At 71.0% G+C, this 41,037-nt stretch carries 39 protein-coding genes; 22 read left to right on the top strand and 17 right to left on the bottom strand.

What is annotated here, in order from left to right:
* The 3 genes from aceA to AB0J64_RS46100 form a co-directional block, all read left to right on the top strand.
* On the top strand, positions 1 to 1,013 hold a 1,013-nt coding region (gene aceA, locus AB0J64_RS46110; RefSeq protein WP_364042354.1), incomplete at its 5' end, for an isocitrate lyase.
* A 144-nt stretch (positions 1,014 to 1,157) separates the two neighbouring features.
* Entirely contained in the window at positions 1,158 to 1,661 is a 504-nt protein-coding gene (locus tag AB0J64_RS46105) for a SigE family RNA polymerase sigma factor (protein ID WP_364042352.1), read from the top strand.
* The gene (locus AB0J64_RS46100) at positions 1,658 to 2,854 is read left to right on the top strand and encodes a hypothetical protein (RefSeq protein WP_364042350.1); all 1,197 of its coding nucleotides are present in this window, start codon (positions 1,658 to 1,660) and stop codon (positions 2,852 to 2,854) included. The genes AB0J64_RS46105 and AB0J64_RS46100 overlap by 4 nt, the downstream gene beginning before the upstream one ends.
* Here AB0J64_RS46100 and AB0J64_RS46095 read toward each other — a convergent pair.
* The 3 genes from AB0J64_RS46095 to AB0J64_RS46085 form a co-directional block, all read right to left on the bottom strand.
* Positions 2,841 to 4,310, bottom strand: coding sequence for a protein kinase (locus AB0J64_RS46095; RefSeq protein WP_364042348.1), 1,470 nt, complete (start codon positions 4,308 to 4,310; stop codon positions 2,841 to 2,843). The two genes, AB0J64_RS46100 and AB0J64_RS46095, sit on opposite strands and share 14 nt — an antisense overlap.
* A gap of 203 nt (positions 4,311 to 4,513) precedes the next feature.
* A complete protein-coding gene (locus AB0J64_RS46090; protein ID WP_364042346.1) occupies positions 4,514 to 5,350 on the bottom strand; it encodes a siderophore-interacting protein in 837 nt (278 codons plus the stop codon).
* A 113-nt stretch (positions 5,351 to 5,463) separates the two neighbouring features.
* Complete coding sequence (locus tag AB0J64_RS46085) at positions 5,464 to 6,441, bottom strand: alpha/beta hydrolase (protein WP_364042344.1); 978 nt, start codon at positions 6,439 to 6,441, stop codon at positions 5,464 to 5,466.
* Positions 6,442 to 6,667: 226 nt separating this feature from the next.
* On the opposite strand from AB0J64_RS46085, the gene AB0J64_RS46080 reads away from it, so the two are divergent.
* Genes AB0J64_RS46080 through AB0J64_RS46070 form a run of 3 tightly spaced genes read left to right on the top strand, consistent with a single transcriptional unit; the run spans position 6,668 to position 9,061 of the window.
* The gene (locus tag AB0J64_RS46080; protein ID WP_364042342.1) at positions 6,668 to 7,531 is read left to right on the top strand and encodes an ABC-2 family transporter protein; all 864 of its coding nucleotides are present in this window, start codon (positions 6,668 to 6,670) and stop codon (positions 7,529 to 7,531) included.
* Positions 7,524 to 8,312: an ABC-2 family transporter protein gene (locus AB0J64_RS46075; RefSeq protein ID WP_364042340.1), complete on the top strand. Its 789-nt coding sequence runs from the start codon at positions 7,524 to 7,526 to the stop codon at positions 8,310 to 8,312. Before AB0J64_RS46080 ends, AB0J64_RS46075 begins: the two co-directional genes overlap by 8 nt.
* Before the next feature lie 2 nt (positions 8,313 to 8,314).
* Entirely contained in the window at positions 8,315 to 9,061 is a 747-nt protein-coding gene (locus AB0J64_RS46070) for an ATP-binding cassette domain-containing protein (RefSeq protein WP_364042338.1), read from the top strand.
* On the opposite strand, the gene AB0J64_RS46065 is transcribed toward AB0J64_RS46070, so the two are convergent.
* Entirely contained in the window at positions 9,055 to 9,537 is a 483-nt protein-coding gene (locus AB0J64_RS46065; RefSeq protein WP_364042336.1) for a hypothetical protein, read from the bottom strand. The two genes, AB0J64_RS46070 and AB0J64_RS46065, sit on opposite strands and share 7 nt — an antisense overlap.
* Before the next feature lie 118 nt (positions 9,538 to 9,655).
* Here AB0J64_RS46065 and AB0J64_RS46060 point away from each other — a divergent pair, with 118 nt between their 5' ends.
* Positions 9,656 to 10,222: an MFS transporter gene (locus tag AB0J64_RS46060; protein ID WP_364042334.1), complete on the top strand. Its 567-nt coding sequence runs from the start codon at positions 9,656 to 9,658 to the stop codon at positions 10,220 to 10,222.
* Positions 10,223 to 10,270: 48 nt separating this feature from the next.
* On the top strand, positions 10,271 to 10,996 hold the full coding sequence (locus AB0J64_RS46055) for a YcnI family protein (protein WP_364042332.1): 726 nt from the start codon (positions 10,271 to 10,273) through the stop codon (positions 10,994 to 10,996).
* 519 nt (positions 10,997 to 11,515) lie between these two features.
* Here AB0J64_RS46055 and AB0J64_RS46050 read toward each other — a convergent pair.
* The 3 genes from AB0J64_RS46050 to AB0J64_RS46040 are packed head-to-tail and all read right to left on the bottom strand — an operon-like array spanning position 11,516 to position 14,713.
* Positions 11,516 to 12,544: an ABC transporter permease gene (locus AB0J64_RS46050; protein WP_364042330.1), complete on the bottom strand. Its 1,029-nt coding sequence runs from the start codon at positions 12,542 to 12,544 to the stop codon at positions 11,516 to 11,518.
* The gene (locus AB0J64_RS46045) at positions 12,531 to 13,505 is read right to left on the bottom strand and encodes an ABC transporter ATP-binding protein (RefSeq protein ID WP_364042328.1); all 975 of its coding nucleotides are present in this window, start codon (positions 13,503 to 13,505) and stop codon (positions 12,531 to 12,533) included. The genes AB0J64_RS46050 and AB0J64_RS46045 overlap by 14 nt, the downstream gene beginning before the upstream one ends.
* Complete coding sequence (locus AB0J64_RS46040) at positions 13,502 to 14,713, bottom strand: DUF2092 domain-containing protein (protein WP_364042326.1); 1,212 nt, start codon at positions 14,711 to 14,713, stop codon at positions 13,502 to 13,504. Before AB0J64_RS46040 ends, AB0J64_RS46045 begins: the two co-directional genes overlap by 4 nt.
* A gap of 127 nt (positions 14,714 to 14,840) precedes the next feature.
* On the opposite strand from AB0J64_RS46040, the gene AB0J64_RS46035 reads away from it, so the two are divergent.
* The gene (locus AB0J64_RS46035) at positions 14,841 to 15,515 is read left to right on the top strand and encodes a response regulator transcription factor (RefSeq protein WP_364042324.1); all 675 of its coding nucleotides are present in this window, start codon (positions 14,841 to 14,843) and stop codon (positions 15,513 to 15,515) included.
* Positions 15,508 to 16,854, top strand: a complete 1,347-nt coding sequence (locus tag AB0J64_RS46030) for an ATP-binding protein (protein ID WP_364042322.1) — start codon at positions 15,508 to 15,510, stop codon at positions 16,852 to 16,854. Before AB0J64_RS46035 ends, AB0J64_RS46030 begins: the two co-directional genes overlap by 8 nt.
* 62 nt (positions 16,855 to 16,916) lie before the next feature.
* Here AB0J64_RS46030 and AB0J64_RS46025 read toward each other — a convergent pair whose 3' ends face one another.
* Positions 16,917 to 17,786 carry a LysR family transcriptional regulator gene (locus AB0J64_RS46025; RefSeq protein WP_344984680.1) on the bottom strand — a complete coding sequence of 290 codons (870 nt, stop codon included), beginning with the start codon at positions 17,784 to 17,786 and terminating at the stop codon, positions 16,917 to 16,919.
* 568 nt (positions 17,787 to 18,354) lie between these two features.
* On the opposite strand from AB0J64_RS46025, the gene AB0J64_RS46020 reads away from it, so the two are divergent.
* Both AB0J64_RS46020 and AB0J64_RS46015 read left to right on the top strand, forming a co-directional pair.
* Complete coding sequence (locus AB0J64_RS46020) at positions 18,355 to 19,359, top strand: neutral zinc metallopeptidase (protein WP_364042320.1); 1,005 nt, start codon at positions 18,355 to 18,357, stop codon at positions 19,357 to 19,359.
* Between the two features lie 167 nt (positions 19,360 to 19,526).
* The gene (locus AB0J64_RS46015; protein ID WP_364042318.1) at positions 19,527 to 21,080 is read left to right on the top strand and encodes an LCP family protein; all 1,554 of its coding nucleotides are present in this window, start codon (positions 19,527 to 19,529) and stop codon (positions 21,078 to 21,080) included.
* Between the two features lie 10 nt (positions 21,081 to 21,090).
* Here AB0J64_RS46015 and AB0J64_RS46010 read toward each other — a convergent pair whose 3' ends face one another.
* The gene (locus AB0J64_RS46010) at positions 21,091 to 23,127 is read right to left on the bottom strand and encodes a spermidine synthase (protein ID WP_364042316.1); all 2,037 of its coding nucleotides are present in this window, start codon (positions 23,125 to 23,127) and stop codon (positions 21,091 to 21,093) included.
* A gap of 184 nt (positions 23,128 to 23,311) precedes the next feature.
* Here AB0J64_RS46010 and AB0J64_RS46005 point away from each other — a divergent pair, with 184 nt between their 5' ends.
* Positions 23,312 to 24,670, top strand: a complete 1,359-nt coding sequence (locus tag AB0J64_RS46005; protein WP_364042314.1) for a S8 family serine peptidase — start codon at positions 23,312 to 23,314, stop codon at positions 24,668 to 24,670.
* Between the two features lie 6 nt (positions 24,671 to 24,676).
* Here AB0J64_RS46005 and AB0J64_RS46000 read toward each other — a convergent pair whose 3' ends face one another.
* A complete protein-coding gene (locus tag AB0J64_RS46000; RefSeq protein ID WP_364042312.1) occupies positions 24,677 to 25,402 on the bottom strand; it encodes an ABC transporter permease in 726 nt (241 codons plus the stop codon).
* Positions 25,402 to 26,142, bottom strand: a complete 741-nt coding sequence (locus tag AB0J64_RS45995) for an ATP-binding cassette domain-containing protein (RefSeq protein ID WP_364042310.1) — start codon at positions 26,140 to 26,142, stop codon at positions 25,402 to 25,404. The genes AB0J64_RS46000 and AB0J64_RS45995 overlap by 1 nt, the downstream gene beginning before the upstream one ends.
* A 66-nt stretch (positions 26,143 to 26,208) precedes the next feature.
* Between AB0J64_RS45995 and AB0J64_RS45990 the strand changes: the two genes are divergently transcribed.
* Positions 26,209 to 26,910, top strand: a complete 702-nt coding sequence (locus AB0J64_RS45990; protein ID WP_364042308.1) for a TetR/AcrR family transcriptional regulator — start codon at positions 26,209 to 26,211, stop codon at positions 26,908 to 26,910.
* Here AB0J64_RS45990 and AB0J64_RS45985 read toward each other — a convergent pair.
* Complete coding sequence (locus AB0J64_RS45985; RefSeq protein WP_364042306.1) at positions 26,830 to 27,135, bottom strand: DUF4190 domain-containing protein; 306 nt, start codon at positions 27,133 to 27,135, stop codon at positions 26,830 to 26,832. The two genes, AB0J64_RS45990 and AB0J64_RS45985, sit on opposite strands and share 81 nt — an antisense overlap.
* A gap of 120 nt (positions 27,136 to 27,255) precedes the next feature.
* Here AB0J64_RS45985 and AB0J64_RS45980 point away from each other — a divergent pair, with 120 nt between their 5' ends.
* Complete coding sequence (locus AB0J64_RS45980) at positions 27,256 to 28,047, top strand: ion transporter (protein ID WP_364042304.1); 792 nt, start codon at positions 27,256 to 27,258, stop codon at positions 28,045 to 28,047.
* 23 nt (positions 28,048 to 28,070) lie between these two features.
* Here the strand turns inward: AB0J64_RS45980 and AB0J64_RS45975 are convergent, their stop codons facing one another.
* Both AB0J64_RS45975 and rpsD read right to left on the bottom strand, forming a co-directional pair.
* The gene (locus AB0J64_RS45975) at positions 28,071 to 29,279 is read right to left on the bottom strand and encodes a low temperature requirement protein A (protein WP_364042302.1); all 1,209 of its coding nucleotides are present in this window, start codon (positions 29,277 to 29,279) and stop codon (positions 28,071 to 28,073) included.
* A gap of 2 nt (positions 29,280 to 29,281) precedes the next feature.
* Positions 29,282 to 29,896 carry a 30S ribosomal protein S4 gene (gene rpsD, locus AB0J64_RS45970; protein ID WP_364042356.1) on the bottom strand — a complete coding sequence of 205 codons (615 nt, stop codon included), beginning with the start codon at positions 29,894 to 29,896 and terminating at the stop codon, positions 29,282 to 29,284.
* 68 nt (positions 29,897 to 29,964) lie between these two features.
* Here rpsD and AB0J64_RS45965 point away from each other — a divergent pair, with 68 nt between their 5' ends.
* Both AB0J64_RS45965 and AB0J64_RS45960 read left to right on the top strand, forming a co-directional pair.
* Positions 29,965 to 30,666: a DUF2470 domain-containing protein gene (locus AB0J64_RS45965; protein ID WP_364042300.1), complete on the top strand. Its 702-nt coding sequence runs from the start codon at positions 29,965 to 29,967 to the stop codon at positions 30,664 to 30,666.
* A gap of 69 nt (positions 30,667 to 30,735) precedes the next feature.
* Positions 30,736 to 31,311 carry a hypothetical protein gene (locus AB0J64_RS45960; RefSeq protein ID WP_364042298.1) on the top strand — a complete coding sequence of 192 codons (576 nt, stop codon included), beginning with the start codon at positions 30,736 to 30,738 and terminating at the stop codon, positions 31,309 to 31,311.
* Positions 31,312 to 31,322: 11 nt separating this feature from the next.
* Here the strand turns inward: AB0J64_RS45960 and AB0J64_RS45955 are convergent, their stop codons facing one another.
* Positions 31,323 to 31,991 carry a TetR/AcrR family transcriptional regulator C-terminal domain-containing protein gene (locus AB0J64_RS45955; RefSeq protein WP_364042296.1) on the bottom strand — a complete coding sequence of 223 codons (669 nt, stop codon included), beginning with the start codon at positions 31,989 to 31,991 and terminating at the stop codon, positions 31,323 to 31,325.
* 78 nt (positions 31,992 to 32,069) lie between these two features.
* Between AB0J64_RS45955 and AB0J64_RS45950 the strand changes: the two genes are divergently transcribed.
* Positions 32,070 to 33,644 (top strand): ATP-binding cassette domain-containing protein, encoded by a 1,575-nt coding sequence (locus AB0J64_RS45950; protein WP_364042294.1) that lies wholly within the window; start codon positions 32,070 to 32,072, stop codon positions 33,642 to 33,644.
* Between the two features lie 35 nt (positions 33,645 to 33,679).
* On the opposite strand, the gene AB0J64_RS45945 is transcribed toward AB0J64_RS45950, so the two are convergent.
* On the bottom strand, positions 33,680 to 34,909 hold the full coding sequence (locus AB0J64_RS45945; protein WP_364042292.1) for an ROK family transcriptional regulator: 1,230 nt from the start codon (positions 34,907 to 34,909) through the stop codon (positions 33,680 to 33,682).
* A gap of 141 nt (positions 34,910 to 35,050) precedes the next feature.
* Between AB0J64_RS45945 and zwf the strand changes: the two genes are divergently transcribed.
* From zwf to eda, 4 genes are all read left to right on the top strand, one after another.
* Complete coding sequence (gene zwf / locus AB0J64_RS45940) at positions 35,051 to 36,526, top strand: glucose-6-phosphate dehydrogenase (RefSeq protein WP_364042290.1); 1,476 nt, start codon at positions 35,051 to 35,053, stop codon at positions 36,524 to 36,526.
* Positions 36,527 to 36,593: 67 nt separating this feature from the next.
* Positions 36,594 to 38,537: a phosphogluconate dehydratase gene (gene edd / locus AB0J64_RS45935; protein ID WP_364042288.1), complete on the top strand. Its 1,944-nt coding sequence runs from the start codon at positions 36,594 to 36,596 to the stop codon at positions 38,535 to 38,537.
* 109 nt (positions 38,538 to 38,646) lie between these two features.
* Positions 38,647 to 39,612, top strand: a complete 966-nt coding sequence (gene glk, locus AB0J64_RS45930; protein WP_364042286.1) for a glucokinase — start codon at positions 38,647 to 38,649, stop codon at positions 39,610 to 39,612.
* 141 nt (positions 39,613 to 39,753) lie between these two features.
* Positions 39,754 to 40,365 (top strand): bifunctional 4-hydroxy-2-oxoglutarate aldolase/2-dehydro-3-deoxy-phosphogluconate aldolase, encoded by a 612-nt coding sequence (gene eda / locus AB0J64_RS45925; protein ID WP_344984704.1) that lies wholly within the window; start codon positions 39,754 to 39,756, stop codon positions 40,363 to 40,365.
* 193 nt (positions 40,366 to 40,558) lie between these two features.
* Here the strand turns inward: eda and AB0J64_RS45920 are convergent.
* On the bottom strand, positions 40,559 to 41,037 hold a 479-nt coding region (locus AB0J64_RS45920), incomplete at its 5' end, for a hypothetical protein (RefSeq protein WP_364042283.1).

The raw sequence follows: 41,037 nt of genomic DNA, 5'->3' as shown, positions 1-41,037 counted from the left end.
GGCAGGTCGCCGCCGACGCGAACCTGGGCGGGCAGACGTACCCGGACCAGAGCCTGTATCCGGCCAACTCCGTTCCCGCCGTCGTGCGCCGCATCAACAACGCGCTGCTGCGCGCCGACCAGATCGCCTGGTCGGAGGGGAGCTCCGACACGCCGTACTGGCTGGCGCCCATCGTGGCCGACGCCGAGGCCGGCTTCGGCGGGGTGCTCAACGCGTTCGAGCTCATGAAGGGCATGATCGCGGCCGGCGCCGCGGGCGTGCACTGGGAGGACCAGCTCGCCTCGGAGAAGAAGTGCGGCCACCTGGGCGGCAAGGTGCTCATCCCGACCGGCCAGCACATCAAGACCCTGAACGCCGCCCGCCTCGCCGCGGACGTCTCCGGAGTCCCCACGCTGATCGTCGCGCGGACCGACGCACAGGCCGCGACGCTCCTGACCAGCGACGTGGACCCGCGCGACCAGGAATTCGCCACCGGCGAGCGCACCGCGGAGGGCTTCTACCGGGTCAGGAACGGGGTGCAGGCCTGCGTCGCCCGCGGCCTGGCGTACGCGCCGTACTCCGACCTGCTCTGGATGGAGACCGGCACGCCCGACCTGGACGTGGCCCGCGAGTTCGCCGAAGCGATCAAGGCCGAGTACCCCGACCAGATGCTCGCCTACAACTGCTCGCCGTCGTTCAACTGGAAGCAGCACCTGGACGACTCCACCATCGCCAAGTTCCAGCGGGAGCTGGGACACATGGGGTACAAGTTCCAGTTCATCACGCTCGCCGGGTTCCACTCGCTGAACTACGGCATGTTCGACCTGGCCCAGGGATACGCGGCCGAGGGCATGCCGGCGTACGTGGAGCTGCAGGAGGCCGAGTTCGCCGCCGAGTCGCGCGGCTACACGGCCACCCGGCACCAGCGTGAGGTCGGCACCGGCTACTTCGACCTGGTCAGCACGGCCGTCGCGCCGGACTCCTCGACGACCGCGCTCAAGGGCTCGACGGAGGAGGAGCAGTTCGCCCACTGATCTCGCCGGACCGCCCTCCGGGCATGCGGCGGCCCCCGGCGACGGCCGCGCCAGTGCTCCCCCGGCACTGGCGCGGCCTTTCTCGTGCAACAGTTTCCGCACCTTGTTCCTCTCGGAGGTGAAGGAAACGACGAAGGGCGAGGGGTGTTGGAAGCTGATCCCCGTTTCGCGGAGTTCGTCGCCGAACGCGGCGACGCGCTACTGCGCTACGGATATGTCCTGGCGGGCAATCCGCATGACGCGGCCGACCTGGTCCAGGAGGCACTACTGAAGTTACGCGGCGCCTGGCCGCGGTTGCGTTCGAAGGAGAGCCCGGAGAGCTACGCGCGCACCACGATGGCCCGGCTGCACATCGCCGTCTGGCGGCGGCGCAGGCGCGAACTACTCGCGTGGGACCTGCCGGAAGGCGAGCACCACGACGCGCTGCCCAGCGGCGACGAGCGCCGGATGTGGCAGGCGCTGGCGGGCCTGCCACGCAAGCAGCGCGCGGTGCTGGTGCTGCGCTACTACGAGCAGCTCGACGACGCCGAGATCGCCGACGTCCTCGGGATCTCACGCGGCACGGTACGCAGCCAGGCCGCCCGCGCGCTGGACAAGCTCCGCGCCGCCATCCCGACTGAGCAACTGACGAGGGGGAACGTACGATGACCGACGTTGAGCAGACCCTGCGCAGGACACTCGACCAGGCCGCCGAGCAGGCGCCCCGGCTGCCGGCCCTGCTGCCCCAGCGGCTCGAGGGGATCCACCGGCGCCGGAGGCAGCGGGCCCGGATGGCGCTGGCCGCGGCGGCGGTCGTGCTGGCCGCGGGCGGGAGCCTGGCCGTGGTCCGCGGGGGCGACACGATCACGGCGGTGCCCGTCGCTTCGGCGCCGCGCTCCGAGAAGCCGGCCGGGCCCGTGGAGAAGGTCTGGCCGGAGGCGGTGCGGAAGATCCCGGCGAAGAGCCCGGACGGGGGGACGTGGCGGCCGCGGACGTTCATCGACGACCACACGCTGCTCATGACGAGCTCGACGGGGTCCGATCGCACGGCCGCCGTCTACGCGTACGACCTCGACGGTGACACGCCACGCAAGATCGCCGCTGTGCCGACGCCCAAGGACACGACGGGCTTCGCCAACGGTTTCACCGCGGGGAGCGGTTACGTGGCCTGGTGGACCGAGACGAAGGACCGCGTCGCGCACCTGTGGGCGGTGCCGCTGGACGGCGGCACCGCGAAGATCGTCGGTGACCGGCGGCTCGACGTGGCCGACGACGGCAGCGGGATCGACGGGCTCGCCATGGTCAACGACAAGATCGCTTTCTCCTTGTACACGGGCGGGGTCTTCACCGTTCCCGTCGAGGGCGGGGAGGTGCAACCGGTCGACAGGGGCACCGGGCTGCACCTGCTGTCCTGGCCGTGGGCCGGCAGGCCCGGGTCGGGAGGCGAGCCCAACGGCACCAGGTTCGGCCGGATCGTCAACATGGAGACCGGCGAGACCAGAACGGCCGTCGTGAACCCGGGCGAGCAGCTCGGGGTCTGCGGAGTGACCATCTGTGCCGGCACCACCGCCGAGGGCGAGTCCTTCTTCCGCAAGCGTGACGGCTCCGATCAGAAGATCGTGCCGGAGGTCATGGTCCCACCGCTCCCGCCGACCCAGGACCGCTTCTACTTCTCGTCCTACGGCGGCATCAAGCCCGAGGGCGTGGGACTGTACGACGTGGACAGCGGCAAATCGGGCGACCTGGGCATCCGCGGTGAGGGCAGTTCCATCATGCTGCCGTCCCCGGATGCGACCGGCAGGCTCTTCAGCTACACGCTCGGGAACGACCTCTACCTGATCGACCTGGCTAAGATCCGGTAGCCGTCGGCGTCTCCGGGACGGACTCGGTCGGGTCTGGCGACTCGCCGGGTCCGTCCTGCGGGATCGTGGTGATCGACTGCGACGGCTGCGGGCAGTCCCTCCTGGCGGAGCGCCTCCCGGCCGGGTTCATGCACCCACCTGGATCGGGGGCGTCGGGACCGCTCGTGGCCGCCGGCTGGAACGTGTTCTTGCGCTCGGGCGAAGGCTTGAGCAGGGTGGATGGGCCCCGCGTCCGCGTGACGGCAGCGGAGATCGTGGGCGTGGACGTGGTGGGCGCCGCCCTCCCAGCCCGGGTGAGCGGTGCGGGCGCGGTGGGGGTGGCCGTCGGGCGGACGGTGGACTCGGCGCTGCCGTGGGGCTGCACGACGGACGGGCTGCCCGGCAGCAGCGAGCCTCCCCCGACGCTCACCCCGTCGCCGCCCGCCGCCGCGATCACCGTGACGGCCGCGATGGACACAGTGGCGAGGGCCGCGAAACTGGCGTGCGACAGGTGCGCCCCGGCCTTCGCCCTGCGTCTGCGGGAACGCTCCACATCCGCCTCCGGCGGCGCGAGACGTACCCGGCCTCCCCCGGCCGGATAGGGCACCGGAGTCCAGATCTCCTCCAGCACCCCGGCCACCGACTGCCGCAGATCCCATGGCTCGCCGACGCCCCCGGCGGCCAGCAGCGCCCGCAGCAGGTCGGCGGACGTGGGACGGCCGGCGGGGTCCTTGACCAGCGCGGCCTCGACGGCGGGCCGGAGCATCGCGGGCACGCCCGCGAGCCGCGGCGGGTCGAACAGGATGCGCCGGGTCAGCACATCCGCCTCCCCGCCGCCGAACGGGTGATGGCCCGTCGCGGCGAACGCCACCAGGCATCCCCAGGCGAACACGTCCGAGGCGGGCACCGCGGGGCCGCCCGTCAGCCGCTCCGGCGCCACCCATCCGGGACTGCCCATGACCTGCCCGGCCTGCGTGTGCGCGGCCAGCGTGTCGACGTCGCGCGCGATGCCGAAGTCGATGACCCGCGGTCCCCGCGTGGACAGCAGCACGTTGCCCGGTTTGAGGTCCCGATGGACCAGCCCGGCCTCGTGCACCGCCACCAGGGCCGCGGCCACGCCGAGCGCCACGCCGTACGCGAGGTCGGGCGTGAGCGGCCCTCTGGCCCCGACGACCTGGGAGAGCGCGGGGCCCGGGATGTACTCGGTGACCAGGTAGGGGCGGTCCTTGTCGGTGCCGTCCTCCACGACCGCCGCCGTGCAGAACGGCACCAATCTTCGCGAGAAAGCCACTTCCTCGGCGAAACGGGCGCGTAACGTGGCATCGTTGAGATGCACCGCATGCGGCGTCTTGAGCGCGACCAGGCCACCCTGAGGGTGTTCGGCCAGATACACCACTCCCATCCCGCCCGTGCCGAGGCGGCCGAGGAGCAGGTACCGGCCGATGATGACCGGGTCGCCCACCGTAAGCGGTCGCACGCCAGGAGGCATGTCACTCGCACCACGCGCCATCCGGTTTCGCCTCTCCTGATCAGGGACACGGCAAAGCACACTGTGGCCGGATCCGCGGAGGCTTTCCGCATGTCTGTCATAAGGGGTATTGGAGGTAAGGCGGCTGTTTCTCCGGGGTGAGTAAGTGCTGTGGTTCGACGGTCTGAAGTGGTGTTCTCGCCCTGGCGTGGCTAGGAGGCGAGCGCCTCTTCCTCCTCGGCCTCGACCCGCCGGTTCCAGTCACGCTTGATCGCGCGCCATTGCTCGTCGTCGGCCCCCGCCCGCCAGTATCCGGAGATCGACAGCTGGTCCATCGCGATCCCCCGCTCGACCCGCAGGTGGTGGCGGAGCTGCTTCACGAACCCCGCCTCGCCGTGCACGAACGCGCACACCTCACCCTCGGGGAACTCCAGCGCCCGCACCGCCTCCACGAGCTTCTCGCCCACCGGGCGGTCGCCCCGGTAGATCCAGGTGATCCGCGCGTCAGCGGCCGTCTCGATCTTCTGCTCGTCCTCGGGCGCGTCCACCTCGATCAGCACGTGCGCCGGCGCGCCGTCCGCCAGCTCCTCCAGCGAGGCGGCGATGGCGGGCAGCGCGCTTTCGTCGCCCACCAGGAGGTGCCAGTCGGCCGCGGGGTCGGGCGCGTATCCGCCGCCGGGGCCGAGCATGAGCAGGACGTCGCCGGGAACGGCATTGTCGGCCCACGGTCCGGCGAGCCCCTCGTCGCCGTGGACCACGAAGTCGAGGGTCAGCTCGCGGCTGTCGGGGTCCCAGGCGCGTACGGTGTAGGTCCGCAGCCGCGGCCAGTGCTCGCGCGGCATCGTCTCGCGGCAGGTCTTGACGCTGAACGGCTCGGGATATTCCACCCCTTCGTACGGGAAGACCAGCTTGACGTAGTGGTCCGTCAACCCGGAAGTGGCGAAGTCGGCCAGACCGTCGCCCCCGACGACGACGCGGACCATGTTCCGCGTGAGCCGCTCGGTCCGCAGGACGACGCCTCGGTGATGATCCGTGGGCTTCTCAGCCATCAAACAGGCCCCCTGACTTAAAGTTAGGTATACCTAACCTTACACTTCCCTGAAGGTGCCAGCGTACGCCGATCACCTCAAAAGGGGCAGTGCTCATTTTGGGTGGTCAATTTTCACGCCGCGGCGATGTCCCCCGCGGCCGCGCGCCGGGCGGCCACCGCTCGCAGGAAGTGCGACATGTGCCGGAACGCCAGCCGGGCCTCGGGGAGCACGTCCGCGAGGATCGGGAAGACGTGCGGCATGTGTTTCCACTCCTCGTACCGGACCTGGACCCCGGCCTCGCGCGCCCGCTCGGCCACTCTCCTGGCCTCGTCACGCAGCACCTCGGTCGAACCGGTCACGATCATGAGGGGCGGCAGCCCGGTGAAGTCCCCCAGCACCGGCGAGACGAGCGGATCATTGGGGTCGAGACCGGAGGTCCACCGGCGCGCCAGCCACCGCACCCGGCCGGCCGGCAGCATGGGGTCCTGCCAGCGGTTCGCGCGGCGCGGGAAATCCGTCAGGTCGGCCCACGGCGACAGGCAGATCGCCGCCCCCGGCAGCGGGAGCTTCCGGTCGCGCAGCGCCAGCAACGTCGCCAGCGTGAGGTGGCCGCCCGCCGAGTCACCCGCCAGGATGACGTCCTCGGGCGCGTAGTCGCGTCCCAGCAGGCAGTCGTACGCGTCCAGCGCGTCGGACAGCGAGTCGGACAGCTGGTGCACGGGCCCCTGCCGGTAGTCGAGCGCCAGCACCGGCCGCTTGGCCGCCGCCGACAGCCGCCACGTGATGGACCGATGGGTACGCGGCGAGCACGAGAAGTAGCCGCCGCCGTGGAAATAGAGCACCGCCTTGCGCTCGTCGAGCGCCGGGCCGCCCCGCACCCACTCACCCTCGCACGCCGAGAACGCCTCGGGCGCGATGGTGACGTGCTCGGGCTGAGGCATCCTGACCAGCCGCCCGATATCACCGAGCCGGGCGGCGCAGACCAGCGCGAGAGGATGGCGCATGAGCAGCGTCGAAGCCGGCTTCAGGGTGCCGTGCATCAGGCCGATCAGCGCGCGGGCCTGCCAGCTCAACGGATGCTCCGGCATCACGTCCCTGTCGATCCGCATGTTGACCCTCCGACGGATCTCCTTCCCTCAACGAGATCGTTCTACCGGCCAGTAAGTATCTCGTCGCTTATCTGGATATTTCCCAGTTGTGTCCCGCTTACCTGCCCGTACGACGTCATACCGGTCTTCTGCCCCGAGAGCGCCGCACTTCACCAGGCGGCTATCGCCTCACGGACCGCTGAGGTTTATTGCGTTGCGAGGCATGTAGTCCTCGTCGCATAATTCCGTGCTCCCATCGGCAGACCCGTGCGCGGGTCCGAACACGGCTCGTAACCGTGTCCTCACCCCCCGGAGGTGCAAAACCATACCGCTCTATGCCCGGCTCGTCCGGTACGGCTTCCGCAAACACGCCACCTACGTCTGGGCCGCGATCGCCGGCGCGTTCACCAACAGCGTGTTCGGCGTCCTGCGCGCCTACATCCTCATCGCGCTCTGGCAGGCCCGCCCCGGCCTGGCCGGCTACGACATGTCCGACGCCATCACGTTCTGCTTCATCACCCAGGCGTTCATCGCCCCGATGCAGCTGTTCGGCGGCGGGCTCGGCCTCCCCGAGCGCATCCGCAGCGGCGACATCGCGCTCGACCTGGTCCGACCGGCCTCGCTCCAGCTCTGGACGCTGGCCGAGGATCTGGGCAGGGCCGCGTACCTGTTCCTGGTCCGCGGCATCCCGCCCATGCTGGTCGGCGCGGCGCTGTTCGGGATCGCGACCCCGAACAGCCTCGGTCAGTGGCTGGCGTTCCTGACCGGCTTCGCCATCGCCGTCGTCGTCAGCTTCGGCTGGCGCTACCTAATGGCGCTGTCCGTCTGCTGGCTCGTCGACGACCGCGGCGTCGCCGTGGCGTCGATGGTCCTGACCACGTTCTTCTCCGGGATGTTGGTGCCGCTGCACCTGTTTCCCGGCCGGCTCGGCGACCTGGCCATGTCGCTGCCCTGGGCGGCCATGGTCCAGCTCCCCACCGACCTCTACCTCGGCAAGGCTCCGGCCCTGGAGACGTTCGCGTTCCAGGCGCTCTGGGCGGTGGTCCTGCTCGGGCTGGGCGCGCTCGCCACCAGGGCGATCCGCCACAAGGTGGTGATCCAGGGTGGTTAGGACGTACTTCCTGCTGCTGTGGACCTGGACCCGCGCCGCGGCGGCGTACCCGGTGTCGTTCGCGCTGATGATCCTGTTCGGCGTCGTCACCGCCAGCCTCGACGTCGCCGTGATCCTGATCGTCTTCGCCAACACCACCACCCTCGCCGGCTTCTCCCGCGACGAGGTCCTCTTCCTGTACGGCGCCGCCGGCGTGTCGTTCGCCGTCTGCGACACGTTCGTCAGCAACATCGACCGGATCAGCCAGCACATCAAGGCGGGCACGCTCGACACGATCCTGATCAGGCCCGTGAGCGCGTGGGTCCAGCTCGCCACCGACCGCTTCGTCCCCGCCCGGATCGGCCGGGTCGTGCAGTCGGTCATCGTGCTCGGCTACGGCATCGCCGCGCTCGACCTCGACTGGCGGCGTGCCTGGATGATCCCGGTCATGGTGGTCACGGGCGTGGTCATCTTCGCGGCGCTGTGGACACTGGCCGGGGCGATCCAGTTCCTGCTGACCGACGCGCCCGAGGTGTCCAACGCCCTGACGTACGGCAGCGCCCAGCTCAACCAGTACCCGCTCAGCATCTACGCCCGCGACCTGGTCAGGGCCGTGACGTACGTGTTCCCTCTGGCCTTCGTCAACTGGCAGCCCGGCCTGTACGTGCTGGGCCGGGCCGACCCGTTCGGCACGCCCGAGCTCATGAGATTCGCCGGACCGGTCGCCGCGCTGGTCCTCGCCCTGCTGGCCGGGCTGGCCTGGCGGCAGGGCATCAGGCACTACCGATCCACGGGGAGTTGACCATGATCGAACTTGACGGGGCCGGACGCTCGTTCAAGATCAAACGGAGGGTCGTGCACGCCGTGCGCGACCTGTCGTTCACCGTGTCGGCCGGGGAGTTCGTCGGCTACCTCGGACCCAACGGCGCGGGCAAGTCCACCACGATCAAGATGCTCTGCGGCATCCTGACGCCCACGTCGGGCCGGGTCCGGGTGGCCGGGCTCGACCCGTCGCGCAGGCGCACGACCCTGGCGCGGCGGATCGGGGTGGTGTTCGGGCAGCGCACGACGCTCTGGTGGGACCTGCCGCTCGCCGACAGCTTCGAGCTGATCCGCCACCTGTACAAGGTGGACCGCGCCACGTTCAGGTCGCGGCTGGGCGAGCTGACCGAGACGCTCGACCTGGGCGAGTTCATCCGCACGCCGGTGCGCCAGCTCAGCCTGGGGCAGCGCATGCGCGGCGACCTGGCGGCGGCGCTGCTGCACGCGCCCGACGTGCTGGTGCTCGACGAGCCGACGATCGGGCTGGACGTGGTGAGCAAGGCCAGCATCAGGGACTTCCTGCAGCGCATCAACGCCGAGCAGGGCACGACCGTGCTGCTCACCACGCATGACCTGGGCGACATCGAACGCCTGTGCCGCCGGGTCATGCTGATCGACCACGGGCGGCTGGCGTTCGACGGAACGCTCGACGACCTGATGGCCACGGCGCCCGAGCAGTCGAGCCTCGAGGAGGTGGTCACCCGCCTCTACACGGCCGCGCCTCAGTAGTAGCTGCCCTCCGGCGTGGCCTCGTAGTCCTCGTCCAGGTCGTCGTCCCGCCGCGACCAGCGCGACGGCATCAGCACGGGGATGAACAGCGCCACGCCGAGCAGGGCGTACACGCCCGTCGTGAGCAACGTCTTGGCGCCGAAGCCGGCGTCCCTGATGAGCTGGTGGACCGACGGCTCGCTCGGGATGAGGGAGAGCGCCCGGTTCACGTCGAGGGCGTAGACGACCGTCCAGGCCAGCAGGACCATCGACGGCACGAACGTCGCCAGCGGCGATATCCGGCCCGCCACCACCAACCCGTAGACCAGCCCGATCGCGGCCATCGCGCCCAGCGCGATCCACATCTTCTGGTTGTCCGGTGGGTTCGCCGCCGCATTGCCGACGGCCTGCTGAACGGCCCAGCCGCCGCCTCCCAGCAAGGCCGCCGTCACGACAAGCCCGATGAAGAATCCACCTAAGTGCCGCAACGTTCTCACCTCTATGTCAACGCGGTCGGCACGACCCTAGCGACAAATGCGCATTTCGGACAGTTATTGTCGACTTCGTACTCCGGGTCTCATGAGTGACTGCCCCGTGAGAGCATGAGGCACACCCATGCATGCGCAACTCCCTCTCCGGCTCGCGCGGACGGCCGCCTTCTCCGCCGTCTGCGTGGCTCTCGCCGCGTTCGCCCACATGCTGGGCGGCGGCTCGGCACCCGCGCCGTGGGCCGCCGGTCTGGGGCTCGCGGGCGTGTCCGCGCTGGGGCTGGCGCTGTGCGGCAGGGAGCGCTCGACGGCGACGGTCACCATCGTGCTGATGGGTGCTCAGCTGGGGCTGCACGAGCTGTTCGCGGGCGACGGCGGGGCCTACTTCTCGCTGCGCGGGCTCTTCTCGACGAACGTCATCGTGCACAACCATGCTCAGGGCGGCCTGAGCGTGACCACCGGGATGCTGCTCACGCACGTGACGGCCACGCTGATCACGGGCCTGTGGCTGGCGCGCGGCGAGGCCGCGCTCTGGTCGCTGCTGCGCCTCGTCGGCCGCCGTCTCATCCTGCTGCCGGCGATCGCCGTGCCCGTCGTACGGCCTGCCGCGCCGATCGTGCTGACCAGGGTCGTCCCGCACCAGCCGGAGTTCCGGCACTGCGTGGCCAGGCGAGGTCCTCCACTTCCCGCCTGACCATCTGACACCCCTTTCCTTCCCCATTCACCAAGTGGAGTTCTCCGTATGTCTTTCGTACGCCGTACGGCGACCGTGTTCGCCGCCGCCACCGCCCTCACGGTCGGGCTCGCCATCCCGGCGCTGGCCCACGTCACCATCCAGCCGGGCACCGCCGAGCAGGGCGGGTTCACCAAGGTCGCGTTCCGGGTGCCGAACGAACGCGACGACGCCTCGACCGTCAAGATCGAGGTCGACTTCCCGACCGACCATCCGCTGGCGTTCGTGTCGGTCAAGCCCCTGCCGGGCTGGGACGTCAAGGTCACGCAGGGCAAGCTGCCCAAGCCGGTCAAGACCGAGTACGGCGACCTCAAGGAGGCCGTGACCAAGATCGTGTGGTCGGGCGGCAAGATCAACTCTGGGGAGTTCCAGGAGTTCGAGGTGTCCATGGGGCAGCTGCCCAAGGACACGGAGTCGCTGACGTTCCCGACGAAGCAGACGTACTCGGGGGGTGAGGTCGTGACCTGGGCCGACCCGCCCAAGGCTGACGGCACCGAGGCCGAGCACCCTGCCCCGACGCTCAAGCTGGTTGCTGCCGGCGGGGATGACGATCAGCACGGCATGGCCTCCGCCTCCGCCGCTCCGAGCAGTGCCGCCCCTTCGATGACTCCCGTGGCGGCCTCGGCGTCCGCCTCTGACGGGACGGCCCGCCTCCTGGGCGGGGCCGGGCTGGTGGTGGGCGTCATCGGCATCGTGATCGGCGCCCTCGGCCTCCGCCGCCGCCCCACCTCCTGACGCCGCCGACGCCCCGCCCGCCCGGACTCGCACCGAGGGTCCCGGGCGGGCGGGGCGCCTTTCCACCGCCTCACCAGGGACCGAGCACCGCCCGCTTTGCGCCGGTCTCCGCCGTCCACCACCTCACCGACGCGGCGCCTCGAAACGACGGAGCCTCCGGCCCGAAGCAGGCGCACGCGTCATGTGACGCCGACGGGGCGCGTCCTAGTGCGGGGCGGGCGCCGTCGCACAGGCCGGGCGACGTTTGCATGGGGGGCGGGCGCCGTCGCGCAGGGCGGGCGCCGTCGCGCGGGACGGCCGCATCCGCGTAGCGAGCGCGACCGTGTGCGCGGCGGGCGCCACATCCGCGTAGCGAACACGGCCGAGCGCGTGGCAGGCGCCGCATCCGCGTAGCGAACACGGCCGAGCGCGGGGCGGGCGGCGTGGCGTGGTTGCGGGGGGCGCGCATGCGTCGTCGCGTGCGGGTGGCGTCCAGCGCAGTCGCCGGACCGGGCGGTACCCGGGCCGGCGGGGCGGGGTTCAGGAGGTGATGTCCTTGCCGGAGAAGCGCGCCCACGCGATCGAGCCGAACAGCACGATGTACGCCCCGAACGCCACCAGCCCGTCCCTCAGCGCCCCCATGTCGATCGGACTGCGCAGCACCGCGTCGAAGTTCGTGAACCTGGTCGGCAGCAGGTACGGCGTGATCGAGTTCAGCTCGGGGATCGCCCGGAGCACCTGGCAGACGATGACCAGCACCAGGGTGGCCGCGATGGCCCCGATGGAGACCTCGGTGAACGTCGACAGCGCCACCCCGATGGCGGCCAGGGCGGCCATCCCGGCGCCGACGTATCCGACGGCGATGAGGATGCGCAGCAGGCCGTCCGTCAGCGAGATCGTGGTGCCCGACAGCAGCGTCACAGGACCGGCGGGGAAGAGGATCAGGCCCGTCAGCAGGGCGGTCAGCGCCACCACCGCGGTCACCGCGTACGCGAAGACGACCGCGTTGAGGTATTTGACCAGCAGCAGCCGGGTGCGTCCCGCCGGCGCGGCCAGCAGGTAGCGGAGCGTCCCCGCCCCGGCCTCGCCCGCGATCGAGTCGCCCGCCACCACGCTGACGGCGACCGGCATCAGCAGCAGCACGAGGAACGAGAACGAGGCGAACGTCAGCATCAGGCTGTTGCCCGCGACGTCCGCGATGATCCCGCCCATGCCCTCTTCGGAGCTGACGATGCGCAGCGCCACGCCGATGACGACCGGCACGACGCCGAGCACGGCCAGCATCACCAGGTTGCGCGGGCGGCGGAAGGTCAGGCCCAGCTCCGAGCCGAGCAGGCGCCAGAACGGCCACGTCCTTCCCGCGAGGACAGGAGCGGCGCCGGATGGCTCCGGCGGACGGCGTTCCGTGGTGCGCATGGTCTCCGTGACGGGTACGAGGCCGGGCGTGCGCCGGGCGGTCTGCGTCTCGGAGGCCGACACCGAAGCCGCCGACACCGACGACGCTGAAGCCGACGGCACCGAAGCCGACGTGGCCGGTCCCAAGGGTCCCGCCGTTTCAGCCATCGACATCGAAGCCCTCCCCTGTCAGTCCGACGAACACGTCCTCCAGGCTCGGCCGCAGCACGGCCAGCCCGCGTACGGCCACGCCGTCCTCCACCAGCGCGGCGTTGATCCGCTCCGGCGCGTGCCCGCCCAGTTCGGCCGTCACTTCTCCGGACGCGGACCGCACGTCGGCGAGGCCGAGCCGGCCGAGCACCCGGGCGGCGTCCGCCACGTCAGGCGTCTCCACCCGGACACGTGCCACGATCCCGCCGCTGAGCGAGGCGATCGTGCCCTGCGCCACGAGCTTCCCGGTACGCATGATCGCCGCGTGCGTGCACATCTGCTCCACCTCCGCCAGCAGGTGCGAGGAGACGAAGACGGTCGTGCCGTCGGCGGCGATCTCCTTGACCAGCGTACGGACCTCGCGCGTGCCCTGCGGGTCGAGGCCGTTGGTCGGCTCGTCCAGGATGAGCAGCTCGCGCGGCCCCAGGAGGGCGGCGGCGATGGCCAGGCGCTGGCGCATGCCGAGGGAGTAGTTGCGGTAGCGCTTGCCGGCCGCGGCCGACAGGCCCACGCGCTCGAGCGCCTCGGCGATCCGCCGCCTGGCGGTGCCGCGCGGGGCGGTGGGGTCGGCGGCGTCGAAGCGCGTCAGGTTGGCCGAGCCCGACAGGTACGGGTAGAACGCCGGCCCCTCGACCAGCGCCCCCACCTTGGGCAGGGCCTGGTCCTGCGGCAGGCCGAGCACGGAGTACTCCCCCGACGTCGGCGCGACCAGGCCGAGCAGCATGCGGATCGTCGTGGTCTTGCCCGAGCCGTTCGGCCCCAGGAAGCCGAAGACCGAGCCGCGCGGGACGGCCAGGTCGAGCGCGTCCACGGCGACCTGGCCGCCGCGGAAGCGCTTGGTCAGCCCCTCCGTGACGATCGAGAACTCCCCGGAGGGCGGGGCCGCCCCGAAGGGCGCCCCCGCTTCCTGCGTGACGGCGGTCACTTGATGCCCGCCGCCTTGGTGATCTCCTCCGGGGTGACCGCGCCGACCAGGAGGCGGCCGTCGTCGGTCAGGAGGGCGGTGACGAGCTTGGTCTTGATCAGCTTGCCCGAGCCCCACGCGCCGCTCACCGGGGTGGCGGACTTCAGCACGCTGTCGACCAGTGCGCTCGGGTCGGCGCCGCCGCCGCCGAAGCGCCTGCCATCACCCCGGTCCGAAGGCGTCCCGGTGGCCGAAGGCGTCCCCGTGTCCGAGGGCGTCCCCGTGTCCGAGGGCGTCCCGGCCTTCAGGTCCGACAGCGAGAACGGCACGACCGCCACGGTCGTCCAGCCCTGCCCCACGACCTTCGCCCGGTCCGCGACGTCCTTGGCGTGCTCGGCGCGCTGCTCCGCGCCCTGGGAGAGGTCCGTGCCGAGAGTCTGCTCCTTCACCTTGGCGCCCGCGGGCGGGGTGAAGGTGAAGTTCTCGTCCGCCGGCGGCGTGAACGTCACCTGCGTGAACCCGACCTGGAACGCCGGCTCGGCCGACTCCTTGGCGTAGACCTGCACCTGCAGCGGGACGTACGTCTCGCCGTCGAGCGCGATGCGGATCTCCTGCACCAGCGAGCCCGCGTCCTTGGGCGCCAGCACGAGCTGGTAGGCCGACCGGCCCGCCACCTCGGCCGTGTTGATCACGCGGACCGCGGTGTGCTCGTCGACGTTGGCCAGCAGCCGCTCGGCCACCTGCTGCGGGGTCAGGTCGGTCGGCTTGGGCGTGGCCAGGTTGTGCTCCTGCCCCTTGCCCTCCTTGACGGTCACCTTGGTGGCGGTGTTGGTGGCGCTCTCCCAGTACCAGGCCTGGTCGCCGTTCACGATCAGGTTGGTCTCGTTCAGCTGGGTCGGCATGGCCACCCGCAGCTTGTCCTTCGCGCCGTACCAGACCTTCACCTCGTGCGAGCCCGACAGCAGGCTCAGCGGCGACTCCGCGCCGGTCTGCGGCAGCGCCGGCAGGCCGAGCGAGGCCGTCTGCTGCACGGTGCCGGACATCGGCGGGATGCCGCCCTGTTTGCTGGTCGCCGCCACGGCGTCGGCCAGCAGCTGCTGCGCCGAACGCTCCGGCAGCACGGGGTCACCGCTCACCGCGGCTATCACGGGGCCGGCGCCGATCGCGGCTCCGATCACCGCCGCGGCGGCGATCGGGACTCCCCACCTCACGAACGTGCCTCTGCGCATCTCACTCCTTAACGGTATGTCGATGCTCAGAGCCTGCGTGATGCATCCTTAGGCAAACCTGAGACTGTCTGAGACGGCTCTCAGTCTTCTCAGCGTCATCTCAGGGCAGGAACAGGAGAATTGCCACATGAGAGTACTTGTCGTCGAGGACGAACGGCGGATGGCCGCCGCGCTCCAGCGGGGGCTCCAAGCTGAGGGGTTCGCGGTGGACCTCGCCCACGACGGCGAGGAAGGGCTCCACGCGGCCAGGCAGGGCGACTACGACATCGTGGTGCTCGACATCATGCTGCCCAGGCTGTCGGGCTACAACGTGTGCAAGCAGCTGCGCGCGGAGGAGAACTGGGTGCCGATCCTCATGCTCTCCGCCAAGGACGGCGAATACGACATGGCCGACGGGCTGGACCTGGGGGCCGACGACTACCTGACCAAGCCGTTCTCGTACGTGGTGCTGGTGGCGAGGCTGCGGGCGCTGCTGCGGCGCGACTCGGGGCGGCGGCCGTCGGTGCTGGTGGCGGGCGACCTGTCGCTGGACCCGGCGCGGCGCAGGGTCGAGCGGGACGGGAAGGCGATCGAGCTGACGCCGAGGGAGTTCGCGCTGCTGGAGTACCTGATGCGGCGGCGGGACGAGGTCGTGTCCAAGGCGGAGATCCTCGAGCACGTCTGGGACACCTTCGACACCGACCCGAACGTCGTCGAGGTGTACGTCGGCTACCTGCGGCGCAAGATCGACGCCCCCTTCGGCAGGAACGCGCTCCAGACCGTGCGCGGCGCGGGCTACCGCCTGGCGGGCGACGGTGGCTGACTCCCCGCTCCTCTGGTGGCGGCGGCAGGGGCTGCGGTTCAGGCTCACGGTGGCGGCCGCCGCGGTGCTCGCGCTGGCGCTGGCCGTGTCGGCGTCGGTGCTGCTCAGCGTGCTGGACCGGGCGCTCATGGACACGGTGGACGAGTCCACCAGGCAGCAGGCCCAGTCCGTGCGCGTGGCGGCCGACGCGGGCACGCTGACCAGCCCGATCACCACGCACGACGGCACGATCGTGCAGGTCATCGACGCCCAGGGACGGATCACGCACGTCACGTACGGCACCGACCGGCTCGTTCCGCTGCTGGACGCCGCGGCCAGGGCCAAGGTGCTGAAGCACGGGCAGGCCACGTTCCTGGACGGCCGGCCGTACGCGATCGCCGGGTTCCTGCGGGTGATCGTGCTCCGCGCGGACCGCGGGCAGACCGTGATCGCGGCCAGGCCCGTCAGCGAGATCCAGACCAGCCTGGGCACGGCCGGCAGGGTGCTGCTGGTGGGCACGCCCGCGCTGATCGTGCTGCTCGCGGTGGCGAGCTGGCTCATGATCGGCCGTACGCTGCGCCCGATCGCGGCGCTGCGCAGGGGCGCGGCTGAGATCACGCACACGGCCCGATCGCGCCGGCTGCCGGTGCCGCAGTCGCGCGACGAGGTGCACTCGCTGGCCACCACGCTGAACGACATGCTCGCCCGGCTTGAGGAGGCCGAGCAGCGCCAGCGGGCGCTGGTCTCCGACGCCGCGCACGAGCTGCGCAGCCCTCTCGCCAGCATCAGGCTGCAGCTGGAGGTCGCGCTCGGGCACCCCGAGGGTCAGGACTGGCAGGAGACCGCCGAGGGCGTCCTGGAGGACACGATGCGGCTGTCCAGGCTGGCCGAGGACCTGCTGGCGCTGGCCAGGCTGGACGAGCGGGGCGGCGTGCCCGCCAGGCGCGAGCCCGTCGAGCTGGACGAGGTGGTGCGGCAGATCGTCGACAGGTACGCCGAGGCGCGCCTGACGGTGTGCGACCCGGTCGTGGTGCGGGGCGACGCCCTCGACCTGAGCCGGGTGCTGACGAACCTGATGGACAACGCGGTACGTCATACCTCGTCGAAGATCGAGGTGGCACTGACCGCGGACGGCGTGCTGACGGTGACCGACGACGGGCCGGGCATTCCCGAGCAGGATCGCGAGCGCGTCTTCAACCGTTTCACCAGGTTGGATTCCGGTCGCAGCCGTGACGAGGGCGGCGCCGGGCTGGGGCTGGCCATCGTACGCGAGACCGTGCGGGCGCACGGCGGGACGGTCGTCCTGGAGGACGCCGGACCTGGGCTGCGGGCTGTGGTGCGGCTGCCCGTCTCCCCCTGACGGGCCTTCGCGTGCGTTCTCTGGTGCGGGTGTTTCCTAGCTGTGGAGCGTTCCGAATCTGGTCAGGCGGCTGTCCCCTTTTCTGCGGTGGCCAGGAAGTCCTGGGCGATCAGCGGAAGGCGGCGGCGGGCGTGCACGACGGCGATGACGCGCCGCACGGCGGGCTCGAGCGAGCGCACGATCAAGCCTGCGCGGGCGGCCTGTTCGGCCATGCCGCGGTACCAGAGCAACGACGCCTGGCCCGCGCGTACGGCGTTGAGCCAGCCGTTGCGCTCGTCGGTTTCGAGCACGACCACGGGGCTCACCGCGTACTTGCCGAACATCGCGTCCAGCTCCCTGCGCCGCATGCTGCCGCGGGCCGGGAGTGCCAGGCGCATGCCGTGCAGCTTGCCCATCGGCACCGGATTGGGGAGTTCGAGCCCGGGCGGGGAGATCAGCACGATCTCCTGGCGCTCGAGCGGGTGGGTGATGAGGTCGGTGGGGACGGGCAGATCGGTGAGCCCGAGGTCGGCCCGCTGGTCCCTGATGGCGCTGACCACGGCGTCTCTGCCGTCGCAGCGGACGATGTGCACGCGTACTCCCGGGTGCTCGGCCGCGTAGGCCGGGAGCAGCCGTCCGGCCAGGCCGGGTTCGAGGCTGGGCGTGGAGGCGATGCGGAGCTCGGCGTCCGTGACTCCGCTGGTGTTGGCCAGGCTCTCGATCTCGTGAACGGCATCGAGTGCCTCCCTCGCCAGCTTGACCACCCGACGACCTTGGGCGGTGACGACCACGCCGCGGCCGGAACGAGCGAAGAGCGTCATGCCGAGCTCTCGCTCAAGATCGCGGATCGCGCGTGACAGCGCAGGCTGCGCGATGTAAAGCGATCTGGCCGCGTCGGTCATGGTGCGGTGCTCCGCAGTCGCGACCACATAGCGGAGCTGCTGGAGATTCATGCCAACGAAGCTAGGGCAACGCCCGCCGCGGAGACCGGGAGATAACCGAGATCACCTCGAATGATTTCGGACCGTAACCGAGCACTGCTACATCCGTGACGGGTGATAAATCAGTATGCTTTTGCCCCAAATTTGGCAAGGGTCCGGCAAGTCGCACCCCAGAGCCATCCATTCCAGACAACCGGGTGAACGGGGAGACACGGTGACAGGGAACGGACACTATCCACCCCCGCCACAGGGGCCAGGGCAGCCACAGAGGCCGCCGTCCTTGCCGTGGCCGCCGCCGAACTACGGCCGGCCGCAGCAGCAGGGCGGCAGGCAACCGTACCCGCCACCGCCCCCTCCCGGAGCTCCCCCGCAGGGCCCTCCCCAACCGCAGTGGCCTCAGCAGGCGCCTCAGGGGCCGGCGTACCCGCCGCAGGGCGGCCCACAGTACCCGCCGCCACCGTACGGACAGCAGCCGTACGGACAGCAGCCGTACCGGCAGCCGCCGCCACCCCCTCCCCCTCCCCCTCCGCCACCCTTGCCGCCGGCGCAGTGGGGGCCGCCGCAGCGCAAGAAGTCGGGCATGGGCGTCATCGGGGTGATCGGCACCGTGGTCGGGTCGGTCGCGGCGCTGTTCGTGCTGCTCGTCATCGGGGCGGCGATGCTGAAGAGCTCGTCGAGGTCGGAGACGACGACGCCGGTCGCCATCCCGACGTACGAGCCGTCGGAGAGCACCACCGACGAGCCCACCCCCGACTGGACGCCGACGCGGTCGCACTCCGAGGAGCCCACCCAGCAGGAGACCGGCGAGCCGGAGACGACGCCCACCCAGCCGCAGCAGCCCAAGGTCACCCTGAACACGAGCCTGAAGAACAACACCATGTACCGGGCCGGCTCGCTGCCCAGGCTGAGCTGCCCCGCCGGCAACGCCAACATCTTCAGCCACAGCCAGCTCAAGGCGCTGATCCTGAAGACCGGCAAGTGCATGGACCAGGCATGGGGCCCGATCCTGGAGAAGCAGGGCATCCAGTTCAGCCCGCCCAGCTACGCCATCGCGGCCAAGCGGGGCAGGGGCGCGTGCGGCGACTACCCGTCGGCGGGCAGCATGGTGCCGTACTACTGCCCGCGCAACAACACGATCTACGCCTCCACCTCGGCCATGGCGAGGGGCAACGGCAACGCCCGCGGGTACGGCCAGATCATCTCCTGGCACGGCGGCATCATCAGCATGCTGGCCCATGAGTACGGGCACCACGTCCAGAACATCACGGGCATGATGAACTCCTGGTGGCAGGCGAGCCTCGACTCCTCCGGCCAGAGCGGCAAGCTGGCGCTCAGCAGGCGGCTGGAGCTGCAGGCCACCTGTTTCGGCGGCATGTGGATGCGGTCGGTGGCGTCGTCGTACCCGGTGACCACCTCCCTGCGCTCGCGCCTGTTCTGGTTCTACGGCCAGGTGGGCGACTATCCGGGCTGGCCGCGCGACCACGGCAGGCCCGCGAACAACAACCTCTGGTTCAGGCAGGGCTGGGAGAAGAGCAAGACGTACCAGTGCAACACGTGGCTCGCGCCGGCCTCGACGGTCTCCTGACCTTCGTGCAGGTGAAAGGTAAAAAATCCCCCACAATGCACGCAATGTTCATCTCAGCTTGGGCACATGTCTCTGATGTCCAGATATGGCAGCTAGAATCCTGGCAATCTTGCCCCCAAAGGGGGACAAACACCAGTTTTACCTGGTAGGCGTGTAAGGAGCCGGGTGTGAGCAACAGCGACGGGGCAGAGACCGTACCCGGAGACACGAAACGGCGGCCCATCCGCCGCCCGCGTCCCGGCTCCTCCGCCCCTCGCTTCGCCAAGCCCCTCACGACCGCCTCCGTACTCGGATGGACCGCCCTGTCCGCCATCGCGCCCGGCGCCGCCCATCTGCGCGCCGGGCGCCGCCGTGCCGGGCTGGCGCTCCTGGGCGCGTACGTGGTGCTGCTGCTGGCGGCCCTGGCCTTCGGGCTCACCCGGAACCTGGAGAACCTCACCGCCTTCGCCGGCGACAGCGCGCAGATCACGGTGATCATCGTGGCCACGGTCTGCGCGCTGGCGTGGTTCGCGGTGCTGGTGACCTCGTACATCGCGCTCGGCCCCAACCGGCTGAACCAGCAGGGCCAGGTGCTCACCGGCATCCTGGTCGGGGTGCTGTGCGTGGCGGTGATGTCGCCGTTCGCGCTGACGGCCAACTATGTGCTGACTTTTCGGGACACGATCAAGCAGATCTTCCCCTCGCAGGCCGAGGACCCCGAGGTCCCGCCCCCTCCGAAGGAGGGCGAGGACCCGTGGGGCGGCAAGGACCGCGTGAACTTCCTGCTCATCGGCGGCGACGCGGCAGGCAACCGCACCGGCGTGCGGACCGACAGCATGAACGTGGCCAGCGTGGACCTCAAGACAGGCAACACCGTGCTGTTCAGCCTGCCGCGCAACCTGCAGCACGTGCGCTTCCCGCCGACGTCGCCGCTGCACAAGCAGTTCCCGAACGGCTACATGGCCGAGCTCCCGAACGGCGGGCTGCTCAACGAGGTCTGGCAGTACGCCAACGACAACCCGCAGCTCATGGGCGGCAAGGACAAGGGCCCCCGGGCGCTGATGGACGCCATCGGCTACACGCTGAACCTCAAGATCGACTACTACATGCTGATGAACATGTACGGCTTCGCGGACCTCGTCGACGCCATCGGCGGCCTCAAGATCCGCGTCGAGCAGGACGTCAAGTGGGGCGGCCACTTCGGCACGGCGGGCACCATCAAGGCGGGCTACCGGAAGCTCTCGGGCGAGCAGGCGCTCTGGTACGGCCGCTCCCGCGTGGACAGCGACGACTTCTCCCGCATGGCCCGCCAGCGCTGCGTCATCGGGGCTTTCGCCCAGCAGGCCACCCCCGCCAAGATCCTCGCCAACTTCTCCAAGATCGCCGGCGCGGCCAAGCGGCTGGCCAAGACCAACATCCCGGAGCACCTGCTGCAGCCGCTGGTGGAGCTGGCCGTCAAGGTCAAGAGCGCGCGGATCACCAGCCTGCAGTTCGTCCCGCCGGAGTTCTACTCGGGCCGGCCCGACTGGGTGAAGATCCGCCAGGCGGCGAAGAAGGCGCTGAGCGACTCGACGCGGCCCGCCGGGCAGGCGCAGACGGCCAATGTGACCGCGTCCCCCAGCGTGACGTCCTCCTCGGCCTCGCCGACGCGCACGCAGGCCGCGACGCCCACGCAGACGCCGACCAGGAACTCCCAGAAGACCGGCGCCAAGTCCCTCAGCGAGCTCTGCGGCCTGGCATAGCGGGCCGGGGTCACACCGGGGCGGACTTCCTCGGCAGCAGCGCCATGGCGCCGATGTAGAGGACCGCGGCCACGATGAGCAGGCCCTTGTAGCCGATCACCAGCGCCGCGTACTCGAGGCAGCCGCCCACCATGGCGCCCAGCAGGTTCGCGCCGAAGGACGTGGTCGCGTCGGCCGTGTCGGCGAAGCGCTTGGCGAAGACGACGTTCGCCGCGAAGATCGGCAGGAACGCCACGACCACGGCCGCCACGGCCCGCAGCGGCAGCGGGAGCGACAGGAGCCACGCGTTCGGCACCAGCCAGGCCAGCAGCAGGCCCGCGAGGAGCACGCCGTACATGACCGGCAGGGGCGGGACGCGGAAGCGGCGGGTGACCTCGACGGCGGCGAGGACCGCGACCAGGACGCCGGCGAAGACGATCGCGTTCACCACCCACGTGGTGCCGAACAGCAGCGCGAACCCGGTCACGCTCTTCGTCTCCAGCAGCATGAACGCCACGCCCAGCAGGAACAGGTCCGAGTACGGGCGCATCCGCTCATAGGGCCCCGCCACCACGCGGACGGCGAAGAGGCTGACGAGGAGGATCAGGCCGAGCGTGATGATGTAGATCGGCGGGATCGTGGCGTCCTTGAGGTAGAGGAACGGCCGGTCGTCGTTGGCGGGCTGCGGGGTGCCGGCGGCGGCGCCCGGCCACTCGGCCGCGCAGCGCTGGTCGGAGGCGGTCAGGCCGGCCGTGATCACGGCCTGCTGGCCGGCCGTGCTGACGACGTCCACGCACGGCTTGTGGCCGAAGGCGCGCTGCATGGTGGACGCGAGGCGGTCGACGAGCCAGCTCTCGCGGTAGTAGTTGTACATCGAGAACGTGCCACCCGGCTTGAGGTGGGCGCGGGCGGCCCGCATGGCCTCCTCGGTGAACAGGTAGCTCTCCAGGCGCAGCGAGGAGGCTCCGGAGACGAGGGTGAGCGAGTCGGGCAGGGCGAAGAGGATCAGGTCGTACTTGTCGTCCGTGCGCTCCAGGAAGGCGCGCCCGTCGGTGATGTGGGTGGTGACGCGCGGGTCGTCGTACGGCCGGTCAGGGTGGACCGAGCCGCCGAGCTCGCGCAGCTTGGGGTCGATCTCCACGGCGTCCACCCGGTTCGCGCCCTTGGACAGCGCGATGGCCACGTCGGTGCCGCTGCCCGCGCCGACGATGAGCACGTCCTTGGGCTGTTTCATGTTCCGCTCGTACGGCAGCCCGTACTGGGCCTCCCACTGCAGGCGGGCGGCGGCGGGCACGGCCTGCTGGTGCGGGATGCCGTTGACCGCGATGTCGGTGACGAGCACGCCGAGCTGCGTGAGCTGCCTGGTCGTGACCTTGTAGTACGGCGACCAGATCGCCCCGGCCGTGAGCGTCTCGGCCAGCAGCAGCCCCACCACGGCCAGCGAGGGCACGGTGACCAGCCCGACGTAGAGCGAGCGCGGCCGGGGCACGAGCAGCAGACCGTAGCAGATGGCCGCGATCAGCCCCCAGAACACGGGTGGCGCGCTCAGGAACGACAGCGCCGTGAACGCCGCGATCCCGCTGAGGCTGCCGATCAGGTCGTAGCGGTACGCCTCCAGGCGCGGCAGCTCGGGGAAGCAGCGTCCGACGAGCTCGGCGGGCCCCATGAGCACCAGCGCGGCGGCGCAGAAGATCACCGGCAGGATCAGCCAGGCGGGCGGGCCGGTGGTGGACAGGCTCGTCCAGTAGAGGACGCCCTCGGTGTTCCTGTCGACCGTCACGGGGAAGGTCAGGACGACGGCGACCAGCAGGGCGAGCACGACGGGCGAGTAGTACGGCTGCCGCCGCGACCGCCCCACGCGCAGGAACCCTAGCCCGATGCCGAGAAATGAGCCGAGCAGCACGAAATTCGTGAAATAGCTGAGATGGACGATGTTCGACCCGGTCCACCGGATGAGTGCCAGCTCGAGGAAGAGCATGAAGGCGCTGGCGAGGACGAGCCTCGGCCGCACCGCCAGCCAATGAGCTCTTTCCCCGTCCCCGACCGGCTTCTGCGCCTGGAGCGTCATGCTGCCTCACCGTAGTGAAGAGAGAGAAAACTAGGAAGTCCGGCGGCCGGCGAGAAATGTCGTCCACTTCGCACTAATTAAGGCATTTACGCAGGTCAAAGCCCTGAAACTCGCTGGACGCCCAACCATGGAATGGATGAAAGTTGGGGAGTTCGTTTCCCTCCTCATCCTCCGGTGGTGACACATGCGGGTTCTGATCCAGCTCCGCCCCTCCCCCGATCTGGTCGCGGCCGTCGCCGACCCCGGCCGGACCGCGACCACGGCCGACGTGGCCGACGGCCTGCCGGGGGTCGAGCTCGACCCCGCCTTCGTTCCCGTGGCCGTCGCGCGGCCCGTCCCCGCGGCGGGCGGCGATCCGCTCTCGCTCAACCAGCCGCTCGCCTTCTCACTGGCCGCCGAGGACGCCTCGGTGCTGGTACGCGGCACGATCTCGGACGACGAGCCGGCCTCCAGGATCGCGATGCTGCCCGTGCTCAGGCCCGACGTGGTCGGCGTCTTCGCCGATCCGGTGATCGAGACCACCCAGACGTGCGGGGGCGACCCGCCGGTCGGCGACTGGCACGACGTGGAGCGGCTGCTGAACGTGCCGGCGCTGCACGCCGAAGGGCTCGACGGCACCGGCGTGGCGCTGGCCGTCCTCGACACCGGGATCAACGCGGCCCACGCGGCCAGGCAGCTCGGCAGGAGCGTCACGCTGGACGCCGCGCGGTCATGGAGCCCGCAGGGCGTGTCGGGCACGCCGGGCGAGTTCGAGGTCGACCACGGGACGATGTGCGCGTTCGACACGCTCATCGCCGCCCCGCAGGCGTCGCTGATCGACATCCCGGTGCTGCTGTCCACCCGGCCGGGCGGCACGGCGATGGACGGGCTGCTGTCGGACGCGGTGTCGGCGCTCGCGCACCTGCGTGACGTGCTCGCCGCCCAGCCGGCCGCCACCAAGGCGCTGGTGGTGAGCAACTCCTGGGGCTCGTTCTCCCCCGAATGGGACTTCCCGGTCGGACATCCCGGCAACTACTCCGACAATGCCGCCCACCCGTTCAACCTGATGGTGGCCGAGCTGGACGCGGCGGGGGCGGACGTGCTCTTCGCAGCGGGCAACTGCGGGCTGCAGTGCCCCGACGGCCGCTGTGCCTTCCCCAGCCGGCCCATCGCGGGCGCCAACTCCCACCCGAAGGTCCTGTCGATCGGGGCCGTCGACGTCAACGGCGAGCGGGTGGGCTACTCCTCGCAGGGCCCCGGCCGGTTGACCGCCCGCAAGCCCGATGTCTGCGCCTACACGCACTTCTCCGGGTCCAAGGCGTTCGGCGAGGGCACGCCGGACTCGGGCACCTCCGCGGCGACCCCGGTCGCCGCCGGGCTCGTCGCCGCCGTACGCACCCGGTGGCCGGCCACCAGGCTGTCGCCCGCCCAGCTGCGGGCGCTGCTGCGGCGCACCGCGGAGGACCGCAGCGAGGTGGGCTTCGACTACGACTACGGCTACGGCAACGTGGACCCGGCCGGGATCCTGGCCGCGCTCCAGCGGCGGCTCAAGAGCGCGGCCTGACGCCTGTCAGGCGTTCTGCCGGTTGAACACCCGGGTCCCGACCGTGAGACTGACCGCGGCGAACACCACGGTCACCGCCACGCCGAGGCCCACGGTGCCCGTCAGGTAGCGGCCGCTGAACAGGTCGCGCAGTGCCTCCAGCACGTACCTGAACGGGCTGATGTGCGAGATGGCGTCGAGCCAGCCCGGCGCCATCGACATCGGCAGGAACGACCCGGACAGCAGGACCAGCGGGATCACCGCCGTGGACATCACGGGCGCGAACAGCTGCTCGTTGATCGTCAGCGCGACGGCGTACGACAGGGCGGCCAGGCTGACCCCCAGCACGACCACCAGCACGATCCCGGCGGCCAGCCCGGGGGCGGGAGCGCGCAGGCCGAAGGCGAAGGCGGCGGCGAGGAGCAGCACCAGCTGGATCACCAGCGTGAGCGTGTTGTTGAGCACGCGCCCGAGCAGCAGCGCCAGGCGGCTGGCGGGGGTGACCCGCATCCGCTCCAGCACGCCGGAGCGCTTCTCGAACACCACCCCGAAGCCGGCCAGGCCCATGCTCATCAGCCCCAGCTGGATGATCAGCCCGGGGACCAGCGTCTCCCACGTGCCGAACGTGGTGAAGATCGGCCCGAACAGCACCAGGAAGAGCAGCGGCTGGATCGCGCCGAAGATGATGCCGACCTTCTGCGACAGCGTGACGCGCACACCGTGACGGAACAGCACCCAGGTGTCGCGCAGCATCACACACCTGCCTCTTCGCGCAGCGAGCGGCCGGTGATGTCGAGGAACACGTCGTCGAGCGTGCGCCCGCCGGTCTTGAGCTCGGCCGGGGCGCCCTCGGCCACGATCAGGCCGTGGTCGATGATCAGTATCCGGTCGCAGAGGGCGTCGGCCTCGTCCAGATAGTGGGTGGTGAGGAAGACCGTCATGCCCTTCTCCTCCCGCAGCGAGCGGATGTGGTCCCACAGGTTGGCCCGGCTCTGCGGGTCGAGCCCGGTCGTGGGCTCGTCGAGGAAGAGCAGGACGGGGTGGTGCAGCAGGGCGAACGCGATGTCGAAGCGGCGGCGCTGACCGCCTGAGAGCGCGGCGCCCGGCTTCTGCTCCAGCCCGGTGAGCCCGAGCCGCTCCAGCGCCTCACGCGTCCTGGCCTCCGCCTCCCGGCGGCTCAGCCCGTACAGCATGGCCTGGAGCTCGAGCTCGCCCTTCAGCGGCGTCAGGGGCGACACCCCGCCGCCCTGGGAGACGTAGCCGATGCGCCTGCGCACCTCCTTCGCGTCGCCGAGCAGGTCATGGCCGGCCACCGTGGCGCTGCCCGAGGTGGGGCGCAGCAGCGTGGTCAGCATGCGCATGGTCGTGGTCTTGCCGGCGCCGTTCGGGCCGAGGAAGCCGACGATCTCGCCGGGCCCGACCGAGATGTCGACGCCTTTGACGGCTTCCACGCCGCCGTCGAAGGTCTTACTCAGACCTGATGTCCTGATCATTTCATCGCCTCCAATATTAGAGTAGCCACAATTTTGGAGTAACTGCAAGCTTGGTACGATGTGGGCATGGAAGAGGGGCTGCGGGAGCGGAAGAAGCGCGAGACCAGGCAGCGCATCGCGGACATGGCGATGGGGCTGTTCATGATCAAGGGGTTCGACAACGTGACCGTGGCCGAGATCGCGCGGGCCGCCGACGTGTCGGTCAACACGGTGTTCAACTACTTCGGCACCAAGGAGGACCTGTTCGCCGACCGGCAGGACGTGGCGATCGACCTGGCGCCGCAGGTGCTGCGCGAGCGCAAGCCCGGGGAGAGCGTGGTGGCGGCGTTCCGCCGCGACTTCTTCGACGCGCTCGACACGCGCCACTGGCGCTACGGGCTCAGCGAGGGGTCCGATGTGTTCGCCCGGATCGTCGGCGAAGCGCCCTCGCTGGTGGCCAAGCTGCGCGAGATGCACGAGAAGCGGGAGGACGCGCTGACGCGGGCGCTGGCCGACGAGCTCGAGGCCGACGCCGACGATCTCACGCCCCGCCTGGTCGCCACCCACATCCTCAATACGACGAGGATCCTCACCCACTCTTCGGTGCGCAGGCAGCTGGCGGGCGAGCAGTGGGAGAGCATCGGACCCGACCTCAGGGCTCAGGCGGAAAAGGCGTTCGACCTGCTGGAGTCGGGCATCGGCGACCTGCTAGCCGGAGAAACCCCCGGTCAGCGCCACGATCACGAAGGCGAAGATGACGAAGCCGAGGGTGAGGATCATCAGGACTGAGCTGATGATGCCGCAGATGCGCCCGGCCTGGACCATGCCGCGGTTCTCGTAGTAGTAGCCGCTCTCGTCGATCTCGCGCAGCGCCCTGGTGCCCAGGGACCAGGCGAAAGGACCGATGAACGTGCAGACCACCAGGCTCAGGATGCCCAGCACGAGGATGGTGGTGCCCTGCGGGTGGCTCTGCGGCGGCGGCCCATAGGAGGGGCCGTAGTTGGGATAGGACATGGTTGCTCCGCCCCCTCTCCGATCGTGATCCAGGTGCGTTTTTATACCACAGCCTCCCTCTTGATCACGTTGCGACATCATGGTGGAGCACCTGTTCGGACCCCTTAGGAGCCTGTCCCCGTGCGTGAACGCACTGCCGCCTTCCTCGCTCATCCGGTCTTCCAGCGCTTCATCGTCGGCGTCATCCTGCTCAACGCCGCCACACTCGGCCTGGAGACCTTCCCGGCCGTCGTGGCCGTCTACGGCCACCTGCTCACCGCGATCGACCACGTCGCGCTGTACATCTTCGCCGCCGAGCTGCTGGCCAAGATCTATGTCGAGCGCTCGCGCTTCGTGCGCGACCCGTGGAACATCTTCGACACGTTGATCGTCGGCATCGCCCTTCTCCCCCACTCGGGCGGCCTGTCGGTGCTGCGCTCGCTGCGCATCCTGCGTGCCCTGCGGCTGCTGTCGGTCGTGCCGAGCCTGCGCCGCGTGGTGTCGGCGCTGCTGCGCGCGATGCCGGGCATGAGCTCGATCGTGGTGCTGCTCGGCCTGGTGCTGTACGTGGCCGCCGTCATGGCCACCAAGCTCTACGGGGACACCGCGCCCCATCGCTTCGGCAGCCTGCCGACCTCGCTGTTCACCCTCTACCAGACGATGACGGGCGACGACTGGGGCAACATCGCCAGGGAGGTGATGACCCGGCATCCGTCGGCCTGGATCTTCTTCACCATCTTCATCCTGGTCTGCACGTTCGTGATCCTGAACCTCTTCATGGCCGTCGTGGTCAGCGCCATGGACGAGGAGAGCGCCGAGGAGCGCGCGGTGCTGGAGGACACCGCCACCGCGCAGACCCAGCGGATCCTGGACGAGCTGGCCGAGCTCCGCAAGGAGGTCGCGGCACTCCGCAAGCAGGACATCATGGACTGAGCCCCTTCAGATGCCGCCTGGCGCTACGCCGGCTGCATCGCGCCGACGCGTGGCCGGTAGGTCACCCGCCACAGGGTGACGGCCAGCACCAGCGCGACCACCGCCCAGCCCGCGATCAGGCCGGACACCGCGGCCACCGCCAGCGGCGCGACGACCGAGGGCAGCGCCCATCCCCAGATCCACCGCCGCTCGGCGCCCGTGGCCACGCCGAGCACGGTGGAGGCGGCGAAGTAGACCGCCAGGCCGGCGCCCAGCACCCAGCCGACGCCGCCGTGCAGGTGCTCGGCCGGATGGGCGGCGACCGCGCCGAGCCCGGCCGCCGTCGCGGTGATGCCCACGGTCATCGCGAAGTGCGCGGGCAGCGCGATGTACGCCCTCAGCCCCCGCTCGGCCGCGCCCGGCACCGCGCTCACGCCGTACTGCAGGGTCAGCCACCACAGCGAGACGACCAGCCCGAATCCCGCGACCGCCGCCAGTCCGAGCTCCCAGCCCCAGGACTGGTCGGAGGCGGCCATCACGACCTGCATGACCGCCTCGCCGATCACGATGATCACGAAGAGGCCGAGCCGCTCCCCCAGGTGAGCGGGGTCGAGCACGGCGGCCCTGACCGCTCCGATCGGGCGCGGCATCCGTCCGCTGAGCCGCGCCCGGCGCTGCTCACGCTCCTCCAGCCGCCTGCCCTGCCGCTGCATCTCGCTGACCAGGCGCTCCGGCTTGCGGCTCTGCAGCACGGAGAAGATCATGTCGAGGACGACGCCGAGGCCCCACAGCCAGTACCGCGCCGGCCCCTGGACCCCGGTGGAGACGAACCACGGGATGAGGCCCGCGCCGAGCTGCGCCGCGGGCCAGGCCGTCATGACCATGCCGGAGCGCTGCAGGGTCTGCGAGGCGCCGACCCGGCAGGTGATGTACGCGGCGATGAACCAGCCGTCGTGCGTGTCGTGCGTCGTGGGGATCTCGTGGGCGACGTAGGGCGCGGCGGCGGCCATCACCGCGATGCCGAACATGCCGATCAGCATGCCGCGCGTGCGGGTGCGCTCGGCCTCCGCGTTCGAGTAGAGCGTCAAGGTCGTCCACACGCTCCACACGGCGTAGTAGAGCACCACGAACAGCCCCACGTCCGCCCACGTCGGATGCGCGAGCCGGTGGGCGAGTTGCGCCACCGCGACGACGACAACCAGGTCGAAGAAGAGCTCTAACCAGCTTGCATGGCGCTCTACCGCTTCAGTCACGGCTAACGAGAATAGAACTCCACGACGAGCTGTTCGTCCACGGGGACCGTGATCTGCTCGCGTTCGGGCCGGTGCGTCAGCGTGAAACGCAGGTCAGCGTGGTCCACGGCGAGGTAGGGCGCGATGCGCTCGTCGGCGTGCACGCCTTCCGCGGCCGCCACGAACGGCTGCATCCTGCGGGACCGCTCCCGGACCGTGATCACCTGTCCGGGCTTGACCAGGTAGCTGGGGATGTCCACCTTGCGGCCGTCCACGGCGATGTGCCCGTGGTTGATGTACTGCCTGGCCGCGTAGATCGACGGCGCGAACCCGGCACGCAGCACGAGCGAGGCCAGCCGGCTCTCCAGCAGCGTGACGAGCTCGGCGCCCGACGCGCCCGACCTGCGGACGGCGAGGTCCCAGTAGCGGCGCAGCTGCCGCTCCGACACGTCGTAGTACCAGCGCAGCTTCTGCTTCTCCATCAGCCGCAGCCCGTAGTCGCCGGTGCTGCGGCGGTTGGTCTTGCGGCCGTGCTCCCCCGGCGGGTAGGGGCGCTGCTCGAAGTAGCGGACGGCTTTCCTGGTCAGCGGGACGCCCGCGCGACGCGACAGTCGCACCTTGGGGCCGGTGTAGCGCACGTTCACCTCGATGTGATTAGGTAATCCTTACTTAGGTGAGGCTAACCTATCATTGGAATGGAGGGCCCATGCTGCCGATCCCCGAGCGGGTCCGCACTCTCGCCGCGACCGCGAGCGTCGCCACGCTGTCCGTCGACGGCGCCCCCGCGCCCGCCCGCGGAGGCGTGGACGAGCGCGGCCGGCCCGTGCTGCTGGTGCTGCCCGGGGAGCCGCTGCACGGCCTGCGCGAGGACGCCGTCGTGGCGGCGAACCTGACCGCGATGCGCCTGCTGGGCTCCGTCACGCATCCGCGCGGGCTGATCGAGGTGCAGGGGTGGGCGGAGGCCGTACCGGAGGCCGAGACGCGCGCGGCGGCGGTCGCGGTGGCCGCTCACTGTGCCGACGAGAGCCTGTTCGAGGCGCTCGAACGGTTCGGGGAGCGCGGCGCGCCGCGGCTGCTCCGGCTGGACGTGGGCCAGGTCGTCTACCTGACGGGGCAGGAGTCCGGCCTGCTGGACGCCGACGACTACCTGGACGCGGCGCCCGACCCGCTGACCGAGACGGCCGAGCGGGTGCTCGCGCACGTCAACGCCTCGCACCGGGCGCAGCTGAGCGCCGGTGTGTCCAGGCAGCTCGGGGAGCGGACCGGCGAGGTGTGGCTGTGGGAGCTGGACCGGTTCGGGGCGACCGTACGGGTGGACGAGTCGCTGGTGCGCTTCCCCTGGCCCACTCCCGCGCGTTCCGGCCTGTGCTTGGAGACAGCACTGAGGGGCCTGCTCTGCACCTGTTGAAGATCACAATTTTCTGTGATTTGTCAGGACCGCCCTTGGCACTGTCGCGGCCTCTCTAGCATTTGAGGGGTGAGCGGACCCGAACGATCATCAGATCCCGTCGAACGCGCCGACTTAGCGAACGAGGGCGGGCGGCGGGAGCGGGCCCTGATGGTCGCGGGCGTCCTGCTCGGCACGGTGATGCTGGCCACGGCGGGGATCCTGGTGAGCGGGGACGTGGCCACGAAGCAACTGGACGCGATCCACTGGCCCGGCGCCCCCAGCGCCTCCGCCGCCGTCGAGTCCCGTCTCGCCGAGCTGCGCCGCCCCGCTTCCCCCGCCCCCTCCTCGGCTCCGGCCTCCGCGTCTCCGCCTTCGTCCCGACCGGCCTCCGCTCTGCCGCCTTCTTCGCGGCCCGGCCGGTCGGCCCGCCGCACCACCACGCCGTCCCTGCCCTCTACCGGGCCCTCGGCCGTCTCTACTCGGCCCAACCTCGTGCGGCCCGGAGAGCCCGCCGCTTCCCCCACGCCCGCGCCGGTGCGGCCCTCCGCGCCGACGGCCGCGGAGACTCTCCTGTCGGTCCTGCCGCCTCTCACCGACGCCACCGCACCGGTGCACACGCCTCCCAGCAAGACGCGCAAGCCCAGAAAACCCAGAAGGCCGTAAGAAGTCCGGCTTTACCCCTGCACACCTGGGCTGCCGCTCCGGCGTTGCCGGGAGTGTTCCATGCCCTCCAGCAGGTAGCCCAGCCCCTCGTCGAACGTGGCGTCCCAGGCATGGTCGAGGCCGTGCTCGGCGAGGGCCGGATAGCGGCCGGCGCGCTCCCTGAGAAACTCCCCGGTGTCCTCCCGGTCACGCTCCTGCCAGGTCACCTGCATGACGACCGAGCCCATGACGTAGTTGGACAGGCTGTAGGCGGCGGGCTTGGGAGCGGCGAAGCCGGCGGCGGCCAAGGTCGCGTAGAGGAACTCGGTGCGCTCCAGCGCGTTCGGCCCCATGAGGGGGCGGTCGAGGATGGTGGCCGACCACGGGTGCCGCAGCAAGGCCGCGCGCCAGCCGCCGATGAGCTCGCGCACCGGGGCCTGCCAGCCGGAGCCGTCCGCCGGTCGCGCCGGCAGGCGCACCTCCCCGAACACGGCGTCCAGGGCCAGATCGAGGACGTCGTCCTTGCTCTTGACGTGCCAGTAGAGCGTGGTCGAGCCGGTCTCGAGCCGCTCCGCCAGGCGGCGCATGGTCAGGCGGCCGACGCCTTCCTCATCGAGCAGCGCCACCGCCTCGGCCACGATCCGGTCGAGCGTCAGCGTCTGCCTGGGCGCCCTTGGCGGACGCGACCACACGGTGTCCATCCGGCGATAATACGTTGTGCGAGTAACCGGATCGATGGTCTAGTAAGTAGAACGCTGGTCTGGAGGGAGGTGGCCGTCATGGGGCACATCGAGGTGAGCGGGCTGACGTACCTGCTGCCCGACGGCCGGCCGCTGCTGCTGGAGACGTCGTTCAAGGTGGGCGACGGCGCCAAGGCGGCGCTCGTCGGGCCCAACGGCGCGGGCAAGACCACCCTGCTGCGACTGATCGCGGGCGAGCTGGTCCCGGCGGACGGCCGCATCGCGAGCAGCGGCGGGATCGGGGTGATGCGGCAGTTCCTCGGCGAGGGCACCGTGCGCGACCTGCTGCTGAACGTCGCCCCGGAGCGCGTCCGCGCGGCGGCCGCCGCGCTGGAGGCCGCCGAGTCCGCGATCTCACGGCAGGACGACGAGCCCACCCAGCTCGCCTACGCCCAGGCCATCGCCGACTACGCCGACGCGGGCGGCTACGAGCTCGAGGTGGTGTGGGACGTATGCGCGACGGAGGCGCTGGGGCTGCCGTACGAGCAGGTCAAGGCGAGAGGGCTGGGCACGCTGTCGGGCGGGGAGCAGAAGCGGCTCATGCTGGAGGCGCTGCTGCGCGGCCCCGACGAGGTGCTGCTCCTCGACGAGCCCGACAACTACCTGGATGTGCGGGCCAAGCAGTGGCTGGAGCGGGCGATCAGGAGCTCCTCCAAGACGGTGCTGCTCGTCTCGCACGACCGGCAGTTGCTCGCCGAGGCCGCGGACCGCCTCATCACCGTGGAGGGGCGCGGGGTCTGGGTGCACGGCGGCGGCTTCGCGACGTACGCCGAGGCCCGCAGGCAGCGTAGGGAGCGCCTCGAAGAGCGGCGCCGGCGGTGGGAGGACGAGCGGGCCAGGCTGCGCAGGCTGGTCCACACGCTGCGCCGGCGCTCGGCCGGCAACGACGCCCTGGCGGGGGCGTACCAGTCGGCGGTCACGCGGCTGGAGCGCTTCGAGCGGGCAGGGCCGCCGCAGCGCGCTCCCAAGGAGCAGAACGTCCGGATGCGGCTGCGCGGCGGACGCACCGGGAAGCGCGCGGTGATGTGCGAGGACCTCGAGCTGAGCGGGCTGCTGCGGCCGTTCTCCACCGAGATCTGGTACGGCGAGCGCGTCGGCGTGCTGGGCATGAACGGCACCGGCAAGTCCCACTTCCTGCGGCTGCTGGCCGGCGAGCCGATCGCGCACACGGGCGTGGCCCGGCTGGGCGCCCGGGTGTCACCGGGGCATTTCGCGCAGACCCATCTGCGGCCGGACCTGGCGGGGCGCGCCGCCGCCGACGTGGTGATGCGGGAGCACGCGCTGACCCGCAACGAGGCGATGGCGGCACTGGCCCGTTACGAGCTGGCGCCGGCGGGCGCGCAGCCGTTCGAGACGCTGTCGGGCGGGCAGCAGGCCAGGCTCCAGATCCTGCTGCTGGAGCTGTCGGGTGCGACGCTGCTGCTGCTCGACGAGCCGACGGACAACCTGGATCTGGCCAGCGCGGAGGCGCTCCAGCAGGGGCTCGCCGGGTACGAGGGGACGGTGCTGGCGGTCACGCACGACCGCTGGTTCGCCGCCGACCTCGACCGCTGTCTGATCTTCGGCGCCGACGGCCTCGTCCGTGAGAGCGACACTCCCCGCTGGGACATCTGACCGTCCGGAGTCCGGTCACAACGGCGCGAGTCCGGCTACAACGGCGCGGCCGTGAGGGGTGGAGAAGAGGAGCGGCTGGGGCGGGACAGGGCCGAGAGGGGCATGGTCTCGTCCACGGCCTCCGGCGAGAGCACGTGGTCGAGCACCATGACCGCGCAGCCGCTGATGCCGGCTCCCGCGCCGAGCCGGCTCGGTTCGATGCGCAGCCGCCGGGTGGCCAGGGCCGTGGAGCGGCGGTAGACGACCTCGCGGATGCTCGACACCAGCGGGCCGAACGTTTCGGCCACGTCGCCGCCCAGCACGACCACCGACGGGTTGAGGATGTTCACGGCCATCGCCAGCACCTCGCCGATCCTGCGGCCGGCCCTGCGCACGGTCGCCATGGTCTCGGCGTCGCCCGCCCGCACCAGCGCGGTCACGTCCGCGATCGTCTTGACGTCCTTGCCCTTCGTGCGCAGCTCGCGCAGCAGGGCGGTGCCGCTGGCGACGGAGTCGACGCAGCCGGTGTTGCCGCAGCGGCACAGCACGTCGCCGCCGTCCAGCACCGGGATGTGCCCGATCTCGCCCGCGGCGCCGAGCGCGCCGCGCAGGATGCCGCCGCCGGAGATGACCCCGGCGCCGATCCGGGTCGAGATCTTGACGAACATCAGGTCGTCCAGGTCGGGGTAGGCGCCGCGGTGCTCGCCGATGGCCAGCACGTTCACGTCATTGTCCACGAGCACGGGGACGGGGAAGCGCGCGCGGATGATCGGCGGGATCACCACGCCGGTCCACGACGCCATCACGCGGGCGCTCTCGGCACGGCCGTGCGCGAACTCGACCGTGGCCGGCACGCCCATCCCGACACCCCTGATCATCGAGCGCGGCCGGTCGCCGAGCAGCTCGTCCCAGGTGTCCATGAGCAGCGGCAGCACGACGTCGGGGCCTTCCTCCACGTCCATCGCGAACTCGCGCCCGTCCAGCTCCTGCCCGGCCAGGTCGCAGAGGGCCACCCTGGTGCGGGTGGCGCCGAGCGCCGCCACCAGCACCACGCCGCCCGCGGCGTTGAACTCCAACCGGACCGGCGGCCGCCCGCCCGTGGAAGGTGCGTCGTCGCGCTCCAGGACCAGGCCGCGTTCCAGCAGCTCACCGACGCGCAGTTGCACCGCGGGGCGCGACAGCCCGGTCACCCGGCCGATGTCGGCCCGCGTCACGGCCTCACCGGTGCGGATGAGGCGGAGCACCTCACCACTGCTGGCGAGGGTCGCGGCGGTACGTCGAGGCATCCGCCAAGTGAATCACACAGGGTTAGGTCATGAAAAGTCCGGACTTTTTTATCTCAAATGCCAAAACTCCGCTTGTGTGCGACCCTAACTCTCGTTAGTGTCCGTTCTGTCCCTGCTTGGTAGATCATCGGAGCTCGTACCGTGTCCCCCGTACCGACCGCCAGCCCCGCCCACACCGCCGACCTCGTCGTCTTCGGCGGGACGGGCGACCTGTCCATGCGCAAGCTGCTCCCGGCGCTGTACCACAGCGACAGGGAAGGCCGGCTCTCCCCGGAGACCCGCGTCATCGCCATGTCCAGGGGCGGGCTGACCGACGCCGACTTCCGCGGCAAGGTGGACGCCGAGGTACGCGACCAGGTGCCGATGGACGATCCCGACCTGTGGCAGCGCTTCCTCGGCCGTCTGCACCACGTGTCGGTCGACGTCGGCGGTGCCGACAAGTCCGGGTGGGGCGCGCTGACCAGGCTCCTGGCCGGGTACGAGCAGCGCGACCGGATCTTCTACCTGGCCAGCCCGCCCAGGACGTTCGGCCCCTTCTGCCGCGAGCTGGAGGAGGCCGGGCTGGTGACGCCGCGCTCGCGCGTGGTGCTGGAGAAGCCGCTCGGCCATGACCTGCCGAGCGCGCAGCGGATCAACGACGAGGTCGGCGCGATCTTCGACGAGCGCCAGATCTTCCGCATCGACCACTACCTGGGCAAGGAGACCGTCCAGAACCTGCTGGTCCTGCGCTTCGCCAACGCCTTCCTCGAGCCGATCTGGAACTCCCTGTGGATCGACCACGTCCAGATCACCGCCGCGGAGACCGTGGGCACGCCCGGCAGGCGCGGCTACTACGACCACGCGGGCGCGCTGCGCGACATGGTGCAGAACCACCTGCTCCAGCTCCTCACGCTGACCGCGATGGAGCCGCCGGCCCGCAACGACCGCGAGGCCATCCGCGACGAGAAGGTCAAGGTGCTGCAGGCCCTGCGGCCGATCACCGGCACGGAGGTGGCGCGGTTCACCGTGCGCGGCCAGTACACCGAGGCGGACGGGATGCCGGGCTACCTGGACGAGCCCGCCTCCACGCCGCCCACCGAGGCGTCGCAGCGGGTGGAGACGTTCACCGCGATCCGAGCCGAGATCAAGAACTGGCGGTGGGCCGGCGTGCCGTTCTACCTGCGGACCGGCAAGCGCATGCCGTACCGGAGGTCGGAGATCGTGGTGCAGTTCAAGGACGTGCCGCACTCCATCTTCCCCGGCGGCAGCCCGAACCGCCTGGTGCTGCGGCTCCAGCCGGAGGAGGGCATCGAGCTGCACATCATGGCCAAGGAGCCGGGCGCGGGCGAGGTGACGCTGAAGCCGGTGCCGCTGTCGCTGAACTTCGGCAAGACGTTCACGGCGCGGGTGCCCGAGGCGTACGAGCGGCTGCTGACGGACGTGCTGGCCGGCAACCCGACGCTGTTCATGCGGCGTGACGAGGTGGAGGCGGCCTGGCGCTGGATCGACCCGATCCTGTCGGCCTGGGAGGCCTCCGCCGACCTGCCGGAGCCGTACCCCGCCGGAACCACCGGCCCCGCCGGAGCCCACGAACTGCTCGGCCGCAGCGGTCGCGCCTGGCACGAGGAGGAAGCGTGAGCGAGCGCAGCGAGCGAACCAATAGACGCAGCAACCTCGGGTTCATGGACCCGACGAAGGAGGGGCCATGAACAGCATCATTCAGGACGTCACTGACCGGATCGTCGAGCGGAGCGCCGCCAGCCGGGCCGCCTACCTGGAGCGCATCCGCCGCGACGGCGAGGCCGCCAGGGCCAAGGGACCGGCCCGCGCCCACCTCGGGTGCGCGAACCTGGCGCACGGCTTCGCGAGCGCGGACGCCGAGGACAAGCCCGCTCTGATGGGCACGGCCAAGCCGGGCGTGGCGATCGTGACCAGCTACAACGACATGCTGTCGGCGCACCAGCCGTATGAGACGTACCCGCCGGAGCTGAAGGCGGCCGTGCGCAAGGCGGGCGGCGTGGCGCAGGTGGCGGGCGGCGTGCCCGCGATGTGCGACGGCATCACCCAGGGGCGGCCCGGCATGGAGCTGTCCCTCTACAGCCGTGACGTGATCGCCATGGCGGCCGCGATCGCGCTGTCGCACGACATGTTCGACGCGTCGCTGCTGCTGGGCGTGTGCGACAAGATCGTGCCCGGCCTGTTCATCGGGGCGCTGCACTTCGGGCACCTGCCGGCGATCTTCGTGCCGGCCGGGCCGATGACCTCCGGGCTGCCGAACAAGGTCAAGGCACGCACCCGCCAGCTCTTCGCCGAGGGCAAGGTGGGGCGCGTGGAGCTGCTCGACGCCGAGGCCAAGTCGTACCACTCCCCCGGCACCTGCACCTTCTACGGCACCGCGAACTCCAACCAGGCGCTGATGGAGGTCATGGGCCTGCACCTGCCGGGCTCGACGTTCGTCAACCCGCACACCGAGTTGCGCCACGCGCTCACCCAGGCGGCCGGGCGCCGGGCGGTGGAGATCACCGCGCACGGCTCTGAGTACACGCCGATCGGCGAGCTGGTCGACGAGAAGGCCATCGTGAACGCCTGCGTCGCCCTGCTGGCCACCGGCGGGTCCACGAACCACACGATCCACCTGGTGGCCATGGCCGCCGCCGCGGGGATCGTACTGACCTGGGATGACTTCGCCCGCCTGTCGGGAGCCGTGCCGTCGCTCACCAAGATCTACCCGAACGGCCAGGCGGACGTGAACCACTTCCGCGACGCCGGCGGCATGCAGGTACTCATCGGCGACCTGCTCGACGAGGGCCTGCTGCACGCGGACGTCATGACCGTGGCCGGGCGCGGCCTCGACCGCTACCGCGAGGCCCCCGAGCTGGTGGACGGCGAGCTGGTGTGGTCGCCGGTCACGGGCGGCAGCTCCGACCTGGACGTGCTGCGACCGGTCGCGGCGCCGTTCTCGCCGGACGGCGGCATCCACATGCTCTCCGGCAACCTGGGCCGGGCCGTCTCCAAGGTGTCCGCGGTCAAGCCGGAGCACCTGGTGATCGAGGCGCCGGCCAAGGTGTTCGACGACCAGCTGGACCTGCTGAGGGCGTTCGAGGCGGGCGAGCTGGACGGGCAGGACTTCGTGGCGGTCATCCGCTACCAGGGGCCGAGCGCGAACGGCATGCCCGAGCTGCACAAGCTCACGCCGCCGCTGGCCGTGCTGCTCGACAGGGGACAGCGGGTGGCGATCGTCACGGACGGGCGCATGTCCGGCGCGTCCGGCAAGGTGCCCGCGGCCATCCACCTGTCGCCCGAGGCCGCCGACGGCGGGCCGATCGCGCTCGTTCGCGACGGCGACGTGATCAGGCTCGACTCGGCCGCCGGGACGCTGGAACTGCTGGTGCCCGCCGAGGAGCTGGCCCGGCGCACGCCCGAGGGCCGTCCGCTGAGCGACGCGCAGTGGGTGGGCACGGGCCGCGAGCTGTTCGCGGCGTTCCGCCGGATGGCGGGGCACGCCGAGCAGGGCGCCGGGATCTTCGGCCTGAGCGGCGCCGAGTCGCCCGACCACGGCCCGGGACTCGGCTTCCCCGCCGAGGCCGGCGCCTCCCACCTGGAGAGCGGCGCCCCGGCGGGCGCCCAGCACGCCGGACTGGCGCGGTGATCGATCATCACGGGGCTCACCACCCCGCCTGGGGGCGCGTGCGCGCTCGTGGCATCCTTCGGGGTACGGCGTGCGATCATGTCGCCGCCCTGGATGCCGGAGGTATGCGGTGAGTGCCTTTGACCTTCCGTGGCTGGTCGCCGACATCGGCGGGACCAACGCCAGGTTCGCCCTGGTCACCTCGCCGGGAGCGCGGCCGTCGAACGTCGCGGTCCTGGCCGGGGCCGACTACGAGACCCTCCCCGAAGCCGTGGCCGCCTATCTCGCGGAACACGCGGGCGGAGTGCGGCCGGGGGCGGTGTGCCTGGCCGTGGCCGGGCCGATCGACGGCGACCGCTACCGGCTCACGAACTCCACGTGGGCGGGTTCCGTACGGGACCTCGGCGTGCCGTACGCGGTGCTGCTCAACGACTTCGAGGCGCTGGCCGTGTCGCTGCCCCACCTGGAGGGCGGCGACCTGGTCTCCCTGGGCGGCCCCGAGCCGGGCCACGGGGTCAAGGCCGTGCTGGGGCCGGGGACCGGGCTCGGCGTGGGCGGCCTGGTGCCGGCGGAGCACGGCTGGACGCCGATCCCGGGCGAGGGCGGGCACGTCACGGTGCCGGTGGTGGACCGGCGGGAGCTGGAGATCGTCCAGGCGCTGCAGTCCCAGGGGCTGCCGCACGTGGTGGCCGAGCACGTGCTGTCCGGGCCGGGGCTGGTCCGGCTGCACCGGGCGCTCGCCCAGGTGAACGGCGTCCCCGCGCCGGAGCTGACCGCCTCGGACATCGTGGCCCGCCTGGACGACTCGCTGTGCGCGGAGACGGTCGAGGTGTTCTGCGGGATGCTGGGCAGCTTCGCCGGGAACGTGGCCCTGACCCTCGGGGCGAGGGGCGGGGTGTACCTGGGCGGCGGGGTGCTGCCCCGTATCGTGGAACGGGTGCGCACCAGCAGCTTCCGCACCAGGTTCATCGCCAATCCCGACATGGCCGACTACCTGGCGGCCATCGGCACCGCACTGATCGTCGCCCCTCAGCCGGCCCTGACGGGCGCCGCGGCCTGGCTGGCCCAGCGTGCCCGCACGGAGCTGGTGGGCTGACCCTCCCCTCGGCATGTCCCGTCGGCGGGCGACCCGGTTGGGCCGTCCGCCTTTGGGCAGGGCCACTGTTGCGGCCACGGGGTGGTGTGGGGACTTGTACGTGACTAGACGGCCGGAACGGGCCGACGAGGAGAAGAACTCATGAGCTTGCTCGATCTCGCCCCAGTGATTCCCGTTGTGGTGATCGAGGACGTCGAGAGCGCCGTACCGCTGGCCAGGGCGCTGGTCGCCGGCGGGTTGCCGGTCATCGAGGTGACCCTGCGTACCCCGGTCGCGCGTGAGGCCATCGCCCGGATCGCCGCCGAGGTGCCCGAGGCGACGGTGGGAGCGGGGACCATCCGCAGTTCGGAGGACATTTCCGCTTCTGTCGCCGCGGGGGCCAAATTCCTGGTGTCGCCCGGCACGACCCTGTCGCTGGTCGAGGCGATGGATTCGAGCGGCGTCCCGTACCTGCCGGGGGCGGCGACCGTGTCCGAGGTGATGGCGCTGGTCGAGCGGGGGATCAAGGAGCTGAAGTTCTTCCCCGCCGAGGCCGCCGGGGGCGTTCCGTACCTCAAGGCGCTGGGCGGTCCGCTGCCCGATGTGCGGTTCTGCCCGACGGGCGGCATCCGGGTGAACACCGCGCCCGACTATCTCGCGCTGCCGAACGTGGGCTGTGTCGGCGGCACCTGGCTGACCCCGGCCGACGCGCTGGCGGCCGGCGACTGGGGCCGCATCGAGAAGCTGGCCTCGGAGGCCGCGGCCCTCCGCTAGCCCGCCCCGCACGCCTCCAGCACGCCTCCAGCACGGCCGCCCGCTGCGGCCCTGCTGGACCGCAATGCCCCCGGGGAGCAGGGGCCCATCTCGCGTTCGGGCACGGGATCCACCACTGCCTCGGCGCGCCCCTGGCCCGGATCGAAGCCGGGCTCAGCCGGTGGAGGCGGTCTGATCGGGGCCGGCAGGTGCGTCAGAGTTGGTTGAGGGTGCGGGTACGGGCGTACAGCAGGTCCATCTCGGCCGCCTCGGTTGCGTCCCCCACCTGCCGGAAGGCCGCCGCGGCGCGTGCGGCATGATCTGTCGCCTCCTGGAGCCGGCCTGCGGCGGACAGCACGTGAGCGGCGCTGCGGAACACGATGGCGCAGGTCCTGGCGAGGCGGTTCGGCGGCCGGCCGGGCAGCGCGCCGGTCGCGGCCTGCGCCTGCGCGAGGACGGCGAGTGCCCGCTGGAGGTCACCGGTCCGGTGCAGGGACAGCGCCTCGGACGCGCGGCACGTGGCCACGGCGTGCGGGTCGGCCAGCGTGGCCGCGACGTCGCCGGCCTCGCGGTAGGTGGCGGCCGCCTCGGCGTACCGGCTCAGGACCTGCTGAAGCCTCGCGGACGGCATCAGCGCGTCGAGGAGCAGCCTGAGGTTGTTCCGCTGACGGGCGGAGCCCACGACCTTCTGGT

Origin of the sequence: Nonomuraea sp. NPDC049695 (genome assembly GCF_040674955.1) — a bacterium.
GTDB classification, from domain to species: domain Bacteria; phylum Actinomycetota; class Actinomycetes; order Streptosporangiales; family Streptosporangiaceae; genus Nonomuraea; species Nonomuraea helvata.
Note: the sequence above shows the minus strand (reverse complement) of the source record. Positions and strands in the feature narration are given on the sequence as shown.

Bases quoted from the DNA above. Each gene is read 5' to 3' on its own strand.
- AB0J64_RS45985 (WP_364042306.1), bottom strand. From the start codon at position 27,135: ATGTCCTATCCCAACTACGGCCCCTCCTATGGGCCGCCGCCGCAGAGC.
- AB0J64_RS46060 (WP_364042334.1), top strand. From the start codon at position 9,656: ATGCATGCGCAACTCCCTCTCCGGCTCGCGCGGACGGCCGCCTTCTCC.
- AB0J64_RS45950 (WP_364042294.1), top strand. From the start codon at position 32,070: ATGGGGCACATCGAGGTGAGCGGGCTGACGTACCTGCTGCCCGACGGC.
- AB0J64_RS45955 (WP_364042296.1), bottom strand. From the start codon at position 31,991: ATGGACACCGTGTGGTCGCGTCCGCCAAGGGCGCCCAGGCAGACGCTG.
- AB0J64_RS46035 (WP_364042324.1), top strand. From the start codon at position 14,841: ATGAGAGTACTTGTCGTCGAGGACGAACGGCGGATGGCCGCCGCGCTC.
- AB0J64_RS45965 (WP_364042300.1), top strand. From the start codon at position 29,965: ATGCTGCCGATCCCCGAGCGGGTCCGCACTCTCGCCGCGACCGCGAGC.
- AB0J64_RS45945 (WP_364042292.1), bottom strand. From the start codon at position 34,909: ATGCCTCGACGTACCGCCGCGACCCTCGCCAGCAGTGGTGAGGTGCTC.
- AB0J64_RS46010 (WP_364042316.1), bottom strand. From the start codon at position 23,127: ATGACGCTCCAGGCGCAGAAGCCGGTCGGGGACGGGGAAAGAGCTCAT.
- AB0J64_RS46070 (WP_364042338.1), top strand. From the start codon at position 8,315: ATGATCGAACTTGACGGGGCCGGACGCTCGTTCAAGATCAAACGGAGG.
- eda (WP_344984704.1), top strand. From the start codon at position 39,754: ATGAGCTTGCTCGATCTCGCCCCAGTGATTCCCGTTGTGGTGATCGAG.
- AB0J64_RS45990 (WP_364042308.1), top strand. From the start codon at position 26,209: ATGGAAGAGGGGCTGCGGGAGCGGAAGAAGCGCGAGACCAGGCAGCGC.
- AB0J64_RS45995 (WP_364042310.1), bottom strand. From the start codon at position 26,142: ATGATCAGGACATCAGGTCTGAGTAAGACCTTCGACGGCGGCGTGGAA.
- AB0J64_RS46025 (WP_344984680.1), bottom strand. From the start codon at position 17,786: ATGAATCTCCAGCAGCTCCGCTATGTGGTCGCGACTGCGGAGCACCGC.
- AB0J64_RS46000 (WP_364042312.1), bottom strand. From the start codon at position 25,402: ATGCTGCGCGACACCTGGGTGCTGTTCCGTCACGGTGTGCGCGTCACG.
- AB0J64_RS46085 (WP_364042344.1), bottom strand. From the start codon at position 6,441: ATGCGGATCGACAGGGACGTGATGCCGGAGCATCCGTTGAGCTGGCAG.
- AB0J64_RS46020 (WP_364042320.1), top strand. From the start codon at position 18,355: ATGGGCGTCATCGGGGTGATCGGCACCGTGGTCGGGTCGGTCGCGGCG.
- AB0J64_RS46050 (WP_364042330.1), bottom strand. From the start codon at position 12,544: ATGTCGATGGCTGAAACGGCGGGACCCTTGGGACCGGCCACGTCGGCT.
- edd (WP_364042288.1), top strand. From the start codon at position 36,594: ATGAACAGCATCATTCAGGACGTCACTGACCGGATCGTCGAGCGGAGC.
- AB0J64_RS46055 (WP_364042332.1), top strand. From the start codon at position 10,271: ATGTCTTTCGTACGCCGTACGGCGACCGTGTTCGCCGCCGCCACCGCC.
- AB0J64_RS46090 (WP_364042346.1), bottom strand. From the start codon at position 5,350: ATGGCTGAGAAGCCCACGGATCATCACCGAGGCGTCGTCCTGCGGACC.
- AB0J64_RS46040 (WP_364042326.1), bottom strand. From the start codon at position 14,713: ATGCGCAGAGGCACGTTCGTGAGGTGGGGAGTCCCGATCGCCGCCGCG.
- AB0J64_RS46005 (WP_364042314.1), top strand. From the start codon at position 23,312: ATGCGGGTTCTGATCCAGCTCCGCCCCTCCCCCGATCTGGTCGCGGCC.
- AB0J64_RS46100 (WP_364042350.1), top strand. From the start codon at position 1,658: ATGACCGACGTTGAGCAGACCCTGCGCAGGACACTCGACCAGGCCGCC.